Origin of the sequence: Pseudomonas sp. SHLD1 (assembly GCF_028640935.1) — a bacterium.
Lineage (GTDB): Bacteria > Pseudomonadota > Gammaproteobacteria > Pseudomonadales > Pseudomonadaceae > Chryseomonas > Chryseomonas aestiva.
This window is the reverse complement of record NZ_JAQZAD010000011.1, coordinates 55,981-110,829: the sequence shown is the minus strand read 5'-3', so window position 1 is coordinate 110,829 and position 54,849 is coordinate 55,981. Positions and strand designations below refer to the sequence as shown.

Below are 54,849 nucleotides of genomic sequence, written 5' to 3'. Positions count from 1 at the left end.
TCGATGAGGCGGGAGAGGGCGGCGATGTCAGTCATGCCGCGGAGGATGGCGCTGGAAGAAGTGAGATGCAGCAGATCTAAGTTGTAGCCAGCGTCGCTACAAATTTTTGTAGCCTCATCCTTATGACGAGGATGGTGCTGATTTTGGAATGTTTTTACCTTTCGTCACGATCTTTCCGGTACCTAGCGGAAATTCTATCCTTTCCGCACTTCTGATCATTGCTGCGGCTAACTGTTCTGCTGGGTGCATTATTTCTTCGTTTTTACTCTGATGCTCAGTAAACAGGCCGTTGGTCATTGCGTTTAGCAGCGTCTCTGGAATTTGGCCTTCTTTTTTATCATTCCACTCTAAGCACATTTCAATTGCGACATGAGCGCGATTTAGATCCCGGCTAAACTTTTGGTAGTCAAGTTCTACGTTCGCTGCTTTGTTAGTCCACTGGCTCTGATATCTTATTAAGTAGACAATACTTGATATGAATATAAATGAGCCGCCAAAGATCTTTGCAAATGCAAGCCAGGTTGTGTAATTATTTTGAGGGGCTTGGGCGCTTAACTCACTTGCGGCCTTTGTTAAAAAGGGGAAGGATGAAAAGTGAGCAGTACCGATTGTGATATTAATTAGTCCAAAAAAAGCAATAATTAAAGATAGCAAAAGAACGGTGAGTCGTCCCCTGGCAACCGAGCGAGAGAACTCAAAGGACTCGGCTTTCTCTCTTACGTCTACAAGAACGTTGGCAGTAGTTGCTCGCCTGGTAGTAGTATTATCTGCGTCGTTGACTGCTTGTTCTCTAGCCAGTAACAGATCGTCTTGTATCCGATATTTTTCTTCGAGCTGTTCTGATTGTAGTTTGTAGTCATGGCTCAGTTCGTTCAGCCTGGCTTCAGTCCGTTGTCTTTCAGTAGCAAGAAAATTCTCCTTTTCTATATCTAGTGCTTTCCGATATTCAAGCTGGTCTTTGGTAATGTCTGACGATAATTTTTGTAGTTGAGCTAAGACCTCGCTTCTCGCAGATAGGTTATCTGGGTCATTAGTTAAAAAGTGTGGGTGTTGTGCAGTGCTAGATATTATTATTTCATTTAATCTGCTTACTGCTATTGCGTCAGTTACTGTGTAGCCGGGAGCCCCGTATGAAGTCGATTCATTTAGAATTATATGGTCTAGCGAGCCTTCTTCTGATCGCGTGTAGGAAAGAGTATATCTGCGCTCTCTTGGTATTACGGAAATCCTAATTATAGAATGCGATTGAGAGTTTGAGAGATGCTCATAAATGTCCTTATGATTGTTGAGGTCGTCGTCTAGGTTGTCTTTGGATATTATGAAGGACAGGTTGCTTCCAATGCTGATTGATATATGATCAACATCTAGCTCTGCTGGTGTTGTCTTACCAGTCAAAAGATCTGTAAAGATTTCCATTAATTGGAAATCGTATAGGCGCGGTATTGGAGTCTTTGACATTGGTGGCCTCCCTGCAGAAAGCTATCTAGATATTCTGAAATCCATCGATTACGAGACTACGAAGCTCGTTTAGATCTTCGCCCGTCAATCCTAGTATACGTCTTTGAGAATATCTAACCTCAGGGGCTCCGCGCTCGGCGCGGTCTTTCAGGCCGTACTGGTGGACGCGGGCGATGCGGGAGACGCGGCCGGCGAAGCCGATCACCGCCTGTTGCGGCGTGCCCTTGGCCTTGATGTAGCGGGCCATCTTGAGCTTCTCGAACATGCGCCGCTTGATGCGGCCTTTCTTGCCGCGCAGATCCCGGGGTTTGCGCGCCTCGAACGGCGAGCCGTCCGGGTTCACCTGGGCACGAATCCGCTGTTGCTGGCTGCGGCGCAGCTGCTGGGCAGCCTTGCGGGCCAGCTGTGCTCGGCCGCGGCCATCCAGCTTCTGCAGCAACGGCGAGAGCCAGGTCTCCAGCGCCTCGAGGTCAGCCACGGCTGCGGCCTGGGTGCGGCGTTTCCAGGGCCAGGGCGTCGCCGGCGGATCCCGATTGCCATTCGGCCAGCAGCTCGCCATCGGCGAAGACCTGCCAGGTGCCTGGCTCCTGGTACTCCGTGCAGGGCCGTTCCGGTGCGTGCTCAAGCTGGTAGGTGTCGTCCGGCTGGCGTTTCACGACCACGCGTTCGGTGAGGGGCAGGGTGATCGCCAGGTCCACCTTGGAGTTGTCCAGGATGTCGGCCTCGAAGCCGATGCCCTGGGCGGACTTGTCCAGGTTGGCCAGCAGCTCGGACTGGTTCGTCCGGACCCAGGCCAGCAGCGGCAGCATCACGGCGTCGGGGTGGCCGGCGAAGTCGGTCAGGATGATCTGCAGCTCGTAGCCGTACTCCCAGGACAGGCTGGCCGCCGCAGTGCAGCGCAGTTTGCCCTTGTCGATGAAGACCAGCAGCCGGTCAGGGCTGTGGCGCAGCTCCGGCACGGCGGCGAGCAGGTGAGCGCGCAGACTCTCGGGCTTGTTCATGGGCGGGCCTGCTGGGCGTCATAGACCATATCGACCTGGGCGGCGCAATCGGCCCAGGCAGCTTCCAGGGCTTCGCTCTCGTCCAGGAGCTCGCCGTTATTGCGCGGGGCGGTCGACGGCAGCTGGCAGCGCGTTACCACCGGACAACCACTCACGGTAAGCCGTGGCACCGGTGAGGACGGGCCGCTGGCGCAGCCGGCGAGCAGCAGCAGGCAGAGGCTGGCCAGCCCAAGCTTTGAGGTCGGCGTTTTCATCTTCGAGCTCCTGAATCCGGCGCTTGCGGACATCGATCTCGCGGCGCAGGTCTGTCTGGGTTGTCTGCAGCCAGGCCTGGGCGGCCCGCTGCTCGGTAAGGGTGTCGGTGAGGCGGTCGCGCTCGCTGGTCAGTTGGGTGACCTGGTCCTCGGCGGCCTCGCGCTTCTGGTTGGCCTGCTCTATGCGCAGGCTCTGCGCATAAAGGGTCACGCACAGCACCGCGATCGTGGCGGCCAGAGACAGCGCGAAGAGTGCTTTTTCCTTCCAGCTGATCATCGGCGGTACCAGCCAGCACGGCCCATGGCCGCCTGGTCCAGGTGCTCGAGGTCACCCATCACGACGACGGCGCGCACCCCGGGCTTTGCAGCCTGGATGGCTTCGGCCAGGTGCTCGGCGTCCTCGATCGACGCACCGGCCGGCAGGACGAAGACGTCGCCGTCTACCGGATTGATGCGCTGCGCAGCATCCATGGCGATCATGCGGCGTCCTTAGCCGGGGCGGCGGCGCTGTAGCGGGCGAAGGCGCGCTCGAGCTTCACGTCGTAGAGATTGCGAGCGTAGGCCGGGCCGTTATAGCCGCGAGCGAAGTCGGCCCATTTGCCAGCCTTCAGCGCCTTGAGCAGCGCGGGCTCCGCCTTGACGAAGCGGACGAAGGCCTCGAGCTGCTCGGCCTCGCTGGCCTGCATGCGGGTGACGAAGTCCTGGACGCTGGCATAGCCGAGGTTCTGCCAGTGGTAGCCCATGACCTGGAACAGGCCCCAGCTGCACGACTCCAGCGCGCAGGCCTCGTCGATCTGGCGGGCCGAGGTCAGACGCTGCCACTCGGCTGCGCCGCCGGCGTAGCCGCCGGGCTTCGGGTTGATCAGGTTGGGATTGAGCGCAGCCAGGCGATCGGGCTCGGCCTGGCCGTGGGCCTTGACCAGGCGCTGGTAGAAGACGTGGCGCTCGAACAGGATCACCACCCGACCGTTGTCCAGGAAGCCTTCGCCCTTGGACTCGACCTCATTGACCGCCTGAACGGCCGCGACGGGGACGCCCAGGGTCTTGGCGGCGCCCTCGAGGTCGGCGTAGCCCAGGTGCAGTGGGTCGCGCTTGCCCAGCAGGGCGGCGTAGGTCTTTGGGCCGGCGATGCCATCGGCCACCAAGCCGACAGAGCGCTGGAAGGCTTCAACGGCCTGCTCGGTGCCCTCGTCGTAGTCGCCGTCCAGGTGGACGGTGAAGCCGGCCGCGGCCAGGGCTTTCTGCAGGTCGCGCACGGCCAGGCCGTGGGCGCCGATGATCAGGATCTTGGGCTGGTTCATTGCGTTTCCACCTTACGTTCGACGAAGCGTTTAGCCGCGGCGCGAGTACCCTCGACGCCCAGCAGACCGATGATTCCGCCCCAGAAGGGGCCAGTGCTGGCAGGGATGCCGAGCAGGGAAAGGCCGTGGCTGGCGGCCAGGGCCAGGGCGCCACAGAGCGGAGCCTCGAGCAGCACGCGCCGCAGGGTGCCGCCGCTGTAGGCGATGCGGAGTGCGGCGATGACGCCCGCCACCATCGCGGCGTAGAGGGCGGGCCAGTTGTGTTCGAGCCAGGCGGCGAACCAGGCCCAGGAGTCAGGACGGTCAGGCATGATGTTTCTCGTCTAGTCCCAGAGGCTGACCGGCTGCTGCGCGACAATGCCGGCAGAGGCCTGGGTGGGGGCGTCTGGCAGGGTGATAGGGGTGCCGATCGGCAGGATGGGGCCCAGCTCGGCCAGGCCCGGGTTGGCTTCGAGCGCGGCCTCGGTGACGTCCTGGGTGCGCCCGTAATGCCGCAGGCAAATCCGGTCCAGGGTGTCGCCTTGCTGGGCGCGCACGACAGTGGCCATCAGATGAGCTCCACGGTGGTCCGGGCCAGGCCCAGGAAGTCGCGGATGGCCCAGCGCTGATCGCGCCGGTACTCGTCGATGGTGGGGGTCAGCGCCTCAGCGTCCTTGTCGCCCTTGGCGGTGCTGTCATAGCTGCGGTACCGCTCGGCCACCTCAGCCGCGGAGGCAGCATCGATCGCACGCAGGTAGAGGTGGGCACGCTCTCTGACGCCGTCGACCAGTAGCCCGGGCACGGCGGCCAGGGTGGCGTAGCCGCTGGTGGCCTGGGCGAAGCGGTAGCCGGCGAGCTCGCGGTTGACGGTGATGGCTGCGGCGATCACGGCGGCCTTGAGCTTTTCCGTGCTGACGCTGCTGTCGATCCGCAGGCGCGCGCGGACCTGGTCCAGCTCGATCGCCGGCCAGAAAGGGTCGGACACCACCTGACCGCTGGCGACGGTGCCGCCTGCAACGAATCCGCTCATGGTGCTGCTCTCGAATGGGTCGCCGGTGGTCGGGGCTTCACGGTCCAGGCTAGGCCAGGCCGATCCGCCCCGAGCCGGCGGGGTTGCGGGGGACCGCTCGGTTAGCCGCCAGGGGCGGCATGTTTCTTGGCCAGGCGCTCGGCCCGTTCCAGGTCTTTCTTGCCGCCACAGCGGTCATGCAGGCTGATGGCGCGCTGCAGGGCGGTGATGCCGCGGGCCAGCTGGCCTTCGGCGCCTGGGCGTTCGTCGTCGATGCCCTCCATGTACCCACGACCGATGGCGAGGAAGAGCTTGGCGCGCGCCTCGTCGGGCATGTCCTGCGCGACGGTGAGGGCCTCGGTGTAGAGCAGCAGCTCCGGCTCGAACGGCTGACCGGCTTTCTGGGCGTTAAGGGCGGCGGTGGCCACCTCTTCAGCGATCAGGCAGCCAGTGGTCCGGGCGAAGCGATCCGGCATCAGCAGACCGTGCTTGAGCACGTAGGCGGCGATGTGGAGCGCCCCCCAGAAATCGCCGGCGTCGATGCGCCAGATCATCACGGTGACCAGCACCTCGTCCTGGGCGCCATTGCCGCCCTCGAGCACGCCGCTGACATAGCCGGCATAGGCGCCGAGCAGCTGCCGCTTGAGCTCGGCCTTGGCCTGGGTGGATTGCACCTGCTTGAGTCGCAGCCGGTCCTGCAGCAGCTGAGCCAGCTGCTGCTCGTACACGGTACGGCCCGCCATGCTGTCGGCCGGCCCTGCGGCCGCAGCGGCGGCAAGCGCCGCAGCCACGGCCACGAAGTGGCTTTTTGCGGGAGAGGAGGCCATGGCTTACACGCCCGTCACGATGTTTTCGACCAGGCAGCCGAAGCCGTAGTCCTCGACCACGTAGGCGTCGTTGCTCGACTCGTAGTTCTCGATGCGGTTTTTCTCCGGGGCTTCCTTGACGAAGCGACGGCGGCCACCGGTCTGGTAGTAGATCGCCAGGTTCTGCAGCGAGGTGATGAAGAGCGCGTTGTCCGGGATGTACGGGACCTCGATCGGCTGCAGGCCGCCCATCCGGCGCTGGGCCAGAATCAGGTCGGTGGCCAGCTTCTCGGAGGCAGCTTGCTCCTTGTTCACCAGGGGGAAGTACTTGTCGTGGACCAGGTCGCGACCCACGATCACCACCAGGCCCGGATCCTTGCGGTACCAGGGGTCGATCAGGTTGCTGACCGCATCGAACACCAGGGCATCCAGGTTGTTGTAGTCGGCGTCGGCGCCGGTACCGATGACGATCTTGCCGGCAGCCTTGCCAGCCTTGAGCACGCGCTGGGCGGCGTTGTTGCGGTACTGCTGCAACCAGCCGATGTTGACGTCCTGGAGCAGCGGGTTGGTGGCGCGGTTGGTGGTGGCTGCGGCACTGGTGCCGTTGAAACCGACCATCAGGCGATCCAGGGCTTGGCGCTTGACGATGGCGTCACGCAGGCGCGCCTGGAAGTCCGGAAACTTGGCCCAGGCATCCAGCAGCGAGTAGGGGATCGCGGTGTCAAAGTCGGTCTTCTCGCACTTGTAATCCTGCTTGTCGGTGCTGGACACGTCGCGGGGATTCCGGCTGGCCGAGCCGCTGGTGTCGGTACGGCTGGCGATGGTGCCGGACACGCCCAGACCGACCTTTTGGCCGAGCAGCTCGTCGACGCCTATGATGTTGATCTTGCTCAGGAAGTCGCTGGACTCCTGGATGCGGGTTTCCAGCTTCTGCTGGACGGTGGGGTCGACGGCAAAGGTCGCGTGAGCCGAGGACACGCCGCTCAGGGCAGCAACTTGGGCCAGGTAGGCGGTGTACAGGACGCGGGTATCGTTACGCATGGATCTCTCCGGGAAAGTGAACGGCTGATCAGCAGTCGGTCAGGGTCTTGCCATCGCCGCCGGTGACCGGAGGACGCTTGGTCTGGTTGGGGTCTTGGGTCTGGCTGAGCTGCACCTGCAGGGCGGTGAAGTCGGTCTGCAGCTGGGCATGCTTGCCGGCCAGCTCGGTGAGAGCGGTTTCGGCATTGGTGAAGCGGCTGTCCTGCTCGCGGACGTGCTCAGCCACGGCGGTGACGGCAGCGCCGACCTGAGCGAATTCGCCTTCGATGTGCGCATCCTTGCCCTTGAGCAGCTCCTGGACCTTGGCGAACAACTTGGCGCCCAGACCGGGTTTGTCCTCGACCTCGGCGAATGTCAGGGCGGTCTCTTCGGCCACGGTGAAGAGATTGTCGGCGTGCTGCTTGCGGCCCGCGTAGGGATGGCTGGACGGATTGGCCGCGGCGAAGGACAGGACATCGGTACCCAGGCTGGCCGGGCTGTCGGTGATGCCCAGGCCGACCAGGTAGGCGGCGCCGGTATCGGCGAACTTGGGCGAGATCTCGATCGAGGTGTAGATCTTCTGCTTGGCCTTGTTCAGGGCCACCAGGTCGGCGGTGGGCTCGATCTGGGCAAAGAGGGCCAGCTTCTTCTGGCCGTTGATCTCGACTTCCTCAGCCTTGACCGCGATCACGTCGCCATAGGCCTTGAAGGGGCTGTCCGCCACGCTGCTGCGAATGTGCTCCATCCAGATGCGGGCGCCATAGGTGGCCGGGTTGTAGCTGGCCGCGGCTTGCTCGATCCAGACACGTTCGATCTGACGGCCATCGCTGGTGGCGCCTTCGACGGCGACACGGAAGAAAGGGGAGCGGAGTTTGGGGGTCTTGGGGTCGGCCATGCCGGGGATCCTCAGAGGCTTAGCGGGAGTGCTTGGGCGATGAGGGGCATGGTCGGGACGCGCGCGCGTCCCAGCAACGAGAGGGAGTTGTAGCGACGCGCTGTACAAATCCGCGCGCTATGGAGGAGGGGCCGAGGGCGGCAGTCTGGCGGCCATGAAAAACCTACCTGAAACCGACCCTGCGCCTGTCCCGTCCACCGAACTGCTGATGGACGTGCGTCGACGCGCCAAGCATCTGTACTGGATGGGCTGGCGGGTGACCGAGATCGCCGAAGCAATCGGCGAAAAGGAAAAGACCGTCCACAGCTGGAAAACCCGGGACGAATGGGATCGGGCGGACAACGTCGAGCGAATCGGCGGCGCCCTGGAGGCGCGCCTGGTGCAGCTGATTCTCAAGGACGGCAAGACCGGCGGCGACTTCAAGGAGATCGATCTGCTCCATCGCCAGCTGGAACGCCAGGCGCGGATCCAGCGCTTCCAGGGCGGCGGTACCGAGGCCGAGCTCAATCCCAAGCTGGACAACCGCAATGCCGGGCCGAAGAAGAAGGCGGCGCGCAACGAATTCACCGAGGAGCAGATCGAGGCCCTTGAGAGCGCCTTCCGCGACCAGTGCTTCGGCTACCAGCTGGACTGGTACCGGGCAGGCCAGCAGCGGACCCGCGCCATCCTCAAGAGCCGGCAGATCGGCGCCACCTACTACTTCGCCCGCGAGGCCTTCCTGGATGCCCTGATCACCGGGCGCAACCAGATCTTCCTCTCGGCCAGCAAGAACCAGGCGCATATCTTCAAGGCGTATATCCAGGCCTTCGCCCGGGAGGTCTGCGGCGTCGATGTGACGGGGGACCCGATCATCCTGGCCAATGGCGCCGAGCTGCACTTCCTGGGTACCAATGCCCGCACTGCCCAGGGCTACCACGGCAACTTCTACTTCGACGAATTCTTCTGGACGTTCCGCTTCGAGGAGCTGAACAAGGTGGCCAGCGGCATGGCCATGCAGAAGCAATACCGTCGGACCTACTTCTCGACGCCGAGCTCCATGGCCCATGAGGCCTATACCTTCTGGACAGGCGAGCGCTTCAACAAGGGCAAGCCCGTCGCCCAGCACCTCAAGCTGGACGTCTCCCACGAAGTCCTGCAGGAAGGCCGGCTCTGTGAGGACCGGATCTGGCGACAGATCGTCACCATCCTGGACGCCGAGTCCCGCGGCTGCGACCTCTTCGACCTGGAGGAGCTCAAGCTCGAATACTCGGCCGAGGCCTTCCAGAACCTGCTCATGTGCCAGTTCGTCGACGACGGCGCGAGCATCTTCCCGTTGGCCATGCTGCAGCCTTGCATGGTGGACAGCTGGGTCGAGTGGGCCGAGGACTACAAACCCTTCGCCACCCGGCCGCTGGGCGAACGCCCGGTCTGGGTTGGCTATGACCCGGCCGAGACCGGCGACACCGCCGGCCTGGTGGTGGTCGCGCCGCCGCTGGTACCGGGCGGCAAGTTCCGCGTGCTCGAGCGCCACCAGTTCCGCGGGATGGACTTCGCCGCCCAGGCCGAGGCGATCCGCCAGGTCTGCCAGCGCTACTGGGTGACCTATATCGGCATCGATGTCACCGGCATGGGCAGCGGCGTGGCCCAGCTGGTGCGCCAGTTCTTCCCGAACCTGACCACCTTCAGCTACTCGCCCGAGGTCAAGACCCGCCTGGTGCTCAAGGCCTACGACGTGATCAAGAACGGCCGGCTCGAATTCGACGCCGGCTGGACCGATGTCGCCCAGTCGCTGATGGCCATTCGCAAGACCACCACCGCCAGCGGCCGGCAATTCACCTACACGGCTGGACGCAACGACACCACAGGCCACGCGGATCTCGCGTGGGCCCTCTTTCATGCCCTGCACAACGAGCCGCTGGAAGGGCAGACCGCCCGCAATACCGGCGTCATGGAGATTTTCTGATGAGCGAATCCACCGAGCTGGCCGTTTCGACGCCTGGACCTATCGAGGCCTTTACCTTCGGCGACCCCATGCCGGTACTGGAAGGCCGCGAGGTCTTCGACTATCTGGAATGCTGGTTCAACGGCCGCTACTACGACCCGCCGCTATCGCTCGACGGCCTGGCCAAGGCTACCCGGGCCAGCGTCTATCTGGACTCCGGGCTCAAATTCAAGCGTAACATGCTGGCCCGCACCTTCATCCCGCATCGGCTGCTGAGCCGCGCGGCGTTCGAGCAGTTCGCCCTGGACTGGCTGTGGTCCGGCAATGCGTACCTGGAGCGCCGGCAGTCGCGCCTAGGCACGCCGGTCAGTCTGCAGCCGGTGCTGGCCAAGTACATGCGCCGCGGCGAGGACAATCGCTTCTTCCAGGTGCGCGGGTGGCGAGACGAACACGAATTCACCCCGGGCACCATCTGCCACCTGCGCGAGGCCGACATCAACCAAGAGATCTACGGCATGCCCGAGTGGCTCGCGGCCATGCAGTCGGCCTTGCTCAACGAGTCGGCCACGCTGTTCCGCCGGAAGTACTACAACAATGGCAGTCACGCCGGCTTCATCTTCTACATGACCGACCCGGCGCAGAAGGAGGAGGACATCGACAACGTCCGCACCGCGCTGCGCCAGTCCAAGGGGCCGGGCAACTTCCGCAACCTCTTCGTCTATGCCCCGGGCGGTAAGAAAGACGGCATCCAGCTGATCCCGGTCAGCGAGGTGGCTGCGAAGGACGAATTCAACTCGATCAAGGGCATCACCCGTGACGACATGCTCGCCGGCCTGCGGATCCCGCCGCAGCTGATGGGCATCGTGCCGCAGAACGCTGGTGGCTTCGGCTCGATCCGCGATGCCGCTTTGGTCTACGCCGCCAACGAGCTGGAGCCGCTGCAGGCTCGCCTGGCCCAGGTTAATGAGTGGTTGGGCGAGGAGGTCATTCGGTTCCGTCCTTACACGGTGTGATCACCCTTCGCTTTGAGGCGCCTTGACCTTTCTCGTCCGCTTTTTTGACTGTTTGATTTCCAAACTAGCCTGCTGCTCCTGAAGTTTGGCTAAGCGGTTCTCTTCATCCTTTTTGGCTTCTGCTGCCGCTGCAGGATTAAAGTCTGCAGCAGGCAGGAACCAAATGCCATGCTGTGCTCTGGCAGTTAGATTGGATACCATCTCTCGAATTGCGCCATAGAGTATTCCATAGCCGGTCGCTCTCACCGCTCTAAAACGCTCTTCGCCATGAAGCTTATCGGTTTTATAGCGCATGTAAACGCGAGCGTGGATTTCAACTTGGTACGGCAAGCTAATATCTTCTTCTTGATCCTTTTGAAGAAGATTCAATTTTATGGCAAAAATAAAATATCTAGGATCTTCAGCAGAATCTAGATCGTAAGAGAGATTGGTCGAGCGAACAAATTTTGTCCCTTTGAATTCGTATTCAAGTTGGCAAAGCGCTGGGGATAAATCTCCGCTGTAGTTATGGTTTGTCGATACTTTGATGTCGACAAATTCTACCTTATCAACTGAAAGCTGCGAAGACTTCATCAGTAGTCATCTCCGAGTAAAAGATGTCGTCGTTGCCAGCTGCATAGCGAAGCTGCTCGGTTCCAGAAAAGTGGGTCCACTGGTCCTTGTCGCCAACGTAAGCAACATCTTCGAACGACTGGAGCTCCGGGCGCTGCTGGAAAGACGGGACCAAGCAGGGCCTTTCGCGTGGAGCAATATCAAGAACAATTTTTTCCTCGACAGCTCCTGCGAGAAGATAAAGCGTTTCTATTTTTATATTTTGATCACCACGGAGCAACCTAGAAACGTTCTGTTCGCTAACTCCAAGTCTCTCAGCGATGTCGATATTTTTAATATTCTTCTTCGCCATGATTCTTCTGATCTCAAAAATTGGTGCGGATCTCCATAGAAGTCCGTAATTTTCGAGATCCTCTTTCACCTTGATGGCAATATCAGAATTTTTCATGGGCGTTCACTTTTCCAGCTTGAATTCAGTTGTGGCGAGAATGTCCTTTATCGCCGACTCTGCGTAACTCTTTACTTCATCGCTCGTGGGCATTTGATCCTTATGATCGTATTGAAGTATAAAAATAAATTTCCCGTGCGCTGAGCTATAAGGGTAGAGGTATATCCTATCTTTCTTCCCGTGTTTCAGTTCGCGTAAAATTTCATTGCTGCGTTGATGTTTGAAAGAATGTGCTTTCTTATAGGTAATTATACTGTTATTAAAAAAAGCTGCGAAGTCCTCTACGCAGACCGCACGGAATAACGTATCAAGCATGGCTGATACGTATCTCTTCTTTTGGCCATCTACTTTTCCTACTAAAGAGCGTAGGAGGTGACTTTTATCAGCTTGACCCGAAGCGGGCATGATCATTACCGGGGTCCAGATTTGCCCGTCGTTGATCGCGGGCGGCTGGCCAGTGAAACCCGCCTTCTCCCATAGGTACGTCCTTGTCAGTGTCTTCAGCTTCATGCACCACCTTAACATGCAGGTTAACCCGCCATGATCTAGATATCAAGAATGACGGGTAGTTCACAGCATAGCGTCGGTCGGGGTCTGACACGAGGTTGCCTGTCTGTCTCTGGATACCGCTAAAGGAGCGTCAAGGCCATGCGGGATGGCGAGTGTGTTCGATGGTCTGCGTCAGTGGAGGCTGATCCAAGGTCATCCCAACGCTACGAAGGTGCAGGGCATCGTACGAAAGGATATCAGACAGTCTCGGGTAGCAATTCACCCACCGTTTTGTGATGAGCTTGAGCTTTGAATGCTCTAGCCCCGAGGAGCCTTGAACGCTGAGTCGTTGCCATGGGATCCATGCTTAAGAGGGCGCGATCAATGCAAACGGCGAACCGCATACGAGAGGTTTTCGCTCGCTAGGGGGCTACTGATGGTAGCGGCGCATCGGACGGAGCACGCCACCGAAACAGGGCGGAGCTTTAGCAAGCGCGCGCCGTCGTCCCCCCGCCACGCCCGCGGTCTAAATGTGTCGCTTTTTCTGCAGCCCTGCACCCGGCCCCATCCCGCGCCGCTACTGGGGCTGTACGGGCGTTGGCAGGCCTGGAAAGCCCTGCGAATCCCTGCACCACCCCCCATTTTTTAGACGGCCGAGTGCAGCCCTGAGCCTGTCCAGCGCTCAAGTACTTTTTCAGGTCGGCGAAAAAAGTAGGTTACTGAGGTTAGGGGGGTGGCCTGACAGGGCTCCAGGCCGCGTCGTTGCTGGGTTTCGTCGGTAACCTGGGCGAGGTTACTTCGGGTTACTTTCGAGGTTACTTTTTTCAGAACCTCTCTAGATCAAGGGTTTCAGGAATCAGGAAAGTAACCTGTCTAGAAAGTTACTAGTAACCTCAAGTAACCCGAAAGTAACTTTTGGCAAAACCGCTGGAAGCCACGTCCTGCAAGGGATAGAGAGGGTTCAGGAAAAAAAGTAACCTCAGTAACCTACTTTTTTCGCCAACCTGAAAAATTGCTTTCGCTATCGGGGGGAGGGATTCACGGCCGAGGCTCTCGCCGTCACTCTCTAACGCTCTGCCAGTCTCTCCGCCACTTGAACGGATACGGACCCCAAAACGGCCCCCAGCACTTCCGCGTAACGCTGATACAGCCCTGAAAGCCGCATGAAATCTGGAGCGGGCGAAGGGAATCGAACCCTCGTCATGAGCTTGGGAAGCTCAGGTAATGCCATTATACGACGCCCGCGTGGGGTGCCTTTGTACCAGAAGCCTGGCTCCGGGTGAAGAGGCGGGAGTCGTCTGGCTGTTTCGTGGTCCAACGGACAGGACCGCACGCTGCGGTGATCGGGGACCTTTGTCCCCCAGAGGAGGAGGGCGCGCATGTCTCGTAACCCGGGCACCTACCAGGGGGTGATTCCCCCCTACATTCTTGGCCGCATCATCGATCATGGCGACGAACACCAGCGTTCCTGCGCCCTGACCACCCTGAGTCATGTCCAGAGTCTGCTGCACAATCCTGGTCGCCCCGGAGTGCGCCAGGCGCCGGTCGGACCACTGCCGCGTACCGATGACGCCAGTCCGCAGCGCAGCATCTTCGATGCCGGCAATGCCATGCAGCTGCCCGGGCGCCTGGTGCGCCAGGAGGGACAGCCGGCGCTGAGCGACGTGGCGGTGGACGAGGCCTACGACTACCTGGGTGCCACCTTCACCTTCTTCAACGAAGTGTTCGGGCGTAATTCCATCGATGGCCAGGGCCTGCCGCTGGCCGGTACCGTCCATTACGGGCAGGAATACCAGAACGCCTTCTGGAACGGCGAGCAGATGGTGTTCGGCGATGGCGACGGCGAGATCTTCAACCGTTTCACCATCGCGCTGGACGTCATCGCCCACGAACTGGTGCATGGCGTCACTGAGAGCGAGGCGGGGCTGGTGTACTTCAACCAGTCCGGCGCGCTCAACGAGTCGGTCTCCGATGTCTTCGGCATCCTGGTCAAGCAGTACCAGCTCAAGCAGAGCGCCGACGAGGCGGACTGGATCATCGGCGCCGGGCTGCTGACCAAGAAGATCAACGGCAAGGGCCTGAGATCCATGGCCGCGCCCGGCACTGCCTACGATGATCCGACCTTGGGCAAGGACCCCCAGCCCGGGCATATGCGCGACTACATCGAGACCCGCGAAGACAATGGCGGTGTCCACCTCAACTCGGGTATTCCCAACCGGGCCTTCTACCTGGCGGCGATGGCCCTGGGTGGCCATGCCTGGGAAAAGGCCGGGCCGATCTGGTATGACACCCTCTGTGACAGTCGCCTGGCCAATGATGCGGACTTTGCCGCCTTCGCCCGCCTGACGGTCTCCAACGCCGGCCGCCGCTTCGGCGCCGAGTCGGCGGAGGTAGGCGCCGTCCAGGAAGCCTGGGCCGGCGTGGGCGTCACCCCTATCTAGAGGAATATGGCGATGCGCGAACTTCCCCCGCTGGGCAAGGACACCGTGGTGCGGCTCTCGCGGCAGGGGGGCTTCGCGCCCCTGCATGCGCTGAGCAAGCCGCGGGAGATCGAATTCGGCCAGTACGACAGCGCCCAGCGCGGGCGCATCTGCTCGGTGCTGGAGCGCTGCCTGCCTGAGTCCGGCGAACCGACCCAGGTCGGGCGCGGCGATCAGCGCTACTTCAAGGTGGAATTGCGCTTTCGCCCGCAACCCGCCGAGCAGGAAGACGAACTGACCCTGCTGATCCCCGAAGATCGGGCGCCCAGCGAGCTGGTACGGCTCTGGGACAAGGGCCTGGTGGAGTAGTCGCTAGGGCACCGACCAGACCTCGCCCGGCGCCAATGTCCTGAAGGCCTCGTCCGCCAGGCCATGCAGGGCGCGGGCATGGGCCAGGTCGCGGGGCGGAGCGAATTGCCCTTCGTCGCTGAGGGGAAAGGTGCCGAAGTGGATGCCCAGGCTGCTGGCCGCGCCCAGCGCCTGATGGGCGCGTACCGCATCGTCGGGATTCAGGTGGCTGTCCTGCATGAACCAGCGCGGTTCGTAGGCGCCGATGGGCAGGGCGGCGAAACGCGGTGCGCCCAGGCGTTCGCGGATCTGCGCGAAGTGCGGGCCCCAGCCGGTGTCGCCGGCGAAATAGACCGGTCCGCTTGGCGCTTCCAGCACGAAGCCACCCCACAGCCGCCGATTGGTATCGAAGCGACTGCGCGCCGACCAGTGCTGGCCCGGCACCAGGTGCAGGCGCAGGCCGTCCCTGAGTGGCAGACTCTGCCACCAGTCTAGTTCGCTGACGGTGACGAAGCCGGTCTCGCGGCGGATCAGCTCGGCGTTGCCCAGGGGCGTCACCACCGGCGTCAGGGGCGCGCGCTCGGCCAGGCGCCTCAGCGTCGCCAGATCCATATGGTCGTAGTGGCTGTGGCTGACAAAGATCAGGTCCAGCGGCGGCAGGTCATCCAGGGCCACGCCAGGTGCGTGATAGCGTCGGGGGCCGATGAAGCTGAACGGACTGACCCGCTCCGACCAGACCGGATCGGCGAGGATATTGAGGCCCTGATGCTGGATCAGCAGGGTGGCGTGGTTGACGAAGGTCACCCGCAATTCGCCGCCCTCGACCCGGGCCGCTGGCCGCGTCGGCACGGCCGGTTCTTCCTGCCAGGTCCACTCGGGACGGGTGCGGGTGAACTGCCATTTCAGCAAGGTCCAGAGACTCTTGTCCTCGCGCGGCGCCAGGTTGTGGAAGCGCTCGCCGTCGAAGTGGTCGGAGCGTGGGCCTTCATAGGCCGAAGAGGCGCAGCCGGCCAGGGTCAGCAGGTGGATCAGCCACAGCGGACGAAAGATGCGCATGGGACCTCGGACGAATAGACTGGGCGGTCCAGATTACCCTTTGGCTAGCCGCCGTCGATCCCCATGTCGCGAAATACCCGCTCCACCCCCGGCCAGCGACCCCGTCGCCAGGCCAAGGCGCCACCGGTCACGCCGCGGCTGCTGCTGCTCAACAAGCCCTTCGATGTGCTCACCCAGTTCGCCGACGCCGATGGCCGCGCGACCCTGAAGGCCTACGTCGCGGTGCCGGGCGTCTATCCCGCTGGCCGCCTGGATCGCGACAGCGAAGGCCTGCTCCTGCTGACCAACGATGGCCAGCTGCAGGCGCGCATCGCCGATCCCCGGCACAAGCTGCCCAAGACCTACCTGGCCCAGGTGGAAGGCGCGCCCAGCGAAGCGCAACTGCAGCGCCTGCGCCAGGGCGTCGAGCTCAATGACGGCCCCACGCTGCCCGCCGAAGCGCGTCTGCTGGCCGAGCCACCGGTGCTCTGGGAGCGCGATCCACCGGTGCGCTTTCGCAAGAGTGTGCCGACCGCCTGGATCGAGTTGACCATCCGCGAAGGGCGCAATCGCCAGGTGCGGCGCATGACCGCCGCGGTGGGCCTGCCGACGCTGCGCCTGGTGCGGGTGCGCATCGGCCCCTGGACGCTGGACGAGCTGGCGCCGGGCCAATGGCGCGAGGTACCGGCGCAGCTCTAGCGCCGCATCTCAATCCTGCCGCTGGCTGGCGGCCTCCTGCAGGTCGCCGGCGATGTCGGCGAGGCGGCGGCTGACCTCTTTCAGGACCTGCGGATCGATCGCGCGCGCGGGCTGACCCGGTTCGGTCAGCAGCTGACTGGCCAGCAGGGCGCTCAGAGCGCCGACCTCGCTGGCCTGGTGACGCAGCTCGTGGGTGTGCTGCACGGCGGCGTCGCGCAGAAGATTGGTGCTGAGGGTCAGGCGGCCCAGTTCGTCATCGCGCCCGCCGGGCAGGCGCTCGCCGAAGCGCCCGCGCGCCAGTAGCCCCAGTTGCCGGGCGCAGGTCACCAGCGGATCGACCAGCCGCCGCTCCACCAGCCTGACACCCAGGAACAGCAGGCCGCCGCCACAGAGCAGCAGGGCCAGACCGGCGAGCAGGATGTCGCGCTGGGCCTCGGCGCGGATGGCGGCGATCTGCGCGGCGGTACGGCCGTGCAGTTCATCGACCAGGGCGGCGAAGCCCTCGGCGGTCTCGCGGTCGATACCTCGGACCTCGGCATCGCCGCGACGTGGATCGCGGTCATGGGCGAGATAGGCGGCATGACCGGCGCGATAGCGCTCGCCCAGGCGCCCGTGCTGGGTCCGCAGCGCCTGGAGCCGCGGTTGCAATTCGGGGTCGACGCGGGTGGCCAGCTGTTGCAGCCGCTGATCGACCTCGGCTTCGCGGTTCAGAAAGGCCTGCCAATAGCGCTCGGCGGCGTCGGCATCGCCACCGCGCAGGAGAAAGTTCTTCCATTCCTGCACCTGGATCTTGAAGGTCAGGTGGGTGTCGTCGATCTCCACCAGCCGCTCCATTGGGCCCTCGATCAGGTGCTGGTAGCGGTGCAGTTCGCGGGAAAGCAGGCCGAAGCCGGCCAGGGCGATCAGCAGCATCAGCAGCAGGCTGCCGCCGAACAGGAGCAGGCTCTGACTGCGGAGCGAGCGGGCGAAGGGCATAGGGACTCTCGACAGGAAACGCAGAGCCGCAGCTTAGGGCGCTCGCCGGGCGAAGGCCAGCCTCAGGTCGAGATCAGCAATTGCACCGCGACGGCGAACATCACCCCGGCCACCAGCAGATCGATCAGCCGCCACACCCCCGGACGGGCCAGGTAGGGTGCGGCCCAGGCCGCGCCCAGGGCGAGTCCGAAAAACCACAGCATGGAGGCGGTGGCGGCGCCAAACACATAGGCCAGGGGCGCAGCCTGCTGGCTGCCCAGGGAGCCCACCAGCAGCACCGTGTCCAGATAGACGTGGGGATTGAGCAGCGAGACGGCGGCCGCGGCGAGCAGCGCCTGGCGTCGACTGCGCGGACTCGTGGTCTCCAGCTTGTCGATGGCCACCGGCCGCCAGGCCCGCCGTAGCGCCTGGGCGCCGTACCAGATTAGAAAGGCCGCGCCGCCCCAGCGCAGGATGACCACCAGCAGCGGGCTGTGCTGGATCAGCGCGGCCAGGCCCAGCACCCCGGCGGCCACCAGGATCACGTCGCAGGTGAGGCAGAAGGCGGCGATGGCCAGATGGTGCTCGCGCCGCAGCCCCTGGGCCAGCAGATAGGTGTTCTGGGCGCCCAGCGCCATGATGAGACTGGCCATGGTCAAGAGGCCGGTGAAGTAGCTGTTCATTGCGAAGGTAGTGCCCTGTCGTCCTGGAATGGCTGCCACCTTGCCGGGTCCGGGTGTATAAGAAAAACCAATATTCCTTATGCAGCATTAGCTGAATCGATGATCGACTACAAGTTGCTGGAAGCCCTGGCGGTGGTGGTGGAAGAGGGCGGCTTCGAACGGGCGGCGCGGCGGCTGGGCCTGTCGCAATCGGCGGTGTCCCAGCGCATCAAGTTGCTCGAAGCCCGGGTCGGCCAGGCGGTGCTGGTGCGGGAGACACCGCCCCAGCCCACCGCGCCGGGGCTGCGGCTGTTGCGCCATATCCAGCAGGTCCGCCTGCTGGAAGCCGGTCTGGGCAGCGAGGTGCCGGGACTGGCCGAAGAGGCGCCGCAGCGGTTACGTATCGCCCTGAACGCCGACAGCCTGGCCAGCTGGTGGCCGGCCGCGGTCGGCCCCTGGCTGGTGGAGCAGGGGCTGCTGCTGGATCTGGTGGTAGAGGATCAGGACGTGGTGCTGCGCCGTATGCGCGCGGGCGAGGTGGCGGCCTGTCTCTGCGCCAGCGGTCAGCCCCTGGCGGGTGCCCGGGTGCGATCCTTGGGCGCCATGCGTTATCGCGCCGTGGCCAGTCCGGACTTCTGTACCCGCTGGCTGACCGGGCGGCCGATCGCCCAGGCCCTGGTGCACGCACCCGCCATTGTCTTCGGCCCGGACGATCGCCTGCAGCACCGCTACCTGGAGCAGCACGGTGTCACCGCGCCCTTCGACTACCATCTCTGCCCGTCCGCCGAAGGTTTCCAGCAGATGGCCCTCAGCGGTATCGGCTGGGGGCTGCTGCCCGATATCCAGAGTGCGGCCGCCCTGGCCGATGGGGCCCTGGTGGATCTAACGCCCGGTCACTGGGTGGATGTCCCGCTGTTCTGGCATCACTGGCGCAATGGCGGTGTCGCCCTGCAGGCGCTGACCCGCCATCTGGAGGGCGTCGCCGGCCAGTGGCTGGTGCGCGACTAGCGGCGCCGGTCGAAGGCTTTGGTTACACTGGACCTTGGGTCGTCCTCGGCGACCGCGGACAGGTTTCGGGAATCCCAGCGACATGCGTATCTTGATCACGGGCGCCAGCGAGGCGCTTGGTGCGGGTCTGGCCTGCGATCTGCTCGACCGCGGCCAACTGGTGCGGGTGCACGGCCGCCCCGGCGCGACCCTGGATGCCCTGGTCGAACGCGGCGCCGACTACCACCCGGCCTTGCTCGACCAGCCCGCGCAGGTGGTGGCGCTGTGCGACGACATCGACGCCATCGCCCACTGCACCGACGTGGCCGGCGTGCCGAGCGCCGCCGATCTGGATCACGGTCAGGTGCTGATCGAGGCCGCCCTGCAGCAGCAGGTCGCGCAATTCGTCTATGTGTCGTCCGCGCGCCTCTACGAAAGAGGCGGCGAGGCGCTCAAGGAAGACCAAGTGCCGGCCAAGCCCAGGAGCCGCGAGGCCCAGCGTCGCCTGCAACTGGAGCGCCTGGTCCTGGCCGCCGGTGAATTCGGCCCTCAGGTCACGGTGTTGCGGCCAGCCCAGGTGCTCGGCCTGGCCGATCGCGACTGGGCGCGCTGGTTGCTGGAGCGGGCCAGGGCCAGGCAGCTGGTGCGCAGCGGCAACGGCCTCAATCGCTGGGACTTCACCAGCGCCGGCAACCTGCGCAAGGCCCTGGTCACCTTGCTGCTCAGGCAACCGGCCGCCACCCACGGCAAGGTCTTCAACCTCAGCGATGGCCAGTCGCTGGTGTGCTGGGACGCGATCAACTTCCTGCTGCGCCGCTTCGAGCTGCCGCCGGTGGTCGAGCGCAAGGCCTTCGATCCCCGGCGGCTCTATGCCCGATTGCGCACCCCGGGTCATGAATCCTACTGGCCCGAGTTGCTCGACAGCTCCTTCACCCTGGACATCCGTGCCGCCCAGGAGGCCTTCGGCTACCTGCCCGAGGCCAGTTCCTGGAGCGCGCTGGAAGAATATCGCCCGCGGGCGCCCCAGGCCCGTAGCGGACCGGTCTAGCGGCCATCCCCAGCGCACCCGGGGCATGGCATGCTGGCGCTTTGCTATCGACGCAGACTGCGTTTCGGCGCACGCTCCCGGGGCCAATCCGCGTGCCGGCTGCCTCGCGTCCATGGCGACGGCCGTTATACTGGCCGCGATTCCGTCTTCTTGCCTCTGCTCACAGGTCTGCCATGCGCAACGATCTTCTCGATGAAATGGATAACGTCCCGAGTCTGACCCCGGAGCGCGCCGATCGCCGTCCCGGCGGTCGGCGTCCGGTCGAAGCCGAAGAGGTCTATCGCGAACCCGCTGCCGGTCATGCCCGCCCGGTACGCCGCGGGCCCTCCACCGCGCCGCTGTGGGTGCTGGTCGCGGCCCTGACCCTGGCCCTGGCCGGGGTCGCCTGGTGGAGTCATCAGCAACTGGTGCTGATGCAGGAGCAGGTGGTGGCCACCCAGGAAAACTTCGCGCGCATCAGCGAAGACGCCCAGGGTCGGCTGAGGGACATCTCCGGCAAGCTGGTGGAGAGCGAATCCTCCGGCACCACCAGTCGCGAGGCCCTGTTGCTGCAGGTCAAGACGCTGCAGACCAAGGTCGTCGAACTCACCCGCCAGCAGCAGGGGGTGACGGACAACCAGCAGGCCCAGGACAACCGCCTGCAGAATCTCTCCACCGCGGTGCAGACGGTGCAGACCGGCAGTGGCGAGGTGGATAGCCGGCTCAAGGCGCTGGCCGAGGAGCAGACCGCGCTGAAGAACGGCCTGGCGCAGACCGCCAGCCTGAGCGAACAGGTCGCCAGCCTCAATGCGCAGAACAAGGCGCTGCAGGCCGACATCGCCGCGCTGAAGAAGCCCAGCGCTCAGAACCAGGCCCTGGGCGAGATGCAGCAGGACCTACTGGTATTGCGCAGCGAACTGGACGCTCGCCCGGTGGGCCCGGACAGCAAGGAATTCGACGCCTTCCGCCTGCAGACCACCCGCAACATCACCACCCTGCAGACCCAGGTGCAGAATCTGCAGCAGCAGATCAGCGCCGGGGCGCGTTGATCGGATCGATCTCGCTGCGCTGCCATTCCTGCGGCCAGAGCTCGCCGTCGAGCTGATCGAGCCGGCGTTGCAGGACCTTCTGCTTGAATACCTCGAGGATCTCCACCAGCACCTCGTCCAGGGCATTGTCCTGGGCGCCGCTGGGCAGACTTTGATCGAAGCCGTGGTCGGCCAGGCGACTGGCCAGGGCGCGGAAGTCGCGGGTGCGCAGACTGGCCGCCGCTTCCCGCACCAGGCCGTTGACGATATCGGTGAGCACCCCGTCCAAGGTGTCGGCCAGGCGCTCACCCATGGGCAGGCGCTTGAGCCGGGCCAGGTCGGGATTCTCGTCCAGGGTGCGCTGCACCACGTCGCCGACCAGGCGTTCCAGGGTGGCGCGATTCTGGTTGTAGCCCTGTTCCACCATTGCCTGGATGCGCAGCGCCATGCCGTCGATCAGCCGCTGCTTGCGCGGACGGATGACACGGTCGATCACGCTCTGGGAGAAGTCGTCGCGGGTGTTGAGCTCGTCCTGCAATTCGCCGCAGATCTTGATCATCACCCGATCCGACAAATCCTCCATGAGCAGCTGGTAGTAGTGGTTGAACAGCCGATAGGGCCGCCACCCGCGCATGTCGATCAGCCCCAGGCGCTGCAGGCGCAGGAGCAGCGAGACGATGCGCAGCGCCCGCAGCAGGCGGAAGCCACCCAGGGGAATGCAGCCGAGCACGTCGTACCAGTGGATGAAGGGATAGTGGTACCAGCGGGCATGGCGGCGCTCGACCACCGCCACCAGCCAGCCGAGCAGCACATCGGCGATGAAGAAGGCGACGAACACCAGGTCGATGCGGGTGAAGTGGGCATGGATGCGTTCGCCGTAGAAGGCGTGGAAGCCGGGCAGCACGGCGGCCAGGGCCTGGTTGAGCGGTCCCAGGGCATAGAGGCTGTCGAACAGGATCAGCGCCAGGTTCACGCAGACCAGGATCAGGATCAGGCCGTCCCACAGCGCCAGCAGGCCCTCATGGCGGCGCGGTGGTGGCGCGGCGGGCGCGGCCGGCGCGCTCATGGCCGTGCGGCCTGCCAGAGCACCTCGCTCACCCCCTGGCGCCGGGCGACGATGCGGTCGGCGACGAACAGCAGATCGGACAGCCGATTGAGATAGGGCAGGCCCTGGCCCTCCAGCGGCTCCACCGCGTGCAGGCTGCGGCAGCGCCGCTCGGCGCTGCGAGCCAGGGTGCGGCAGACATGGGCCTGGGCCACGGCGCGCGAGCCGCCGGGCAGGATGAAATTCTCCAGCGGCCCCAGTTCGGCGTTCCAGCGGTCGATGGCGCCTTCCAGCCGCTCGATCTCCCCCGCCTGCAGGGCGCGATAGCTGGGCATGGCCAGTTCGCCACCGAGGTCGAACAGGCGGTGCTGGCAGGGCGCCAGAATCTCACTCACCTCGGCCAGGCGGCCATCGTCCGCCAGCTCGGCGAGCAGCAGACCCAGGGCACTGTTGAGTTCGTCCACCGCGCCGATGGCCTCGATGCGCGGATGATCCTTGGGTACCCGGCTGCCGTCAGCCAGGCCGGTATCGCCGGCGTCGCCCTGGCGGGTGTAGATCTCGGTAAGGCGAAAACCCATGGCGTAGCTCCTGATGAGGTCCTAGGCCGCGTCGAAGTCGGCCTGGATAAGCGGCAGGCGCAGGGTGAAGCAGGTCCCTACGCCGGGCGTGGAGTGCACCTCCATCTGCCCCTTGTGGTTGTTGGTGATGATGAAGTACGACACCGACAGGCCCAGGCCGGTGCCCTGGCCGACTTCCTTGGTGGTGAAGAAGGGCTCGAAGATGCGCTTGCAGATGTCCTCGGGGATACCGATGCCGTTGTCTTCCACCTGGATCTCCGCCCAGCCGCCGCGCAGCTTGGTGCGCAAGGTGATGCGGCCGTATTCGCCTTCTTCCTCGTCGTCGCGCAGGTGAATGGCCTGGGCGGCGTTCTTCAGCAGGTTGAGCAGTACCTGCTCCAGCTCGTTGCCGATCACCGGCACCGGCCCCAGCGCCGGATCGAATTCGCGGATGATCGACAGGGTGCGAAAGTCGAAGCCCTCGGCCAGGTCGAAGTCGTTGCCGGCGATCTCGATGGCCTGGTCGATCAGCGGCGGCAATTCGCTGGCTTCCATCTTGCGATTGCTGCGCCGGCTGAAGGCCAGCATGTGGCTGACGATCTTGGCGGCGCGGCTGCCGGCCTGGTGGATGCCGTCGAGCAGCCGGGGGATCTGCCGGCTTTCCAGGTAGCAATTCACCGCATTGAGTTCGACGCCGGATTCGGCGGCCTGCTCGAGATTCTTCAGCAATTCCGGCGACAGCCGCCGGCGGATGTTCTGCACGTTGTGCAGGATGGCGCCCAGGGGATTGTTGATCTCGTGGGCCATGCCGGCGGCCAGGCCGCCCACCGAGAGCATCTTTTCCGACTGCACCATCATCTCTTCCATGTTGAGGCGCTGGGTGATGTCGTCGATGCGGATCACCACGCCGCGCCCGGCGCCGCCCATCAGCGGGTAGAAGGTCAGGGTGTAGTGGCGCGGGGTATCGGTCAGCGCCCAGGTCACCCGCTCCACCTTTTCCACCCGCAGCAATTCGGCGGTGCGACTCAGTTGCGGCAGGAACGGCTTGAGCGAGGGAAAGGCGAGAAACACCGGCTGGTTCAGGGCTTCGTCCAGCTGGGTGCCGGAGAGGTGGGTGGCTTCCTGGTTCCACTGGGTGACGTAGAACTGCTCGTCCACCGCGATCAGCGCCGAGGGCATGGAATCGATGATGCTGTTGAGGTAGTTCTGGAAGCCGGTGAGCTTCTTCTCGATCTTGCCGCGGACCTGCACCTCCAGTTCCAGCTTGCGGTTGGAACGGCGCGTCTCCTCGGCCAGGCTCTGGGCCTGCAGCACGGCGTACTGGGCGTCGTCACGGGCGCGCTTGAGTTGCTGCTCGCGGCCCTGGATGCGGCCGAGCATGGTGTTGAAGGATTCCGCCAGGCGGCCCAGTTCGTCTTCGCTGCCCTTGCTGGCGCGCAGCGAATAATTTTCCTCGCGGGTCACCTGGCGGGAAAGTTCTTCCAGCTCGCGGATCGGCAGGGTGATGAGTCGCTTGATCTGCCGCGCCACCACCAGCCAGAGCAGGATGCTGAAGGTCAGGATCGCCAGGCTGGCGGTCAGGGTGCCACGGTAGAAGGCGCCCGGCAGCTCGCTGCTGGCCACCAGCAGCAGATGCCCGGGCGCGCCCTCGGGCCGCGGCAGTTCCACCAGCAGGTTGGTGCGGAATTCCCGCAGGCGCCAGGTCTGCAGCTCTTCGAAGCGCGCGGGTACCTGCAGGCGATCGCCGTTGTGCAATTCGGCCAGGCGCTGGCCCTGACTGTCGTAGACCGCGGCCAGACGCAGCGGCGCATAGCCGTCCAGCTGGCGCAACTGCACCTGGGCCGCCTCCGGCGAGGCCAGCACCTCGCGACTGAGCACCGGACTGGCGAACAGCCGGCCCAGGGTCTGCAGCGCCTGGGGCGCCACGCTTTCCTGGGAGATCCAGTAGGCGGCACTGATGAAGGTCACGTTGGCCACCACCAGCACCGCGATCATCATCACCAGCAGGGCGGCCAGCAACTTGCGGCCGACCGGGAGATTCTTCAGGCGTTTGGCGAGGATCATGGCGCAGCCGCGGCAACAGGGGAGCGGGCAGGGTAGCCCGCAGCTAGTCCTCGGGCAATCCGCGCTCCGCGAGCCGGGCCCGCAACCGCTGCTGGAGGTCCGTCAGGTGCGGCACCGGCAGGCGCAGGCGCCCGGCGATCGGCAGGGCATGACCGAGCAGATGGCCCACCTCGGTACGCTGGCCGCGCTCCACATCCTGCAGCATCGAGGATCTGTTGTTGGCCGTGGCGACGATCACCGCCTCGACCTCCTGCTGCAGCCCCTGGGCCGCCGGGGCGAGGCCCATGGCTTCCAGCAGGGCCGCGAGTTCGTCGCAGAGCGCCGCGACCTCCGCGGCATGCTGGCGCAGCTCGCCGTTGCGGCAGCGATGCAGCACGGTCAGCGGATTGATGGCGCAGTTGATCGCCAGCTTGCGCCACAGCCGGGCGTCGATGTCGTCGGTCCAGCGCACCGGGAAACCCAGTTGCGCGAGGGTGTCCAGCCAGGGCGGCGGGGTATGGCTGCCGAGCTGGTCACCGATCCAGATCTGCCCGGCGCCGGCCGCCACCACATGGAAGTCGGTCTCGCGATAGGCCCCCTCGGTGGTGCTGGCTCTCAGGCAGCGCGCCCGCGGCACCCGGGCGGCCACGGCATCCTGGCTGCCCAGGCCGTTCTGCAGCAGCAGGATCTCGGCTTCCGGTTCGAGCCGCGCGGCGACGCTGGCGATGGCTTCTTCGGCGTCATAGCTCTTGCAGGCGAGGATCAGGCGGCGGATCGGATTGCCGGCCTCGGGCGTCTCGGCTGGCAGCGGATAGAGACTGGTGGTGTCGCCTTCGCTGAGTTGCAGTCCGCCGCCGGCGCGGTACTGCGCCAGGCGCGTACGGTCACGCAAGATCAGCCGGACCGGTTCGCCCCCGCGAAACAGCCGCGCGGCCCAGAGTCCGCCAAGACTGCCGGCACCCAGTACGTGCCAGCTCACAACTGTGACTCCAGGGTGGATTCGCGGGGCATGGTTGGATTCCTGCAAGGCTAGGGTCAGTCGTTATAATGGTCGGTCATGCCGCAGCGTCAAGGCTGCCCCATCGCAACCGAGGAGAAAATCCATGCCTTCCTTCGACGTGGTATCGGAGCTGGACAAGCACGAAGTCACCAATGCCGTCGACAACGCCATCAAGGACCTTGATCGTCGCTACGACCTGCGCGGCAAGGGCAGCTTCGAAGCCAAGGACCTGACGGTGACCCTCACCGCCGATGCCGACTTCCAGCTCGAACAGATGCTGGAGATCCTCAAGGTCAACCTGGCCAAGCGCAAGATCGACGTCCAGTGCCTGGAGGTCAAGGATGCCTATGCCTCCGGCAAGTCCGTCAAGCAGGAGACCGTCCTGCGCGAGGGGATCGACAAGGAGCTGGCGAAGAAGATCGTCGCCCTGATCAAGGACAGCAAGATCAAGGTCCAGGCCGCCATCCAGGGCGAGCAGGTGCGCATCACCGGCAAGAAGCGCGACGAGTTGCAGGAGGTCATCGCCCTGCTGCGCGGCCAGTCCCTGGACATGCCGCTGCAATACCAGAACTTCCGTGATTGAGCCGACTCCCTTTAGGGTCGCCGCCAAGCGCGGCGGCATCTGACTGAAGAGGTAACAGGAGACGCCGTTTGGATATCGAAAACCAATACAACCACCTGCTGGCGATGACCGCGGGCTGGCTACCCATTGTCCTGCAGTATTCCGGCCGGGTGCTGCTGGCGCTGCTGACCCTGGCCATCGGCTGGTGGTTGATCAACAAGGTCTCGGCCAAGGCCAGCGGCCTGGCGGCCCACCATGGCGCCGATCCGGCGCTGCTGAGTTTCCTCGGCAGCCTGGTCAGCATCATCCTCAAGATCCTGCTGGCGGTCAGCGCGGCGTCCATGATCGGCATCGCCACGACCTCCTTTGTCGCCATCATCGGTGCGGCCGGTCTGGCCGTGGGTCTGGCCCTGCAGGGCAGCCTGTCGAATTTCGCCGGCGGTGTGCTGATCCTGACCTTCCGCCCCTTCCGCGTCGGTGAATTCATCGAGGCCCAAGGCGTGATGGGCACGGTGAGCTCCATCCAGATCTTCCACACCATCCTGCTGACCGGGGACAACAAGACCGTCACCATCCCCAACGGCAACCTGTCCAACGGCATCATCACCAACTACTCGCGCCAGCCCAAGCGCAAGGTGGTTTTCGATGTCGGCGTGGATTACGAAGCCGATCTGCAGAAAGGTCGTGAGGTACTGCTGGCCTTGGCGGAAGACTCGCGGGTGCATCGGGATCCGGCCGCCGAGGTGGTGGTATCGGCCCTGGGCGACAGCGCCATCACCCTGTCGCTGCGCTTCTGGACCGACAGCGGCGACTACTGGCCGATGACGTTCATGCTCAACGAGCAGGTCCGCGACCGCCTGGGCGCGGTGGGTATCGGCATTCCCTTCCCGCAGCGGGTGGTGCACTTCGCCAACACCGCTCCGGTCACTGAAGCGCAGGGCGAGTCTAGCCCCGCCGCCTAGGTCCCGCTCAGCTCCCGCCGGTCTTGACGACGGCGGGATCGCGCCGCTGGCGCAGCCAGAGCACCGCGATCAGCAGCAGCGTCGGTACCCCCATCAGCGCGGTCAGCGAGAAGAACGAGCTGTAGCCGACGTGCTCCACCATGGCCCCCGAATAGCCGCCCAGCAGGCGCGGCAGCAGCAGCATCAGCGAGCTGAGCATGGCGTACTGGGTGGCCGAGAATCTGAGGTTGGTCAGACTCGACAGGTAGGCGACGAATGCCGAGGTGGCCATGCCGCCGCTGACGTTGTCGGCGCAGATGGTGGCGATCAGCAGCGGCACGTTGGCGCCCGTGGAGGCGATCACCACGAACAGCAGGTTGGTCAGCGCCGACGCGGCGCCGCCGAGGAAAAGGATCGGCAGGATGCCTACCCGGGTGATCAGCACGCCGCCCAGGCCGGCGCCGAACAGGGTCATGAACACCCCGAAGATCTTGCTGACCCCGGCGATGGTTTCCTTGCTGTAGCCCACGTCGATGTAGAAGACGCTGGCCATCACCCCCATGACCGTGTCGGAGAGCCGATAGGTGGAGATCAGGCCGAGCAGCAGCAGCGCCTGCCACTGGTAGCGCTGGATGAATTCGGTGATGGGCGTCAGCACCGGCGCCATCAGCCGGCGACCCGGCGCGGTGAGGCACAGCCAGACGATCAGGGCGTACATCAGGCCCCTTGGCCAGTAGCCACCGGCCAGGGCCGACAGGCCACCGGTGAAGGCGACGATGAGCACGATCAGCAGGATCACCGAGACCATCTGGTGGACGAAATCGAAACGCGGCAGCTCCTCGGCATTGGCCGCGTCGCGCAGCCGTAGCGGTTCGCGCATGCGGCGCATCAGATCGCTCAGGGGCTTGGAGCAATAGCGGCCCCAGGGCGACAGGCAGCCGACGATGAACAGGCTGTAGAGCAGGGCGCGTGGCCAGGCCTGGGCGATGGCGGCGTTGATGGCGGCGGGGAGGGAGACCAGCATCACCAGCAGCAGGGCGACCGCCACCAGCTGGTGATTGAAGCCGAAGCGCGATTCCGCCATGGCCATGGGCGCCACCGGCTCGGGTTCGCGGATCAGCACGCTGGTCACCAGGCCCGGCAGCACCAGCAGGGCGAACAGCATGTAGGTGGTGGCCCAGGCGCTCTGACTGTAGCCCAGGCGGGACGAGCCCAGTTCCTCGGCGAGAAACAGCGCGCCGGCGCTGGCGAGCAGGGCGGCGATGCGATAGCCGGTCATGTAGCAGGCGGCGAGGGCGGCCTGGCGATCGTCGTCGGCGATCTCCAGGCGATAGGCGTCCACGGCGATGTCCTGGGTGGCCGAGGCGAAGGCCACCAGCACCGCCAGGGCGATCAGTTGCTCCAGGTGCTGCTGCGGATTGCACAGCGCCATGCCGACCAGCCCCAGGCCCACCAGAATCTGCGACAGCACCAGCCAGGAACGTCGCCGCCCGAGCTTGCCGATCAGCGGCAGCTTCCACAGGTCGAGCATGGGCGACCAGACCCACTTGAAGGCATAGGCCAGGCCGATCCAGCTGGCGTAGCCGATGGTCTCGCGACTCACGCCGGCCTCGCGCAGCCAGACCGACAGGGTGGAAAACACCAGCATGGCCGGCAGGCCCGCGGCGAACCCCAGCAGCAGCAGGGCCAGGCAGGCCTTGGATTTGTAGGTGGTGACGGCTTCTCGCCAGAAACGTGCAAACATGCCCTTGGGCTCGGAAAAAACGCGCACTCTACTCGACACTCTCAGCTGGATTCCACCGGTACCGACGCATGTCCACCCGGTCCTCGTGCAGCAACACACCCTCGGCCCGCAACCGCTCGCGTTGCTCCCGGCCAGAAGGGCTGTCGCGGGTCAGGCTCGGGCGGCCATCCGCCGCGATCACCCGATGCCAGGGCAGGGCGCTGCCCTCCGGCAACTGCCCCAGAACCCGGCCCACCCAGCGCGCCCCGCGGCCCAGGCCCGCAAGCTCCGCCAACTGGCCATAGCTGACCACCCGCCCGGCGGGAATGGCGGCCAGCGCCAGGAAGACGGCCTGGCGACGGGGTTCGGGTGGAGGGGATGCACTCATGACGCCCTGCTGCTCGGGGAGAGAGTGCCAGTGTGCCGAAAAGTTTGGTTACGGTGGTGCTGAAACGTGTCGAGCTGCCGCTTTCTCCCCAGACGTCCGACCTTTGGGCAGTATTTCCGGAAACTTGCCTAACTTTTACCCAGGAACGGTTGCGCGAGCCTCTGGCACCCGGATAATCGCGCCCCTCTCGTTTCGTTACCTTTCCACCCAAGTCCACCCAAGGTGTCCTGGTGCCCATGCGTTTTCGATTGCTCTCCTCGCTCGCGCTGTTGTCACTCGCCTCCTTCGCCCATGCCGACACCGTCTGGCTCAAGAACGGCGACCGGCTGACCGGAACCATCAAGCTGCTCGACAGCAAGAAGCTGCTCTTGCAGACCGAGTACGGCGGCAACATTCCCCTGTCGTGGGACAAGATCAAGACCTTGCAGCGTGACAAGCCCGTCATCGTCCAGCGCGGCAAGTACGAACCCGATTTCCCGGTGGAAAGCCTCAAGCCGGCCGACGACGGCCAGGTGGTGGTCACCACCACCGATGGCCAGCAGACCGTGCCCCTGGCGAGCATTACCCAGATCGTGCCGCCGCGGCCCTTCCTGCGCGACTTCGCCTGGAAAGGCAACATCGACGCCGGCCTGGACTACATCAGCTCGTCCGAGGACAGCCAGAAGTACGACATCGACTTCAAGACCCAGGCGCGGCACGGCATGTGGCGGCACAACGCCAACGGCAGCTACGACCGCTACAAGGCGAACGACACCGTCTCGACCAACAAGTACGATCTGCAATACGCCCTGGATCGCTTCTTCGACGAGAAATTCTTCTGGCAGGGCCGCGCCGAATACAAGCGCGACTGGATCCAGGCGCTGGCCAAGCAGCGCACCCTGGGTACCGGTCCCGGTTACCAGTTCTGGGACAATGAACTGGGGGCCTTCTCGCTCACCGGCCTGCTCAACCACAATCGCTACCAGTACGCGGACGGCGGCTCCGACCAGTTCCTCTCGGCGAGCGTGAAGTGGGACTACAACCGCTATCTGTACGGCCAGACCATCCAGTTCTTCACCACGGGTGAACTGGGTCGTCCGCTGGACAACACCGCCAATTTCACCTTCGACGGCGACGTCGGGCTGAGATACAAGGTGACCAACTGGGCGTCGCTGAACCTCAAGGCGTCCAAGGAACTGACCAGCGGCGCCGAGGGCAACGTCAACCAGACCGAGTACACCGCCGGTGTCGGCGTGTCCTGGTAACCCGATGTTTCCCTGATGCTCCGCAACACTCTCAAGGCCGCGACTTTCGCGGCCTTGTCGTTTCTGCCAGCCGCCTGGCGCCCACCTTGAAATCGGCTCGTCCGCCTCCATCTCCTGTCTTTCAACCGGTTTCTACCGTGAAGGACCTGAGATGCGCGTGACCGCCTTACTCTTCTTGCTGTTCCCCTTTGTGGAACTGGCCGTGCTCATCAAGATCGGCAGCGAAATCGGCGTGCTCGCCACCTTCGCCCTGCTGCTGCTGAGCTTTCTGGTCGGCGTCGCCCTGCTGCGCGTCGCCGGTTTCACCACCCTCTGGCGCATCCGCATGCGGCTGGCCCAGGGGCAGATGCCCGAACAGGAAGTCATCCAGGGCCTGACCCTGGCGATCGCCGGCGCCCTGCTGATTTTCCCGGGCTTCATCAGTGACGTCCTGGCGCTCGTCTGCCTCTTGCCGGTGACCCGCAAGGCCCTGTTGGGTGCGGTGATCGGCCGGGTCACCCGGCGCAATCCCGGTGCCCAGGGCTATCAGCCGGGCGCCGGTCAGGGCGCGCCCCATCGTCCCGAGGTGATCGAAGGTGAAGTGGTGCACCGCGACGAGCAAAAACGCTAAAAATTTTGCCCTCCGCCCTTGAAATGCCTGGCGACAACCTCATGTAGCGGACACCGCAAGGTTGTCGCCGCAAGGCGAGCAGGTTTCGCGTCCTGTCATGCACGGGGCGCACCCGGCGCAGCCGGTAAAAACAAACTGCCGATGCAGTCATCGGCGCTGGAAACACTTAGAACTTTGGGAGATACGACAATGGCGCTTCGTCCTCTGCATGATCGCGTTGTGATTCGTCGCAGCGAAGAAGAGACCAAATCCGCTGGCGGCATCGTGCTGCCGGGCTCGGCTGCCGAAAAGCCGAACCGCGGTGAAGTGGTTGCCGTAGGCACTGGACGCGTGCTGGACAACGGTGACGTCCGTGCTCCGGCGGTGAAAGTGGGTGACAAGGTGGTTTTCGGTCCCTATTCCGGCAGCAACGCCATCAAGGTCGATGGCGAAGAACTGCTGGTGATGGCTGAGTCCGAAATCCTGGCCGTTATCGAAGGCTGATCCCCGCTCACTTTTCGAATTTCTTAGAGGAAACAGAACATGGCTGCAAAAGACGTCAAATTCGGTGACTCCGCGCGCAAGAAGCTGCTGACCGGTGTCAACACCCTGGCCGACGCCGTCAAGGCCACCCTGGGCCCGAAAGGCCGTAACGTGGTTCTGGAGCGTAGCTTCGGTGCTCCCCTGATCACCAAGGACGGCGTGTCCGTCGCCAAGGAGATCGAACTCAAGGATCGCATCGAGAACATCGGCGCCCAGCTGGTGAAAGACGTGGCCTCCAAGGCCAACGACGCTGCCGGTGATGGCACCACCACCGCCACCGTGCTGGCCCAGGCCATCGTTACCGAAGGCCTGAAGTCCGTGGCCGCCGGCCTGAACCCGATGGATCTGAAGCGCGGCATCGACAAGGCCACCGCTGCCGTCGTCGCCGAGCTGAAGAACCTGTCCAAGCCCTGCGCCGACAGCAAGGCCATCGCCCAGGTAGGCACCATCTCCGCCAACTCCGACGAAAGCATCGGCAACATCATCGCCGAAGCCATGGAGAAGGTTGGCAAGGAAGGCGTCATCACCGTCGAAGAAGGCTCGGGCCTGGAAAACGAACTGTCCGTCGTCGAAGGCATGCAGTTCGACCGTGGCTACCTGTCGCCCTACTTCATCAACAAGCCCGACACCATGTCGGCCGAGCTGGACAGCCCGCTGCTGCTGCTGGTCGACAAGAAGATCTCCAACATCCGCGAACTGCTGCCGGTGCTGGAATCTGTCGCCAAGGCCGGTCGCCCGCTGCTGATCGTCGCCGAAGACGTCGAAGGCGAAGCCCTGGCCACCCTGGTGGTCAACAACATGCGCGGCATCGTCAAGGTCGCTGCCGTCAAGGCGCCGGGCTTCGGTGATCGTCGCAAGGCCATGCTGCAGGACATCGCCATCCTGACCGGCGGTACCGTCATCTCCGAAGAAGTCGGTCTGAGCCTGGAAAGCACCACCCTGGAGCACCTGGGTCAAGCCAAGCGTGTGGTCCTGAACAAGGAAAACACCACCGTCATCGACGGCGCCGGCGTGGAAGTCGACATCCAGGCCCGCATCAAGCAGATCCGTGCCCAGGTCGAGGAAACCTCTTCCGACTACGACAAAGAGAAGCTGCAAGAGCGTCTGGCCAAGCTGGCCGGCGGTGTTGCCGTGATCAAGGTTGGCGCTGCCACCGAAGTCGAGATGAAAGAGAAGAAAGCCCGCGTTGAAGACGCCCTGCACGCTACCCGCGCTGCCGTGGAAGAAGGCGTGGTGCCTGGCGGCGGTGTCGCCCTGGTCCGTGCCCTGGACGCGCTGAAAGATCTGAAAGGCATCAACGAAGAGCAGAACGCCGGTATCAACATCCTGCGTCGCGCCGTCGAAGCCCCGCTGCGCCAGATCGTGGCCAACGCCGGTGACGAAGCCTCCGTCGTGCTGGACAAGGTCAAGCAGGGCAGCGGCAACTACGGCTACAACGCCGCTACCGGCGAATACGGCGACATGCTGGAATTCGGCATCATCGACCCGGCCAAGGTGACCCGCAGCGCGCTGCAGGCCGCTTCCTCCATCGCCGGTCTGCTGATCACCACCGAAGCCATCGTGGCCGAGCTGCCGAAAGACGACTCCGCTCCGGCCATGCCCGACATGGGCGGCATGGGTGGCATGGGCGGCATGATGTAACACCCGCTCCGGCCCCAGGGCCGAGCCCAACCCCGGTGCTCCTCGCGGACACCGGGGTTTTTTATGGCCGGTCGCCGGCCCGCCCGGCGCTGGTCGAGGCCGCCGGGGCCGGTTAGGCTCTGTGCCGAACAGACGACAACGAGGCCCCTGGTGGGCTCGGGCAAGAGGTCAGCGACATGCGTATCCTGGTGGTGGAAGACAACCGCGACATCCTCAGCAATCTGCTGGACTACCTCAGCCTCAAGGGCTACAGCGTGGATTGCGCCCAGGATGGGCTGTCAGGGCTGCATCTGGCCGCAACCGAGCACTATGACCTGCTGATCCTCGACATCATGCTGCCCGGCATCGATGGCTACACCCTCTGCCAGCGGCTGCGCCAGGATGCCCGCCGCGATACCCCGGTGATCATGCTCACCGCTCGCGACCAGCTCGATGATCGGCTGGAGGGTTTTCGCTCCGGCGCCGACGACTATCTGGTCAAGCCCTTCGCCCTGTCCGAACTGGCCGCCCGCGTCGAGGCGGTGATGCGCCGGGCCAAGGGCGGCGGGCGCCGTCAGCTACAGGTCGCCGATCTCAGCTATGACCTCGACACCCTGGAGGTCAGTCGCGCCGGCAAGCCGCTCAAGCTCAATCCCATCGGCCTGAAGATTCTCGCCCTGCTGATGCAGAAGTCGCCTCACGTGGTGCGGCGCGAGGTGCTGGAGGAAGCGGTATGGGGCGAGGACTACCCTGACAGCGACAGCCTGCGCAGCCACGTCCACCAGCTGCGCCAGGTGATCGACAAGCCCTTCGAGCAGCCGCTGCTGCGCACCATTCACGGCGTGGGCTACAAACTGGTCGAGCAGGACTAGCCATGGAATATCACCTGAGCCTGTCGCGGCGGATCGTCATCGCCTTCGTGCTGATGACCTTTCTGGTGGGTGGCGTCTTTGCCCTGGGGATCGTCGCCGCGGTGCACACGGTCGAGGAACGCCTGATCTCCACCGATCTGCACAATGAGCTGGAGCGCATGGTGCAGCGCGACATGAAGCGCGGCGGCCAGCCGGTGCTGGACCCGGACATGCGCCTGTATTTCGTGCCCCTCGCCGAGGTGGCGCAGCTGCCGGCGCACCTGCGCGAGCTGCCGGCCGGCTTCAGTGAGGTGGAAGAGGACCAGCAGTACTTCTATGCCTATGTGGCCGAGCTGGAGGGCAACCACTTCGTCCTGCTGCAGAACCAGAGCGATTTCGAGGCGCGCGAACGCCTGCTCTACAAGGTGGTGCTGGTCGGCTTCCTGATCAGCGTGGCCCTGGCCTGGCTGCTGGGCTGGGCCCTGGCGCGGCGGGTGATCGCCCCGGTGGTACGGCTGGCGCGTCAGGTGCGCCGGCGTGACCAGCTGCTCGATGTAACCCCGCCCCTGGCGCCGGACTACGCCAAGGACGAGGTCGGCGAGCTGGCCGGGGCCTTCGACGATGCCCTTGAGCGCCTGCGTGCTGCCCTGGCGCGGGAGCGGCTGTTCACCAGCGACGTCAGCCACGAGTTGCGTACTCCGCTGATGGTGATCAACTCCTCCTGCGAATTGCTCGAGGCCACGCCGGATCTGCCAGCGCGGGCGAAGGGTCCGCTGGAACGGATGACCCGTGCCGCGCGGGAGATGCAGGAGCTGGTGCAGACCTTTCTGGCCCTGGCCCGCAACCAGGGCGACAACGACACCCAGGCCCCGCGGGCCACCCTGGCCGACGTGGCGCGGCGGCAGACCCAGGAGTGGCAGGCGGCGGTGGAAGCCAAGGGCCTGCAGTGGCGGCTGAGCGTGGCGCCGGGGGCTGATCGGACGCTCTGGCACGAGCCCTTTCTGCGCTCGGTGATGAGCAATCTGTTGCGCAATGCGCTGCATTACACCGAGCGGGGTTACATCGGCCTGCACGTCGGTACGGCAGGCTTCGCGGTGGAAGACAGCGGCGTCGGCATCCCCGAGGAGCAGCGCGAGGCAATGTTCCAGCCCTTCGTGCGGGGCGCCGAGGGACGCGGCGAGGGCCTCGGACTGGGCCTGTCGCTGGTACGCAGGATCTGCCAGCTACAGGGCTGGCACGTGACCCTGGGGGACAGCGCTGCGGGAGGTTGCCGCTTCGAGATAGCGCTTGGCAGCGACAGACTAGCGGACTGAGGTTACAGAAATTTCACAAAGGCTTGACCGGGGTTTGACAGGGGCCCCGGTAGGGTGGCGGCACTTCTCCACTCCCTCAGGAGCCGCCTCCGTGAAAGCGCCCATCGACCTGCCCTTTTCGCAAAAGTACGACGCCGACCACGCCCGCCAGTATTACCTGAAGCATCAGGACGGTCTGGCCCGGCGTCTGTCCAACTGGCGCGACCAGCAGCTGGCGCGACAGGCCCTGAGCATCGCCGGCCAGCCTAATCTGGTGCTGGATCTGCCCAGTGGGGCAGGGCGCTTCTGGCCGTTGCTGGCGGAAAAGCGCAATCGCCTGATCATCGGTGCCGATTATTCGGAAAACATGCTGGCCACCGCCCGTGAACAGCAGCCCGCGGACGTCGTGGCGCGGGTGAAGACCCTACAGACGTCGGCTTTCGCTATCGACCTGTCCGACAATTCTGTAGATTGCATTTTCTGTATGCGCTTGTTTCACCACGTGGGCGAATCGGCGGACCGACTGGCACTGCTGCGGGAGTTCCACCGGGTGACCCGCGACAGCGTCATCCTGTCGCTGTGGGTGGACGGTAACTTCAAGGCCTGGCGGCGTCAGGGACTGGAACGCCGCCGCAAGGCCCAGGGCCGCGACCGTGGCGGCTATCAGAACAGATTCATCGTCGAGCGCAGCCAATTCGAGGCGGAGGTCGCCCAGGCCGGCTTCGTCGTCGACCGCGCCCTGGATTTCCTGCCGGGCTATGCCATGTGGCGGGTCTATGTCCTGCGCAAGGCCAATTGAAGCTATTCAGAATAAGAGAGGCAGCTGATGGGAGCCGTAACGCGAGGCGAAGAGCGTTTCGATCGCTGGTGGAACACCGCGGGTGATTGGGTGGAAGCCCCCAACGTCCGCCGCGGTGGCGAAAGCGGTGTTCAGCGCCTGCAGCTGCCCGACGGTACCCTGGCCTACGTCAAGCGTCAGGTCGGCCATCTCTATCGCAGCCTGCGTCATCCCCTGGGGCGTCCCACCGCCCTGCGCGAGCGCGATGCGCTGATCGCCTTTCGCGACCTGGGCATTCAGGTTCCCGAACTGCTGTTCTGCGATGCCCGGCATGCCCAAGGCGGCTGGCGCGCGCTCCTGGTGAGCGCCGCCCTGGAAGGCTATCAGGACCTTGATCAGTGGTACGCCGAAGGTGGCGGCCAGTCTCTCAGCGAAGCCGAGCACGAGCGTTTCCTGACCACCCTCGGCGAGGTGCTGGCGCGCATGCATCGGCACCGCTGGCAGCATGGCTGCCTCTATCCCAAGCACATCTTCGTCGCCGAGCGAGTCGGCCCTCGGGGCAAGGAATTCTCCGTCGCCCTGCTCGATCTGGAGAAATGTCGCCAGCGGATCGGCATAGACACGGCCGCCCGTCGGGATATGCTGCAATTACGCCGCCATTCGTCGTGGAACGCTGCGCAATGGCGAACTCTCCTCTACGTTTACCAACAGGCGTTGGGACGGAAGATCAGAGGGTTAGAACCATGACTCCACAAATTACTCGAGGTTTGCTGATCGTGGCTTTCTGTGGGGTCACCACGTTGGCCTATGCGAGCTGGCTGCGGCCGGCGGCAGTAGTGGTCGGCAGTGAAGGCCTCGAGTATTGCCAGACGCCGGTGGCTCGCAGCCTGACCACCTCCAGCACCGGTAGTCAGGACCTGCTGCTGTTCCTCTTCGGCATGACCCAGACCCACAACCGCTAGGCCCTCGGGCGGTCAAGCGCCTTTCGCTTCCTCGGCAAGTTGGGCATCCTGTCGTCTGACTTCTAGCTGCCGAGCCCCCGCCGATGATGGCCGATAGTTTTTCCGAGCAGGCCGTGCAAAGCCTGCTGGACACCGACTTCTACAAGCTCACCATGATGCAGGCCGTCCTGCACAACTATCCCAATGCGGAAGTCGAGTGGGCCTTTCGCTGCCGCAACGACGAAGACCTGCGGCCCTATCACGCGGCCATCCAGGCCGAGATCGATGCCCTTGCCGATGTCGCCATCAGCGACGGTCAGCTGGCCTTTCTCGAGCGCATCCCCTTCATCACCCCGGACTTCATCCGCTTCCTGCGGCTGTTTCGCTTCAATCCCTCCTATGTGTTCCTGGGCGAGGAAGAGGGGCGCTTCACCCTGACCCTGAAAGGTCCCTGGCTGCACCTGATTCTCTTCGAGGTGCCGATCCTGGCGTTGATCAGCGAGGTGCGCAATCGCCAGCGCCATGCCGATCTGCCGCTGCAGGTGGCGCGGGATCAGCTCTATCGCAAGTTCGACTGGCTGGCACGAGAGGCGGGCGCCGATGAACTGGCCGAATTCAAGATGGCCGACTTCGGCACCCGGCGGCGCTTCTCCTATGGGGTGCAGGAGATGGTGGTGCGCAGCCTGAGGGACGACTTCCCCGGTCGCTTCGTCGGCACCAGCAACGTGCACCTGGCGTGGAAGCTGGACGTCGCGCCCCTGGGTACCATGGCCCACGAGTGGCTGATGGCGCACCAGCAACTGGGGCCGCGCCTGATCGACAGCCAGATCTCCGCCCTCGACTGCTGGGTGCGCGAGTATCGCGGTCAGCTCGGTATCGCCCTGACCGACACCATCACCATGGATGCCTTCCTGCGGGATTTCGATCTCTACTTCGCCAAGCTGTTCGACGGCCTGCGGCATGACAGCGGCGATCCCCTGCAGTGGGCGGAAAAGGCCATCGCCCACTACCAGCAACTGGGCATAGATCCCCTGACCAAGACCCTGGTGTTCTCCGACTCGCTCAACCTGGAAAAGGCCCTGGCGCTGTTTCGTGCCCTGCGCGAGCGGATCAACGTGAGCTTTGGCATCGGTACCCATTTCACCTGCGACATCCCCGGGGTGCAGCCGATGAACATGGTGCTCAAGATGAGTCGCTGCAACGGCCAGCCGGTGGCCAAGATCTCCGACGCCCCAGGCAAGGCCCAGGGCGGCGAGCCGGACTTCCTGCACTATCTGCGGCACGTCTTCCAGGTCAACGGCGCCTGAGCCTAAGCAAAGTCTGCTGCGCGTCGGCCAGACGGCGTTGAAAAGCCCTTCAGAATGCTCATTTGCTATTCGTAAACGCGTTCGCGAGCCCGGTCCGCTTCTTCAGGTCTTTTCGTGGGGCCGCCTAGGCCTTGTTTGGCTCTAGCTCGCGAGACTTTGAACAGCCTCTGAGTGCCGACGCTTGGTTTCAGGACGAGCAGCTGATCTCCAGGTGCTTGCCCCAGTCCGGCGGCCGCTGGGCGAAGCGTTCGCGTCCCGGCTGAGCCTCGAAGGGGCGTGACAGCAGCTCGTGCAGCAGGCGCACCTCGCGGTAGTCGCCCGCTTCGGCCTGCTCGATGGCCTGCTGGGCCAGGTAATTGCGCAGTACATACAGCGGATTGACCGCATTCATGCGTGCGGTGCGGTCGGCTGCCGTACCGCCTTCGGCCTCCAGGCGCGCGCGATAGGCCTGGCTCCAGGCGTCGAAGCCGCGCAGGTCGATGAAGTCCTCGCGCACCCGGGCCAGCGCCGCGGCGGGTTCGTCTTCGCCCAGGTGGCGGAAGAACAGGTGATAGTCCACGCCGCCCTGCTGCATCAGGGCCAGCAGGCGCTCGACCAGCTCCTGGTCTTCTTCACGCGCGTCCTGCAGACCCAGCCGACGGCGCATCAGGTCGAGATAGTGTGCCTGGTACAGCGGCAGGAAGAGGGCGATGCTCTCCTGCAGCGTCTCCACCGCCACCTTGGGCGTCAGCGCCTGGGCCAGGGCCGCCAGGTTCCAGTGGGCGATGGGCACCTGGTTGCTGTAGGAGTAGCGCCCGGTGTGATCGGAATGGTTGCAGATGAACTGGGCGTCGAAGTCGTCGAGAAAGGCGAAGGGGCCGAAATCGAAGGTGAGACCCAGGATCGAGAAATTGTCGGTGTTCATCACTCCGTGGCAGAAGCCATAGGCCTGCCAGTGGGCGATCAGCCGGGCGTTGCGCTCCACCACCTCGCGGAACAGCGCGGCCCAGGGCTCGGGCGTCGTCAGCAATTCGGGGAAGTGCGCGGCCAGCACATGCTCGCCCAGCTGCTCCAGCAGCTGATGCTGGCGGGTGTAGTAGAAGTATTCGAAATGGCCGAAGCGCACATGGCTGGGGGCCATGCGCAGCAGGGTGGCACCGGTTTCCAGCCGCTCGCGCACCACCTGGGTGGCGGAGCCGATCACGCACAGGGCGCGGGTGGTCGGGATACCCAGGGCGTGCAGGGCCTCGGAAGCGAGGAATTCGCGGATGGAAGACCGCAGCACGGCGCGGCCGTCGCCCATGCGCGAGAAGGGCGTGAGACCGGCACCCTTGAGGTGCAGGTCCCAGTGCTCGCCGCGGTCGTTGACCGCCTCGCCCAGCAGCAGGCCGCGGCCATCGCCGAGGCGTGGGTTGTAGGAGCCGAACTGATGACCGGAATAGACCATGGCCCGGGGCTCGGCGCTGTCCCAGAGCTGGGCCCCGGCGAACACCTGGGTGAATTCGGGCGTCTCGGCCACTGCCGGGTCCAGGTCCAGCAGCGCCATCGCCGCGGGCGAGGCAACCACCAGCCGCGGATCGTCCAGCGGCCGAGGGTCGATATGGGTGGAGAAGTCATCGCCCAGGCGGGCGAATCTGTTGTCGAAGGTCAGGTCGAGCAGCTGTTTCATGGGTATCCCAGGGGCTGTAGAGCCTGTTCACAATCTCGCGAGCTAGAGCCAAATAAGGCGAAAATGGCGGAGGAAGCGGAGTTTACGAGTGGTAAATGAGCATTCCGAAGCCATTTTCAACGCAGTTTGGCCGACGCGCAGCAGATTGTGGACAGGCTCTTGGGGGCCGTCAGGCCTTGGATGGCTTGGGATCCTCGGCCTCCTGCTGGGCATCCCCTTCAGATAGGAGAGGCTTTTTACCCAGTTGTTTCTCCGCTCCGTGTCGATTCTTCAGGGTGATTTCCATCTGCGGCGTGGACAGCAGGTTGATGCCGGCCTCGCGCAGCAGTTGGTCGACCCGGCGAATCAGCTCGTCGGTGGCGGCGCTGCGATCGCCCAGTTCCCGGACATAGATGCGCAGTTCGTGATCGAGGGTGGTGGCGCCATAGTGGGTGACGAACAGCGAGGGTTCGGGATCGTGCAGGACTCGCGCATTCTCCTTCACCGCCTGCATGATCAGCTGTTGCGCCTGGGCCAGGTCGCTGCCGCGATTGACGCCGAAGGTCAGCACGATACGGGTGACGGTGTCGGTCAGCGTCCAGTTGATCAGCTGGCTGGTGACGAAGGTCTTGTTCGGCACCACCACCGACTTGCGGTCGGCGTCGGTGATATGGGTGGCACGGATGCGGATCTTGTTTACCGTGCCGGTCACGTTGCCGATGGTGATGAGATCGCCGACGCGCACCGGGCGCTCGAAGAGGATGATCAGACCGGAGATGAAGTTACCGAAGATCTCCTGCAGACCGAAACCCAGACCGACCGAGAGGGCGGTGGCCAGCCACTGCAGCTTGTCCCAGCTCACCCCCAGCGTCGCCAGGGTGGTCACGGTGCCGAAGCCGACGATGACGTAGGACAGCAGGGTGGTGGTGGCGTAGGCGCTGCCCTGGGCCAGATTCAGGCGTGACAGCACCAGCACCTCCAGCAGGCCAGGCAGGTTGCGCGCCAGGGCGACGGTGAGGCCGGCGATCACCAGGGCGATGATGAACACCCGCAGCGTCAGGGGGACCTGGGTGGCGGCGGCGCCGGTACCGCTGGTGTACTGGTAGAGGGTGACGTTGTCCAGGTAGGAGAACACCGCCACCACGTCGGCCCAGACCAGGTAGAGCACGCCGAGGAAGGCCAGCAGCAGGGTCAGGCGCAACAGCCGCGAGGACTGCTGGTTGACCTGTTCCATGTCCAGGGTCGGCTCCTGCACCACCTCGACGCCCTCGGCGTCTTCCTGCTGCGCCTGGCGCTTCTGGATGGCGCGCTGGTAGGCCAGGCGCCGTGCGGCCACGCTCAGGCCACGGGCCAGGGTGGCTTCGAGGATGATCCAGGCCATCAGTACATAGAGGGTGTCCACCAGGCGATCGGTGAGCTTGAGCGCGGTGTAGTAGTAGCCAAAGAGCACGGCGAAGAACAGCACGGCCGGAATGGCGGTGATCATCAGGCCGAGCAGCAGGCGAAAGAACGGCAGCCGCTCGCGGGCGGTGGCATTGAGCAGGGAGCGACCGAGCATCCAGGCGAGGCTGGCATAGGCGACCAGGACGATGAGGATGCCGAGGACGTCGTCGGCGAGGCCGGCGAGCTGGCGCTCGGCGATGGCCACCACCGCCATCAGCGCCAGGGCCAGCAGCCCCACCCGTCTGACCAGCCGGCGCAGCGACTGCGCCTGGGGCCGGGCCCAGCGGAAGTGGGTCTCGGCCACGCCGCCGGAGGCCAGCAGGCGATACACCGTGTAGAACACCAGCCAGCCGGCGGCGATTTCCAGCAGCGCCGCGCCGATGGCGGCGTTGACCCCGCGTTCGTCACCCTCCAGGGCCACGCCGCCCAGCCACAGCACCAGGCTCGCCGGCAGGCCCAGCAGGATGGTGAGCAGGATCGCCTGGGGCGTATGCAACTGGCTGTCGCGCTGATAGTGGCCGATGTCCTGGTTGAGCTTGCTGACCCGTCCATAGAGGCGCGGGCGCTGCCAGATCAGGGTGGCGAAGGCCAGCACCAGCGGCAGCAGCAGCAGCGGTCGCTCGGCCAGGCCGACATAGAGTTCATGCAGGCTGGAGCCCCAGGGCACGTCGCGCAGCTGCTGCAGCAGCTTGCGCGGCGCGGTCTTGACCCAGTTCCAGTCCAGCGGCTTGTTGCTGGGAATCCAGAACATCTGCTCGTCGAGGGTGCCGCGCAGGCTGGTGATGGTGCTGCGCAGCTGGTTCTGGTTGAGCTGCAGGTCGATGGATTCGCTGAGCAGGGCATTGAGTTCGGTGTTGAGGCGCTCCTGCAGTTCGCTACGAGTCTTGAGCAGATCGAGCAGTTGCTGACGCAGCTGCGGGGTGGCCTTTTCCGGCGGCTGCTGGGCCAGCAGGGTGTCGACGTAGCCTTCCGGATTGGCGATCTGGGCGCGCTGCTGATTGAGCTCGAACTGATAGAGGCGCAGATCGGCGATGTCGTCGGTGAGGTCCTTGTTGACCTTGACCGAGGGCAGCGCCGCCCGCTGCTGATAGAGCAGCTTGGACAGCAGCACGCTGCCCTTGAGCACGCCGATCTGCTGTTCCATGTTTTCGGTGGTCTGCTTGAGCTGATCCAGCTGCTGACGCGACTCGAGATTGCGGCGATTGAGGTCGTTGAGGCGATCCGTGGCGCGCAGCAGGTAGTCCGACAGCTGCAGATTGAGTCCGGTCTCCTGGGACAGCACATCGTCCCCGGCGGTCTTTTCCGATTCGCGAGAGGCTTCGGCCAGGGTCTTTTCCGATTGCTGACGGCGCTTGCCGCTGATCAGCGTCTGCAGGTCCAGGGTCTCCTGCTCGTAGCGCTTGACCTGCTCGGTGAAGAGTTCGCGGCGGATGGCCCCCAGATCCTGCAGCACGCTGTTGCCGCCCAGTTCCTGGCGCAGCAGCTGGATCTGCGCATTGGCGGCCGCCTGTTCCGCCAGCAATTGACCGCGTCGCTCGGCGGTGAGCGGCTTGGCGTTCTCGCGCCCGTTCTTGAGCAGATCGGCGATCTGCTGCAGGCGCGTCTGCAGATTGGCGATGTCCACCTGGGCGCGTTCGGGGCGGGTCTGGGCATTGATCACCAGACTGTTGGCCGCATTGAGGTCGTCCTGCACGCTGTTGAGCGCCAGGCTGGTCTCGCTCAGGCGCTGCTCCAGCGCCTGGGGGGTGGCGCCGGCATAGCGCTGTTGGGCCGGTTTGATGGGCTCGGCGCGCAGCCGCGCCAGTTGCCGCTGGGCGTCCTTGGTCTGTTGCGGCGCCTGGGCCAGTTGCTGGCGCAGATCGGCCAGCTGCTTGACGTACTGGTCACGCTGGTCGAGCAGCTTCAGGGTCTGCTGCAGACTGTCCTGGGCGGCGCTCTGCTCGGGGGCGGGCAGCTTGCGATCGGCCAACTGGGTCAGATTCTGCTGCACCTGCTGGGCATCCGGCGGCCCGGAGTCCTGAGCCACGGCGGGAAGGGTGAACAGGCAACCGCAGAGAGCGGCGGCGCGAAGCAGAGCGGACAGGCGTTGCATGCGGCGGGCGTCGGGCAGTGGAAAGGCGCGAGGTTAAAGCGGCGCTGCCAAGGGCGCAAGATAGCGCTTTCCAGGGCGCGAACCCTGTTCATCCACGGTTAAAGAAAGAGTGCGGGCCCGCTGCTGCGGCCTTCGGGAAACTTCACGCCGACCTTGCGCACGCGTTTGTTCTCGATGGCCGCGACGATCCAGACCAGGCCGTTCCATTCCACCAGGTCGCCCACGATGGGTTCGCCGCCGATCTCGTGGGTGATGAAGGCGCCGAGGCGCTGGTTGCCGTCCACCTCGCCCAGTTGCAGGCCGTACAGCGCGGCCACGGCGCTGAGTTCGGCGTCGGCTTCCAGGACGAAGTCGCCGAAGAATCTCTGGGTCTGCTGCGGCGCCTGGCTGAACAGCCGGCCCAGGGCTGGCAGATCGTGTTCATGGCCGACCACGCAGAGGATGTCCCCGGCTTCCAGGGTGGTACTGCCGGAGGGGTGCAGCAGGGTCTCGCCGCGGAACAGCGCGGCGATACGGGTACCCTCGGGCATCTTCAGCTCGCGCAGGGCGGCGCCGATGCACCATTTTTCGGCGCCGAGGCGATAGATGAACAGCTCCCATTCGCTGGTCGGATGGACCTGCAGACCGGCACGGGAGAAGGGCGCCGGCTCCGGTGGCACCGTCACCTTGAGCAGCTTGGCCGCCAGCGGCAGGCTGGAGCCCTGCACCAGTAGCGACACCAGCACGATGAAGAAGGCCACGTTGAAGAACAGCTGGGCCTGGGGCAGCCCGGCCATCATCGGGAACACCGCCAGGATGATGGGGACCGCGCCGCGCAGCCCGACCCAGGCGATAAAGGCCTTTTCGCGATCGTGGAAGGCGCGGAAGGGCAGCAGGCCGATGGCCACCGACAGCGGGCGGGCGACCAGGATCATCCACAGCGCCAGGCCGAGGGCGGGCAGGGCGATGGGCAGCAGGTTGTGCGGCTCCACCAGCAGGCCCAGCACCAGGAACATGCCGATCTGCGCCAGCCAGGCCATGCCGTCGAGCATGTGCAGCATGCCGTGGCGGCTGCGGATCGGCAGATTGCCCATCAGCAGACCGGCCAGGTAGACCGCGAGGATGCCACTGCCATGGGCGGTATTGGTCAGGGCGAAGATCAGCAGGCCACCGCTGATCGCCAGCAGCGGATAGAGGCCGTCGGCGAGGTGGATGCGGTTGATCAGCTGCAGTAGCAGCCAGCCACCGCCCAGGCCGATCACCCCGCCGATGGCGAATTCGCTGACGAAATGGCCGAGCAGACTCCAGCTGAAGCCACTCTGGCCACTGGCGAGCATCTCGATCAGGGTGACGGTGAGAAACACCGCCATGGGGTCGTTGCTGCCGGATTCGATTTCCAGGGTCGCGGTGACCCGTTCGTTGAGGCCGCGACCGCCGAGCAGGGAAAACACCGCCGCGGCATCGGTGGAGCCAACGATGGCGCCGATCAGCAAGCCCTGCAGCAGGCTGAGATCGAACAGCCAGGCGGCGGCGACCCCGGTCAGGCCGGTGGTGATCATCACCCCCACGGTGGCGAGCGACAGCGCCGGCCAGAGCGCTACCCGGAAACTCGACACCCGGGTGCGCATGCCGCCGTCGAGCAGGATCACCGCCAGCGCCAGGTTACCCACCAGGTAGGCCATCGGATAGTTGTCGAAGGCGATGTGACCGGGACCGTCGATGCCGGCGAACATGCCGACCACCAGGAAGATCACCAGAATCGGGATGCCGACCCGCGAGGAAATCGAGCTGACCAGAATCGACAGGCCGATCAGCACCGCACCGATCAAGAACAAGCTGTTGATGGTGACAGCGTCCAAGCGTGACTCCTGGGGTAAAGAATTGAAGAACCAGGGGATTTAACCCGCTGGGTGGCCGGGGTGTCAAAGCGCGACGCCGCTGGCGCCCGAGGAAGACGGTACACTGTAGGGCTGACGCTGGAGTATCCCATGAATTACCGACACGCCTTCCACGCCGGCAATCACGCCGATGTCTTCAAGCACGCCACCCTGTTGCGCCTGGCCGCGCTGCTGGCACGCAAGGAGACGCCCTTCGCCTATCTGGACAGCCATTCCGGCGTCGGTCGCTATGACCTGGCCGGCGATCAGGCCAGTCGTACCGACGAATGGCGCGAAGGCATCGGACGGCTGTGGGCCCTGGAGTCCGCGCCGGCGGCCTTTGTCGGCTATCGCGAGGCGGTGGCGGCGCTCAATCCCGACGGCGCGCTGCGCTACTACCCCGGCTCGCCAGAACTGATGCGCCAGGCCCTGCGTCCCCAGGATCGCCTGCTGCTCAACGAGCTGCATCCGGAGGATGGTCGCCTGCTCAAGGAAAACATGGCCCGTGATCGCCGGGTCGCGGTGCATCAGAAGGATGGCTGGCTGTTGCCGCGGGCGCTGCTGCCGGTCCCCGAGCGCCGGGCCTTGCTGCTGATCGATCCGCCCTTCGAGAAGGCCGACGAGCTGGAGCGTTGCGTCAAGGCGGTCGCGGAGGCCATCGGCCGGATGCGCCAGACGGTGATCATGCTCTGGTATCCGATCAAGGATCGCCGCCAGCTCAGACGCTTTCATGCCGGTCTGCAGGCCAGCGGCGCGCCCAAGCTGCTCAACGTCGAGTTGCTGATCCGTGCGGCAGAGGATCCCACCCGGCTCAATGGCTCGGGGTTGGCCATCGTCAATCCGCCGTGGGGCCTGGAAGAAGAATTGCGTGACTTGCTGCCCTGGCTGGCCGAGCACCTGGCCCAGGGCGAAGGCAGCTGGCGGCTGGACTGGCTGATCGCGGAATAGCGAAGCCCGGCGCCGTTGGGCTTCGCTGCGCTCAACCCAACCTACGAGAGCAGCGTGGCGTAGGTTGGGTTGAGGCGGCTCCATCGCCGAAGCCCAACAGGGCGGAATCGCGCCCGGGCAACGTTGGGCTTCGCTGCGCTCAACCCAACCTACGGGATGGTTTGGCGTAGGTTGGGTTGAGGCCGCCTCATCGCCGAAGCCCAACAGGGCGGAATCGAGCCTGGGCAGCGTTGGGCTTCGCTGCGCTCAACCCAACCTACGAGCAACGTTGGCGTAGGTTGGGTTGAGGCAGCTCTACCGCCGAAGCCCAACAGAGCGGAGTCGAGCCTGGGGCTGTTGGGCTTCGCTGCGCTCAACCCAACCTACGGATTGGGGTTGAGGCGGCTCGGGATCAGACCGCCAGGCTGGGCGGCAGGCAGACGCCGGTACCGGCCAGGCCGCAATAGCCGTTGGGATTCTTGGCCAGGTACTGCTGGTGATAGGCCTCGGCGTAGTAGAAGGGCGGCAGCGGGGCGATCTCGGTGGTGATCTCGCCATAACCGGCCTCGGCCAGTTGCGCCTGGAAGGCGGCCTGACTGGCTTCGAAGGCTTCCCGCTGACTGTCGTCGGTGTAATACAGCGCCGAGCGATACTGGGTGCCGACGTCGTTGCCCTGGCGCATGCCCTGGGTCGGATCGTGGGCTTCCCAGAAGATCTTCAGCAGCGCCTCCAGCGAGGTCTGGGCCGGATCGAACACCACCAGCACCACCTCGGTATGACCGGTCAGGCCCGAGCACACCTCTTCGTAGGTCGGATTGGGGGTATGGCCGCCGGCATAGCCCGCCGCCGTGGTCCAGACGCCTGGCTGTTGCCAGAAGCGCCGCTCGACGCCCCAGAAGCAGCCCATGCCCACCACCAGACTCTGCAGACCGGTAGGGAAGGGGCCTTGCAACGGATTGCCGTTGACATAGTGGGCCGCGGGCACGGCCATGGCCGTCTCGCGGCCGGGCAGCGCCTGCTCGGCGGCGGGCAGATGAGTCTTCTTGGTCAGGATTTCGGAACGCAGGACCATGGGATACCTCGAGGGAAAGGGCCAGGCGAAAAGCTCAGTGTACGCAAAATCGCAGCAGCGGGGTCGAGTCCGCGCGGCGGGTCAGCGCGTCGGCAGGTAACGCGCCAGGGCGGCGTCGAGCTGGTCGGCCGGGATGGGCTTGTCGAACAGATAGCCCTGGCCGATATCGCAGCGATGGTGGCGCAGGAAAGCCAGCTGTTCGGTCGTCTCGATGCCCTCGGCAACCACCTGCAGCCGCAGGTTGTGGGCCATGGCGATCACCGCGGAGGTGATTTCCATGTCGTCCTGGTTGTCCGGGATGTCCTTGATGAAACTCCTGTCGATCTTGATGACGTCGATGGGGAATTTTTTCAAGTAGCTGAGCGACGAATAACCGGTGCCGAAGTCATCCATCGCCAGGCTCATGCCCAGGCGCTTGAGGGCTTCGAGGGTGTTGCGGGTGGCGTCGGTGGCATCCAGCAAGAGGCTTTCGGTCAGTTCCAGCTCCAGACGCTTGGGCGCGATGCCCTCCTCGTCGAGGATGGTGACAAAGGACTGCACCAAGTCGGGATCGGTGAATTGCTTGGGCGACAGGTTGATGGCGATCTGCAGATCGTCGAAGCCGGCGGCGTCGAGGCGATGCAGCTGGCGGCAGACCTCGCGGATGACCCATTTGCCGATGGGCACGATGAGCCCGGTTTCCTCGGCGATGCTGATGAACTGGTCCGGGCGGATCATGCCCTTTTCCGGGTGCTGCCAGCGGATCAGGGCTTCCAGGCCGAGTAGCTTGGCGCGTTTCAGGCAGACCTTGGGCTGGTAGTGCACCAGCAGTTCGTTCTGTTCCAGGGCACGGCGCAGGTTGTTCTGCACGAACAGCTTGTTGCTGGCCTCGGCGATCAGCGCCTCGGTGAACACCTGGACCTGATGGCCGCCGGTGGCCTTGGCTCTGTGCAGGGCGAGGCCGGCGTGCTTGATCAGGGTCTGCGGATCGGTCTCGTGCGGCCGCGCGGTGGTCAGGCCGATCGAGCAACTGATCAGGGTCGGGTGGCCCTCCACATAGAGTGGCGGATCCAGGGCCACCAGGGTGTCGCGGGCCAGGCTGTCAGCGGATACCGCGTCCATGCCTTCGAGCAGCACGGCGAATTCGTTGCTGGCGATGCGGGCGATCAGTGCGCCCTTGCCCAGGGCGCTGCGCAGGCGCCGGGCCAGACCCACCAGCAACTGGTCGCCGATGCGATGACCGAGGCTGTCGTTGACTCTCTTGAAATTGTCGACGTCCACCAGTAGCAGCGAGTGTTCGCGGCTCGGACTGGACTGCTCCAGGCGCGCTTCCAGCCGGGCGATGAAGTGGTTGCGGTTGGCCAGCCCGGTGAGGCTGTCGCGAAACACCAGTTCGTCGTTGTGCTGCTGGGCGAAGCGGGTCTTGCTGGTGTCCTGGAAGATGCCCAGATAGCCCTGCAGGTCGCCATTGGGCTGCTGGATCTTGGACAGCGACAGCTGGCCCCAGTAGGTCTCGCCGTCGCGACGATAGCAGCGCAGTTCGCCTTGCCAGCTGTCCTGGTGCGCCAACCGCTGCCAGGCTTCGTAGAGCAGCTCGCCCCAGTTTTCCAGGGCTGGCAGGGATTCGACGTGCAGGCCCTGCAGCTTGCCGATGGGGTATCCGGTGATCCGCGCGAAGCTGTCGGTGGCGTGCTCCAGGCAACCGCCGGCATCCAGCAGCAGGAAGGCATCGTTGCTGGCTTCCATCACCCGGGTCAGGGGGTGGGGGACCTTGGGCAGGCGCTCCGGCTGCTGGAGGAGGGCGGCCAGGCACTCCGCCAGGCTGCGGGCGAAGGTGACGTCCTCGGCTTCCCAGGTGGCCGCACGGTCCCGTCGCAGGCAGAGCAGACCGATCAGCTGATTGTCATGCAGCAGCGCCACGTCCAGCGCCGTTCCGCCCCCGGTATGGGGCGGGTGCAGCACCTGACTGGCGTCTTCGATCACGCCCTGCTCGCGCAACCGGCGCCGGTGGTCGCTGCACAGCGTCGGCAGGCGCTCTTCCTTGCACAGGGTGACGAGGCCATTGCCCTCGTAACGCCACAGGCCGAGTTCGTCCGCGGCAAAGGCGGCCGGGCCCTCTGCACGCAGCAGTTGCACCAGTTCGTCGTCGACCGGTGCCTGGCGCAGGGCCAGCCGGGACAGCTCGAGCAGCAGGGTCTGCCGCGCCTGGGCCATCCCCAGCCGTTGCTGGCTGTGGTCCTGGCTGTCCTGCAGAAGTGCCAGGGTGGAGCGCAGGGCCAGGTTGTGGGCTTCCCATTCGCCGGCCAGGGCATCGTCGTTCATCACCCGCAGCAGATAGCCGCGCAGCAGGGGGCGACCATGGCGCTGCAGGCTTTCGCCCACCTCGACCACCTGGTACGGGGCCGTAGGGGAGTGGAACAGGTAGCGCACCTGATAGCTGCCGTGCTCGGCGAGTTGCAGCTGGATGTCTTCGTGCAGGCGATGACGGACGCTGGGCTCCATCAGGCTGGCATAGGGGGCATCGATGAGCGAGCACAGCGCCTGGGCGGGCAGGCCAAGGCTGGCTTCACAGCGGGAATCGAGATAGAGCATCGCCCAGGAGGCTTCATTCAGACGCTCGAAGCGCAGCAAGCCCAATCGGGCGGGAGCGCTGAGCGCGCCCGCCTGATCGGCTACCGCGGCATCGGCAGCATCGGAGTGAATACTCATGCGAGGGTCCGCGTCCTTGTGAAGACGGAAAGATGTCCTAGGTTTATCGGAAAGGACAGACAAATCATTAATCCTTTTTCCTTTCCGCCTCGCCAGCACGCTGGGATGGCTGTCAAGGTTGCCCGATAGAGGTGGGCCCATGCAAGGGGCGGCACTCGGGGCGCCCATCCTACCTTTTTCCTGGATCTTTCGGTTGATCTGGCAGCAAAAACCCCGCCTGAGCGGGGTTCTTGCGCTACACCGGAAGACGGTAGCGGGAAGCCGTTACCGTCCTGTGGCGGCTTACAGCAGCAGGCTACGGATTTCCGCCAGCAGATCGCCCAGGCGCTTGGTGAAGCGCGCGGCGGCAGCCCCGTTGATCACGCGGTGATCGTAGGACAGCGACAGCGGCAGCATCAGGCGCGGCTGGAAGGCCTTGCCGTCCCAGACCGGCTGCATGCTGGCCTTGGACACCCCGAGGATCGCCACTTCCGGAGCATTGACGATCGGCGTGAAGCCGGTACCGCCGATGTGACCCAGGCTGGAGATGGTGAAGCAGGCGCCCTGCATGTCGTCACCGCTGAGCTTCTTGGTCCGCGCCTTTTCCGCCAGCTGGGCGGCTTCGGCGGCGAGTTGCAGGAGGCTCTTCTGGTCGACGTTGCGGATGACCGGGACCAGCAGGCCGTCCGGGGTGTCCACGGCGAAGCCGATGTGCACGTACTTCTTGCGGATCACCGCCTTGCCGCTGGGGGCCAGGGAGGCGTTGAAGTCCGGCAGTTCCCTGAGCACATGGGCGCAGGCCTTGAGCAGGAACGGCAGGATGGTCAGCTTGACGCCGGCCTTTTCCGCCACGGCTTTCTGGCCGACCCGGAAGGCTTCCAGATCGGTCACGTCGGACTGGTCGAACTGGGTGACGTGGGGCACGTTCAGCCAGCTGCGATGCAGGTTGTTGGCGCCGACCTGCATGAGGCGCGTCATCGGCACCTCTTCGATCTCGCCGAACTTGCTGAAGTCCACGGTGGGAATCGGCGGGATGCCGGCGCCACCGGTGGCCCCTGCAGCCGCGGCCGGAGCCGCCTTGCTCTTCTGCAGCTGATCCTTGACGTAGGTCTGGACGTCTTCCTTGAGAATGCGACCCTTGGGACCGGTCGGGGTGACCTCGCCCAGATCGACGCCGAACTCGCGGGCGACCATGCGTACGGCCGGACCGGCATGGACCTTCTTGCCCTTGCCGGCGGCAGGTGCGCTGGCGGGAGCGGCGGCCTTGGCCGGAGCCTCGGCTTTCTTCTCGGCAGACGGCGCGCTGGCGGCGGCGTTGCCGGCAGCCGGCTTGGCCGCCTGCTTGGGCACGGCACCGGCCACCTTCAGGGTCAGGATCAGATCGCCGGTCTTGGCCTGGTCATTGACCTTGATGGCGACGCTTTCCACCACGCCCGCCTTGGGCGCCGGGATTTCCATGCTGGCCTTGTCGGACTCCAGCACGATCAGCGACTGCTCGGCCTTGACCTGGTCACCGGCCTTGACCAGCACCTCGATGACGTTGGCACTGCCGGTGGAGCCGATGTCGGGGACCTTGATCTCCTCGACCGATTCACCAGCCGGCTCGGCGGCGGCTTCCTCGTGCAGCTCGGGTTCGGCGGCTTCCTTGGCGGGCTTGTCGCCGGCCTTGGATTCGACGCTCTTGCTCGGCTTGGCATTGGCTGCGCCCTTGAGGACCAGGATCAGATCGCCGGTGCCCACTTCGTCGCCGACCTTGACGGAAACGCTCTCCACCACGCCGGCGGCGGGGGAGGGGATTTCCATGCTGGCCTTGTCGGATTCCAGGGTGATCAGCGTCTGCTCGGCGGCGATGGTGTCGCCGGGCTTGACCGCCACCTCGATGATGCTGGCCTTGCCGCTGGAGCCGATGTCCGGAACGTGAATTTCCTGGGACTCGCCTTCGCCGGCGGACGCCGAAGCGTCCTCGTCGCCGGCCGGCGTCGGGGTTTCGCTTTCCTCGACCTGGGTCTGCTTGGACTCGGCCTTGGGCTCGGCGGCGGGTTCGCTGCCGGTGGCGGCGTCCTCGCCTTCCAGGTCGATCAGCAGATCACCGGTCTTGAGGGTGTCGCCGACCTTGATGTGCAGGGCGGCGATCTTGCCGGCCTTGGGGGCCGGAATCTCCATGCTGGCCTTGTCGGACTCCAGCACCACCAGGCTCTGTTCGGCCTCGACGGTATCGCCGACCTTCACCAGCAGCTCGATGACTTCGCCGTCGCCACTGCCGATGTCGGGTACGCGGATGGTCTCGCTCACAGTTGTTTCCTCTTATCCGTGTGCCGCATCAGCAATCCAGGGGATTGCGCTTCTCGGTGTCAATGCCGAACTTGGTGATGGCGTCGGCCACGACCTTGCGTTCCAGCTTGCCTTGGTTGGCCAGCGCCTGCAGAGCGGCGACGGCGACCCAGCGACGGTCGACCTCGAAATGATCACGCAGCTTCTTGCGGCTGTCGCTGCGACCGAAACCGTCGGTACCCAGCACCTGGAATTCGGTGGGGACCCACTGGCGGATCTGGTCGGCGAACAGCTTCATGTAGTCGGTGGAGGCGATGACCGGACCCTGGCGCTCGCCCAGGCACTGCTCGACGTAGGTCAGGCGGCGCTCTTCCAGCGGGTGCAGGCGGTTCCAGCGGTCGACGGCCAGGCCTTCGCGGCGCAGTTCGTTGAAGCTGGTGACGCTCCAGATGTCGGCGCCGACACCCATCTCGCGCAGCAGGCTCGCCGCGGCGCGGACCTCGTTGAGGATGGTGCCCGAGCCCAGCAGCTGGACGCGGTGCTTGAAGTCGCCTTTTTCCTCTTCCAGCAGGTACATGCCCTTGATGATGCCTTCCTCGACACCCTGGGGCATGGCCGGCTGCTGGTAGTTCTCGTTCATCACGGTGATGTAGTAGAAGACGCTCTGCTGCAGTTCCATCATCTGATGGATGCCTTCGCGCATGATCACCGCCAGCTCGTAGGCATAGGTGGGATCGTAGCTGCGGCAGTTGGGGATGGTGCCGGCCAGGATGTGGCTGTGACCGTCCTCGTGCTGCAGGCCTTCGCCGTTCAGGGTGGTACGGCCGGAGGTGCCGCCCAGCAGGAAGCCGCGGGTCTGGGCATCGCCCGCCGCCCAGGCCAGGTCGCCGATACGCTGGAAGCCGAACATCGAATAGAAGATGTAGACCGGCAGCATGGGCTGGTTGTAGTTGCTGTAGGCGGTACCGGCAGCGATGAAGGAGGACATGGCGCCGGCCTCGTTGAGGCCTTCCTGGAGGATCTGGCCGTCCTTCTCTTCGCGGTAGTACATCACCTGGTCGCGATCGACCGGCTCATAGAGCTGACCGTGGGGCGAGTAGATGCCCAGCTGGCGGAACATGCCTTCCATGCCGAAGGTACGGGCCTCGTCGGCGAGGATGGGCACGATGCGCTTGCCCAGGTCCTTGTCCTTGACCAGTTGCGACAGGATGCGGCCGAAGGCCATGGTGGTGGAGATCTCGCGATCGCCGGAGCCGTCCAGCACCGCCTTCAGGGTCTCCAGGGGCGGGGTGGGGATGCTCAGGCTGCGCGCGCGACGCTGGGGCAGGTGACCGCCCAGGGACTCGCGACGACTCATCAGGTACTTCATCTCGGCGCTGTCGTCGGCCGGACGATAGAAGGGCAGTTCGCTGAGCTGGGAATCGTTCAGCGGGATGTCGAAGCGATCGCGGAATTTCTTCAGCGACTCCACATCCACCTTCTTGGTGTTGTGCGCGGTGTTCTTGGCTTCGCCCGCACCGGTGCCGTAGCCCTTGATGGTCTTGGCCAGGATGACGGTGGGCTGGCCCTTGTGGTTGACCGCCTGGTGGTAGGCCGCATAGACCTTGTAGGGGTCGTGACCGCCACGGTTGAGCTTCCAGATCTCGTCGTCGGACAGGTCCTCGACCATCTTCAGCAGCTCGGGGTTGGCGCCGAAGAAGTGCTTGCGCACATAGGCACCGTCCTTGGCCTTGTAGTTCTGGTATTCACCATCGACCACGGCGTCCATGCGCTGCTGCATGCGGCCTTCGGTGTCGCGGGCGAACAGCGGATCCCACATGCGGCCCCAGAGGACCTTGGTGACGTTCCAGTCGGCGCCACGGAAGATGCCTTCCAGTTCCTGGACGATCTTGCCGTTGCCGCGGACCGGGCCGTCGAGGCGCTGCAGGTTGCAGTTGATGACGAAGATCAGGTTGTCGAGGTTCTCGCGGCCGGCCAGGGAGATGGCGCCCAGGGTTTCCGGCTCGTCGCACTCGCCGTCGCCGATGAAGCACCAAACCTTCTGCTTGCCGGCGGGGATGTAGCCGCGGTTCTCCAGGTACTTCATGAAGCGGGCCTGGTAGATGGCGGTGATCGGGCCTAGACCCATGGACACGGTCGGGAACTGCCAGAAGTCGGGCATCAG

The 54,849-nt window shown here is 64.7% G+C and carries 53 protein-coding genes, 1 tRNA gene and 1 pseudogene (2 of these 55 cut by a window edge); 21 read left to right on the top strand and 34 right to left on the bottom strand.

Annotation, left to right across the window (positions count from 1 at the left end; translation table 11 throughout):
- From PVZ77_RS03765 to PVZ77_RS03700, 14 genes and pseudogenes are all read right to left on the bottom strand, one after another.
- Positions 1–35 carry the 5' end (the start) of a phage baseplate assembly protein V gene (locus PVZ77_RS03765; RefSeq protein WP_273809888.1) on the bottom strand. 523 nt of this gene lie to the left of the window's left edge, so the window shows 35 of its 558 coding nt (coding positions 1–35); its start codon is at positions 33–35; its stop codon lies off the left edge, out of view.
- Between the two features lie 85 nt (positions 36–120).
- Positions 121–1,458 carry a hypothetical protein gene (locus PVZ77_RS03760; protein ID WP_273809886.1) on the bottom strand — a complete coding sequence of 446 codons (1,338 nt, stop codon included), beginning with the start codon at positions 1,456–1,458 and terminating at the stop codon, positions 121–123.
- Between the two features lie 25 nt (positions 1,459–1,483).
- On the bottom strand, positions 1,484–1,936 hold the full coding sequence (locus tag PVZ77_RS03755) for a phage virion morphogenesis protein (protein WP_273809884.1): 453 nt from the start codon (positions 1,934–1,936) through the stop codon (positions 1,484–1,486).
- Positions 1,929–2,459: a phage tail protein gene (locus tag PVZ77_RS03750; protein ID WP_273809882.1), complete on the bottom strand. Its 531-nt coding sequence runs from the start codon at positions 2,457–2,459 to the stop codon at positions 1,929–1,931. Before PVZ77_RS03750 ends, PVZ77_RS03755 begins: the two co-directional genes overlap by 8 nt.
- Positions 2,456–2,713 (bottom strand): Rz1-like lysis system protein LysC, encoded by a 258-nt coding sequence (gene lysC / locus PVZ77_RS03745; RefSeq protein WP_273809880.1) that lies wholly within the window; start codon positions 2,711–2,713, stop codon positions 2,456–2,458. The genes PVZ77_RS03750 and lysC overlap by 4 nt, the downstream gene beginning before the upstream one ends.
- Positions 2,637–2,990: pseudogene (locus PVZ77_RS03740) on the bottom strand (Rz-like lysis system protein LysB); the annotation flags it as partial. The pseudogene PVZ77_RS03740 and the gene lysC, both read right to left, overlap by 77 nt.
- The gene (locus tag PVZ77_RS03735; RefSeq protein WP_273809878.1) at positions 2,987–3,193 is read right to left on the bottom strand and encodes a hypothetical protein; all 207 of its coding nucleotides are present in this window, start codon (positions 3,191–3,193) and stop codon (positions 2,987–2,989) included. The gene PVZ77_RS03735 and the pseudogene PVZ77_RS03740, both read right to left, overlap by 4 nt.
- Positions 3,190–4,014, bottom strand: coding sequence for an N-acetylmuramidase domain-containing protein (locus tag PVZ77_RS03730; RefSeq protein WP_273809875.1), 825 nt, complete (start codon positions 4,012–4,014; stop codon positions 3,190–3,192). Before PVZ77_RS03730 ends, PVZ77_RS03735 begins: the two co-directional genes overlap by 4 nt.
- A complete protein-coding gene (locus PVZ77_RS03725) occupies positions 4,011–4,325 on the bottom strand; it encodes a phage holin, lambda family (RefSeq protein ID WP_273809874.1) in 315 nt (104 codons plus the stop codon). Before PVZ77_RS03725 ends, PVZ77_RS03730 begins: the two co-directional genes overlap by 4 nt.
- A 12-nt stretch (positions 4,326–4,337) precedes the next feature.
- Entirely contained in the window at positions 4,338–4,562 is a 225-nt protein-coding gene (locus tag PVZ77_RS03720) for a tail protein X (protein WP_273809873.1), read from the bottom strand.
- Entirely contained in the window at positions 4,562–5,023 is a 462-nt protein-coding gene (locus PVZ77_RS03715) for a head completion/stabilization protein (protein ID WP_273809871.1), read from the bottom strand. The genes PVZ77_RS03720 and PVZ77_RS03715 overlap by 1 nt, the downstream gene beginning before the upstream one ends.
- A gap of 101 nt (positions 5,024–5,124) precedes the next feature.
- The gene (gene gpM / locus PVZ77_RS03710) at positions 5,125–5,829 is read right to left on the bottom strand and encodes a phage terminase small subunit (RefSeq protein WP_273809868.1); all 705 of its coding nucleotides are present in this window, start codon (positions 5,827–5,829) and stop codon (positions 5,125–5,127) included.
- A gap of 3 nt (positions 5,830–5,832) precedes the next feature.
- Complete coding sequence (locus PVZ77_RS03705) at positions 5,833–6,849, bottom strand: phage major capsid protein, P2 family (protein ID WP_273809866.1); 1,017 nt, start codon at positions 6,847–6,849, stop codon at positions 5,833–5,835.
- Positions 6,850–6,877: 28 nt separating this feature from the next.
- The gene (locus PVZ77_RS03700; protein ID WP_273809865.1) at positions 6,878–7,723 is read right to left on the bottom strand and encodes a GPO family capsid scaffolding protein; all 846 of its coding nucleotides are present in this window, start codon (positions 7,721–7,723) and stop codon (positions 6,878–6,880) included.
- Positions 7,724–7,877: 154 nt separating this feature from the next.
- Here PVZ77_RS03700 and PVZ77_RS03695 point away from each other — a divergent pair, with 154 nt between their 5' ends.
- A complete protein-coding gene (locus PVZ77_RS03695; RefSeq protein ID WP_443218058.1) occupies positions 7,878–9,665 on the top strand; it encodes a terminase ATPase subunit family protein in 1,788 nt (595 codons plus the stop codon).
- Entirely contained in the window at positions 9,665–10,657 is a 993-nt protein-coding gene (locus tag PVZ77_RS03690) for a phage portal protein (protein ID WP_273809864.1), read from the top strand. The genes PVZ77_RS03695 and PVZ77_RS03690 overlap by 1 nt, the downstream gene beginning before the upstream one ends.
- Here PVZ77_RS03690 and PVZ77_RS03685 read toward each other — a convergent pair whose 3' ends face one another.
- The 4 genes from PVZ77_RS03685 to PVZ77_RS03670 all read right to left on the bottom strand — a co-directional run bounded on the left by PVZ77_RS03685 (position 10,658) and on the right by PVZ77_RS03670 (position 13,391).
- Positions 10,658–11,230 (bottom strand): hypothetical protein, encoded by a 573-nt coding sequence (locus PVZ77_RS03685; protein ID WP_273809862.1) that lies wholly within the window; start codon positions 11,228–11,230, stop codon positions 10,658–10,660. It abuts the gene before it with no gap.
- A complete protein-coding gene (locus PVZ77_RS03680) occupies positions 11,205–11,657 on the bottom strand; it encodes a helix-turn-helix domain-containing protein (protein ID WP_273809861.1) in 453 nt (150 codons plus the stop codon). The genes PVZ77_RS03685 and PVZ77_RS03680 overlap by 26 nt, the downstream gene beginning before the upstream one ends.
- Positions 11,658–11,663: 6 nt before the next feature.
- Positions 11,664–12,167, bottom strand: coding sequence for a hypothetical protein (locus tag PVZ77_RS03675; protein ID WP_273809858.1), 504 nt, complete (start codon positions 12,165–12,167; stop codon positions 11,664–11,666).
- A gap of 1,150 nt (positions 12,168–13,317) precedes the next feature.
- Positions 13,318–13,391, bottom strand: a tRNA-Gly gene (locus PVZ77_RS03670).
- A 134-nt stretch (positions 13,392–13,525) separates the two neighbouring features.
- Between PVZ77_RS03670 and PVZ77_RS03665 the strand changes: the two genes are divergently transcribed.
- Both PVZ77_RS03665 and PVZ77_RS03660 read left to right on the top strand, forming a co-directional pair.
- On the top strand, positions 13,526–14,587 hold the full coding sequence (locus PVZ77_RS03665) for a M4 family metallopeptidase (RefSeq protein WP_273809856.1): 1,062 nt from the start codon (positions 13,526–13,528) through the stop codon (positions 14,585–14,587).
- A gap of 12 nt (positions 14,588–14,599) precedes the next feature.
- On the top strand, positions 14,600–14,935 hold the full coding sequence (locus PVZ77_RS03660) for a protealysin inhibitor emfourin (RefSeq protein ID WP_017640065.1): 336 nt from the start codon (positions 14,600–14,602) through the stop codon (positions 14,933–14,935).
- Positions 14,936–14,938: 3 nt separating this feature from the next.
- On the opposite strand, the gene PVZ77_RS03655 is transcribed toward PVZ77_RS03660, so the two are convergent.
- Entirely contained in the window at positions 14,939–15,970 is a 1,032-nt protein-coding gene (locus tag PVZ77_RS03655; protein ID WP_273809855.1) for an MBL fold metallo-hydrolase, read from the bottom strand.
- Between the two features lie 63 nt (positions 15,971–16,033).
- On the opposite strand from PVZ77_RS03655, the gene PVZ77_RS03650 reads away from it, so the two are divergent.
- Positions 16,034–16,648 (top strand): pseudouridine synthase, encoded by a 615-nt coding sequence (locus PVZ77_RS03650; RefSeq protein WP_273809853.1) that lies wholly within the window; start codon positions 16,034–16,036, stop codon positions 16,646–16,648.
- Positions 16,649–16,657: 9 nt separating this feature from the next.
- Here the strand turns inward: PVZ77_RS03650 and PVZ77_RS03645 are convergent, their stop codons facing one another.
- Entirely contained in the window at positions 16,658–17,623 is a 966-nt protein-coding gene (locus tag PVZ77_RS03645; protein ID WP_273809850.1) for a hypothetical protein, read from the bottom strand.
- Positions 17,624–17,685: 62 nt separating this feature from the next.
- Entirely contained in the window at positions 17,686–18,285 is a 600-nt protein-coding gene (locus tag PVZ77_RS03640) for a LysE/ArgO family amino acid transporter (RefSeq protein WP_273809849.1), read from the bottom strand.
- A gap of 99 nt (positions 18,286–18,384) precedes the next feature.
- Between PVZ77_RS03640 and PVZ77_RS03635 the strand changes: the two genes are divergently transcribed.
- The 3 genes from PVZ77_RS03635 to PVZ77_RS03625 all read left to right on the top strand — a co-directional run bounded on the left by PVZ77_RS03635 (position 18,385) and on the right by PVZ77_RS03625 (position 21,327).
- Positions 18,385–19,272: a LysR family transcriptional regulator ArgP gene (locus PVZ77_RS03635; protein ID WP_273809847.1), complete on the top strand. Its 888-nt coding sequence runs from the start codon at positions 18,385–18,387 to the stop codon at positions 19,270–19,272.
- 82 nt (positions 19,273–19,354) lie between these two features.
- Entirely contained in the window at positions 19,355–20,299 is a 945-nt protein-coding gene (locus tag PVZ77_RS03630; RefSeq protein ID WP_273809845.1) for an NAD-dependent epimerase/dehydratase family protein, read from the top strand.
- Positions 20,300–20,472: 173 nt separating this feature from the next.
- A complete protein-coding gene (locus PVZ77_RS03625) occupies positions 20,473–21,327 on the top strand; it encodes an ATPase (protein WP_273809844.1) in 855 nt (284 codons plus the stop codon).
- On the opposite strand, the gene PVZ77_RS03620 is transcribed toward PVZ77_RS03625, so the two are convergent.
- The 4 genes from PVZ77_RS03620 to PVZ77_RS03605 are packed head-to-tail and all read right to left on the bottom strand — an operon-like array spanning position 21,308 to position 25,930.
- The gene (locus PVZ77_RS03620) at positions 21,308–22,372 is read right to left on the bottom strand and encodes an ion transporter (RefSeq protein WP_273809842.1); all 1,065 of its coding nucleotides are present in this window, start codon (positions 22,370–22,372) and stop codon (positions 21,308–21,310) included. The two genes, PVZ77_RS03625 and PVZ77_RS03620, sit on opposite strands and share 20 nt — an antisense overlap.
- On the bottom strand, positions 22,369–22,929 hold the full coding sequence (locus PVZ77_RS03615; protein WP_273809841.1) for a cob(I)yrinic acid a,c-diamide adenosyltransferase: 561 nt from the start codon (positions 22,927–22,929) through the stop codon (positions 22,369–22,371). Before PVZ77_RS03615 ends, PVZ77_RS03620 begins: the two co-directional genes overlap by 4 nt.
- 21 nt (positions 22,930–22,950) lie before the next feature.
- On the bottom strand, positions 22,951–24,972 hold the full coding sequence (locus PVZ77_RS03610) for an ATP-binding protein (protein WP_273809839.1): 2,022 nt from the start codon (positions 24,970–24,972) through the stop codon (positions 22,951–22,953).
- A gap of 43 nt (positions 24,973–25,015) precedes the next feature.
- On the bottom strand, positions 25,016–25,930 hold the full coding sequence (locus tag PVZ77_RS03605) for a putative 2-dehydropantoate 2-reductase (protein ID WP_273809837.1): 915 nt from the start codon (positions 25,928–25,930) through the stop codon (positions 25,016–25,018).
- A 124-nt stretch (positions 25,931–26,054) separates the two neighbouring features.
- Between PVZ77_RS03605 and PVZ77_RS03600 the strand changes: the two genes are divergently transcribed.
- Both PVZ77_RS03600 and PVZ77_RS03595 read left to right on the top strand, forming a co-directional pair.
- Positions 26,055–26,534, top strand: a complete 480-nt coding sequence (locus tag PVZ77_RS03600) for a YajQ family cyclic di-GMP-binding protein (RefSeq protein WP_133863011.1) — start codon at positions 26,055–26,057, stop codon at positions 26,532–26,534.
- 104 nt (positions 26,535–26,638) lie between these two features.
- Positions 26,639–27,475, top strand: coding sequence for a mechanosensitive ion channel family protein (locus tag PVZ77_RS03595; RefSeq protein WP_405046272.1), 837 nt, complete (start codon positions 26,639–26,641; stop codon positions 27,473–27,475).
- Between the two features lie 7 nt (positions 27,476–27,482).
- Here the strand turns inward: PVZ77_RS03595 and PVZ77_RS03590 are convergent, their stop codons facing one another.
- Together PVZ77_RS03590 and PVZ77_RS03585 are read right to left on the bottom strand one after the other, a co-directional pair.
- Positions 27,483–29,198 (bottom strand): AmpG family muropeptide MFS transporter, encoded by a 1,716-nt coding sequence (locus PVZ77_RS03590; RefSeq protein ID WP_273809832.1) that lies wholly within the window; start codon positions 29,196–29,198, stop codon positions 27,483–27,485.
- Between the two features lie 28 nt (positions 29,199–29,226).
- Entirely contained in the window at positions 29,227–29,565 is a 339-nt protein-coding gene (locus PVZ77_RS03585) for an MGMT family protein (RefSeq protein WP_273809831.1), read from the bottom strand.
- 236 nt (positions 29,566–29,801) lie between these two features.
- On the opposite strand from PVZ77_RS03585, the gene PVZ77_RS03580 reads away from it, so the two are divergent.
- The 10 genes from PVZ77_RS03580 to pncB all read left to right on the top strand — a co-directional run bounded on the left by PVZ77_RS03580 (position 29,802) and on the right by pncB (position 38,730).
- Positions 29,802–30,809, top strand: a complete 1,008-nt coding sequence (locus PVZ77_RS03580) for a DUF481 domain-containing protein (RefSeq protein ID WP_273809829.1) — start codon at positions 29,802–29,804, stop codon at positions 30,807–30,809.
- Positions 30,810–30,960: 151 nt separating this feature from the next.
- Positions 30,961–31,419 (top strand): FxsA family protein, encoded by a 459-nt coding sequence (locus tag PVZ77_RS03575; RefSeq protein ID WP_133863006.1) that lies wholly within the window; start codon positions 30,961–30,963, stop codon positions 31,417–31,419.
- A 189-nt stretch (positions 31,420–31,608) separates the two neighbouring features.
- Positions 31,609–31,902, top strand: a complete 294-nt coding sequence (locus PVZ77_RS03570; protein ID WP_007161933.1) for a co-chaperone GroES — start codon at positions 31,609–31,611, stop codon at positions 31,900–31,902.
- 39 nt (positions 31,903–31,941) lie between these two features.
- Positions 31,942–33,582 (top strand): chaperonin GroEL, encoded by a 1,641-nt coding sequence (groL, locus tag PVZ77_RS03565; RefSeq protein ID WP_133863005.1) that lies wholly within the window; start codon positions 31,942–31,944, stop codon positions 33,580–33,582.
- 176 nt (positions 33,583–33,758) lie between these two features.
- Positions 33,759–34,433 carry a response regulator transcription factor gene (locus tag PVZ77_RS03560; RefSeq protein WP_133863004.1) on the top strand — a complete coding sequence of 225 codons (675 nt, stop codon included), beginning with the start codon at positions 33,759–33,761 and terminating at the stop codon, positions 34,431–34,433.
- A gap of 2 nt (positions 34,434–34,435) precedes the next feature.
- Positions 34,436–35,725, top strand: a complete 1,290-nt coding sequence (locus PVZ77_RS03555) for a sensor histidine kinase (protein ID WP_273809825.1) — start codon at positions 34,436–34,438, stop codon at positions 35,723–35,725.
- Positions 35,726–35,816: 91 nt separating this feature from the next.
- Positions 35,817–36,503 carry a class I SAM-dependent methyltransferase gene (locus PVZ77_RS03550; RefSeq protein WP_273809823.1) on the top strand — a complete coding sequence of 229 codons (687 nt, stop codon included), beginning with the start codon at positions 35,817–35,819 and terminating at the stop codon, positions 36,501–36,503.
- Between the two features lie 27 nt (positions 36,504–36,530).
- The gene (locus tag PVZ77_RS03545) at positions 36,531–37,229 is read left to right on the top strand and encodes a lipopolysaccharide kinase InaA family protein (protein WP_273809821.1); all 699 of its coding nucleotides are present in this window, start codon (positions 36,531–36,533) and stop codon (positions 37,227–37,229) included.
- On the top strand, positions 37,226–37,444 hold the full coding sequence (locus tag PVZ77_RS03540) for a hypothetical protein (protein ID WP_273809819.1): 219 nt from the start codon (positions 37,226–37,228) through the stop codon (positions 37,442–37,444). Before PVZ77_RS03545 ends, PVZ77_RS03540 begins: the two co-directional genes overlap by 4 nt.
- A gap of 83 nt (positions 37,445–37,527) precedes the next feature.
- Positions 37,528–38,730: a nicotinate phosphoribosyltransferase gene (pncB, locus tag PVZ77_RS03535; RefSeq protein WP_273809818.1), complete on the top strand. Its 1,203-nt coding sequence runs from the start codon at positions 37,528–37,530 to the stop codon at positions 38,728–38,730.
- A gap of 187 nt (positions 38,731–38,917) precedes the next feature.
- Here the strand turns inward: pncB and selO are convergent, their stop codons facing one another.
- From selO to PVZ77_RS03520, 3 genes are all read right to left on the bottom strand, one after another.
- Positions 38,918–40,378: a protein adenylyltransferase SelO gene (gene selO, locus PVZ77_RS03530; protein WP_273809816.1), complete on the bottom strand. Its 1,461-nt coding sequence runs from the start codon at positions 40,376–40,378 to the stop codon at positions 38,918–38,920.
- 169 nt (positions 40,379–40,547) lie between these two features.
- Positions 40,548–43,892, bottom strand: a complete 3,345-nt coding sequence (mscK, locus tag PVZ77_RS03525; RefSeq protein WP_273809814.1) for a mechanosensitive channel MscK — start codon at positions 43,890–43,892, stop codon at positions 40,548–40,550.
- A gap of 98 nt (positions 43,893–43,990) precedes the next feature.
- Complete coding sequence (locus PVZ77_RS03520; protein ID WP_273809812.1) at positions 43,991–45,730, bottom strand: potassium/proton antiporter; 1,740 nt, start codon at positions 45,728–45,730, stop codon at positions 43,991–43,993.
- A gap of 129 nt (positions 45,731–45,859) precedes the next feature.
- On the opposite strand from PVZ77_RS03520, the gene PVZ77_RS03515 reads away from it, so the two are divergent.
- Positions 45,860–46,696, top strand: a complete 837-nt coding sequence (locus tag PVZ77_RS03515; RefSeq protein WP_273809811.1) for a 23S rRNA (adenine(2030)-N(6))-methyltransferase RlmJ — start codon at positions 45,860–45,862, stop codon at positions 46,694–46,696.
- A 391-nt stretch (positions 46,697–47,087) separates the two neighbouring features.
- On the opposite strand, the gene msrA is transcribed toward PVZ77_RS03515, so the two are convergent.
- The 4 genes from msrA to aceE all read right to left on the bottom strand — a co-directional run.
- Complete coding sequence (gene msrA / locus PVZ77_RS03510) at positions 47,088–47,747, bottom strand: peptide-methionine (S)-S-oxide reductase MsrA (RefSeq protein ID WP_158889466.1); 660 nt, start codon at positions 47,745–47,747, stop codon at positions 47,088–47,090.
- Positions 47,748–47,828: 81 nt separating this feature from the next.
- Entirely contained in the window at positions 47,829–50,435 is a 2,607-nt protein-coding gene (locus PVZ77_RS03505) for a putative bifunctional diguanylate cyclase/phosphodiesterase (RefSeq protein ID WP_273809807.1), read from the bottom strand.
- Between the two features lie 282 nt (positions 50,436–50,717).
- The gene (gene aceF / locus PVZ77_RS03500; protein ID WP_273809806.1) at positions 50,718–52,706 is read right to left on the bottom strand and encodes a dihydrolipoyllysine-residue acetyltransferase; all 1,989 of its coding nucleotides are present in this window, start codon (positions 52,704–52,706) and stop codon (positions 50,718–50,720) included.
- A 28-nt stretch (positions 52,707–52,734) separates the two neighbouring features.
- Positions 52,735–54,849, bottom strand: partial view of a pyruvate dehydrogenase (acetyl-transferring), homodimeric type gene (gene aceE / locus PVZ77_RS03495; protein ID WP_273809804.1) — the 3' portion only. Its footprint extends 528 nt past the window's final position; the window shows 2,115 of its 2,643 coding nt (coding positions 529–2,643); the start codon falls outside the window, past its right edge; it ends in the stop codon at positions 52,735–52,737.

What these genes read in the sequence shown, in the direction of transcription:
- lysC (WP_273809880.1), bottom strand. Translation starts at nt 2,713, where the DNA reads ATGAAAACGCCGACCTCAAAGCTTGGGCTGGCCAGCCTCTGCCTGCTG.
- PVZ77_RS03625 (WP_273809844.1), top strand. Translation starts at nt 20,473, where the DNA reads ATGCGCAACGATCTTCTCGATGAAATGGATAACGTCCCGAGTCTGACC.
- PVZ77_RS03675 (WP_273809858.1), bottom strand. Translation starts at nt 12,167, where the DNA reads ATGAAGCTGAAGACACTGACAAGGACGTACCTATGGGAGAAGGCGGGT.
- PVZ77_RS03730 (WP_273809875.1), bottom strand. Translation starts at nt 4,014, where the DNA reads ATGAACCAGCCCAAGATCCTGATCATCGGCGCCCACGGCCTGGCCGTG.
- PVZ77_RS03570 (WP_007161933.1), top strand. Translation starts at nt 31,609, where the DNA reads ATGGCGCTTCGTCCTCTGCATGATCGCGTTGTGATTCGTCGCAGCGAA.
- PVZ77_RS03595 (WP_405046272.1), top strand. Translation starts at nt 26,639, where the DNA reads ATGACCGCGGGCTGGCTACCCATTGTCCTGCAGTATTCCGGCCGGGTG.
- PVZ77_RS03650 (WP_273809853.1), top strand. Translation starts at nt 16,034, where the DNA reads ATGTCGCGAAATACCCGCTCCACCCCCGGCCAGCGACCCCGTCGCCAG.
- PVZ77_RS03760 (WP_273809886.1), bottom strand. Translation starts at nt 1,458, where the DNA reads ATGTCAAAGACTCCAATACCGCGCCTATACGATTTCCAATTAATGGAA.
- PVZ77_RS03665 (WP_273809856.1), top strand. Translation starts at nt 13,526, where the DNA reads ATGTCTCGTAACCCGGGCACCTACCAGGGGGTGATTCCCCCCTACATT.
- PVZ77_RS03585 (WP_273809831.1), bottom strand. Translation starts at nt 29,565, where the DNA reads ATGAGTGCATCCCCTCCACCCGAACCCCGTCGCCAGGCCGTCTTCCTG.
- PVZ77_RS03680 (WP_273809861.1), bottom strand. Translation starts at nt 11,657, where the DNA reads ATGAAAAATTCTGATATTGCCATCAAGGTGAAAGAGGATCTCGAAAAT.
- PVZ77_RS03655 (WP_273809855.1), bottom strand. Translation starts at nt 15,970, where the DNA reads ATGCGCATCTTTCGTCCGCTGTGGCTGATCCACCTGCTGACCCTGGCC.
- PVZ77_RS03715 (WP_273809871.1), bottom strand. Translation starts at nt 5,023, where the DNA reads ATGAGCGGATTCGTTGCAGGCGGCACCGTCGCCAGCGGTCAGGTGGTG.
- PVZ77_RS03575 (WP_133863006.1), top strand. Translation starts at nt 30,961, where the DNA reads ATGCGCGTGACCGCCTTACTCTTCTTGCTGTTCCCCTTTGTGGAACTG.
- PVZ77_RS03685 (WP_273809862.1), bottom strand. Translation starts at nt 11,230, where the DNA reads ATGAAGTCTTCGCAGCTTTCAGTTGATAAGGTAGAATTTGTCGACATC.
- pncB (WP_273809818.1), top strand. Translation starts at nt 37,528, where the DNA reads ATGATGGCCGATAGTTTTTCCGAGCAGGCCGTGCAAAGCCTGCTGGAC.
- PVZ77_RS03645 (WP_273809850.1), bottom strand. Translation starts at nt 17,623, where the DNA reads ATGCCCTTCGCCCGCTCGCTCCGCAGTCAGAGCCTGCTCCTGTTCGGC.
- PVZ77_RS03600 (WP_133863011.1), top strand. Translation starts at nt 26,055, where the DNA reads ATGCCTTCCTTCGACGTGGTATCGGAGCTGGACAAGCACGAAGTCACC.
- PVZ77_RS03630 (WP_273809845.1), top strand. Translation starts at nt 19,355, where the DNA reads ATGCGTATCTTGATCACGGGCGCCAGCGAGGCGCTTGGTGCGGGTCTG.
- PVZ77_RS03610 (WP_273809839.1), bottom strand. Translation starts at nt 24,972, where the DNA reads ATGATCCTCGCCAAACGCCTGAAGAATCTCCCGGTCGGCCGCAAGTTG.
- msrA (WP_158889466.1), bottom strand. Translation starts at nt 47,747, where the DNA reads ATGGTCCTGCGTTCCGAAATCCTGACCAAGAAGACTCATCTGCCCGCC.
- PVZ77_RS03720 (WP_273809873.1), bottom strand. Translation starts at nt 4,562, where the DNA reads ATGGCCACTGTCGTGCGCGCCCAGCAAGGCGACACCCTGGACCGGATT.
- PVZ77_RS03700 (WP_273809865.1), bottom strand. Translation starts at nt 7,723, where the DNA reads ATGGCCGACCCCAAGACCCCCAAACTCCGCTCCCCTTTCTTCCGTGTC.
- selO (WP_273809816.1), bottom strand. Translation starts at nt 40,378, where the DNA reads ATGAAACAGCTGCTCGACCTGACCTTCGACAACAGATTCGCCCGCCTG.
- PVZ77_RS03560 (WP_133863004.1), top strand. Translation starts at nt 33,759, where the DNA reads ATGCGTATCCTGGTGGTGGAAGACAACCGCGACATCCTCAGCAATCTG.
- PVZ77_RS03540 (WP_273809819.1), top strand. Translation starts at nt 37,226, where the DNA reads ATGACTCCACAAATTACTCGAGGTTTGCTGATCGTGGCTTTCTGTGGG.
- PVZ77_RS03705 (WP_273809866.1), bottom strand. Translation starts at nt 6,849, where the DNA reads ATGCGTAACGATACCCGCGTCCTGTACACCGCCTACCTGGCCCAAGTT.
- gpM (WP_273809868.1), bottom strand. Translation starts at nt 5,829, where the DNA reads ATGGCCTCCTCTCCCGCAAAAAGCCACTTCGTGGCCGTGGCTGCGGCG.
- PVZ77_RS03640 (WP_273809849.1), bottom strand. Translation starts at nt 18,285, where the DNA reads ATGAACAGCTACTTCACCGGCCTCTTGACCATGGCCAGTCTCATCATG.
- PVZ77_RS03725 (WP_273809874.1), bottom strand. Translation starts at nt 4,325, where the DNA reads ATGCCTGACCGTCCTGACTCCTGGGCCTGGTTCGCCGCCTGGCTCGAA.
- groL (WP_133863005.1), top strand. Translation starts at nt 31,942, where the DNA reads ATGGCTGCAAAAGACGTCAAATTCGGTGACTCCGCGCGCAAGAAGCTG.
- PVZ77_RS03660 (WP_017640065.1), top strand. Translation starts at nt 14,600, where the DNA reads ATGCGCGAACTTCCCCCGCTGGGCAAGGACACCGTGGTGCGGCTCTCG.
- PVZ77_RS03735 (WP_273809878.1), bottom strand. Translation starts at nt 3,193, where the DNA reads ATGATCGCCATGGATGCTGCGCAGCGCATCAATCCGGTAGACGGCGAC.
- PVZ77_RS03545 (WP_273809821.1), top strand. Translation starts at nt 36,531, where the DNA reads ATGGGAGCCGTAACGCGAGGCGAAGAGCGTTTCGATCGCTGGTGGAAC.
- PVZ77_RS03635 (WP_273809847.1), top strand. Translation starts at nt 18,385, where the DNA reads ATGATCGACTACAAGTTGCTGGAAGCCCTGGCGGTGGTGGTGGAAGAG.
- PVZ77_RS03505 (WP_273809807.1), bottom strand. Translation starts at nt 50,435, where the DNA reads ATGAGTATTCACTCCGATGCTGCCGATGCCGCGGTAGCCGATCAGGCG.
- PVZ77_RS03750 (WP_273809882.1), bottom strand. Translation starts at nt 2,459, where the DNA reads ATGAACAAGCCCGAGAGTCTGCGCGCTCACCTGCTCGCCGCCGTGCCG.
- PVZ77_RS03695 (WP_443218058.1), top strand. Translation starts at nt 7,878, where the DNA reads ATGAAAAACCTACCTGAAACCGACCCTGCGCCTGTCCCGTCCACCGAA.
- PVZ77_RS03555 (WP_273809825.1), top strand. Translation starts at nt 34,436, where the DNA reads ATGGAATATCACCTGAGCCTGTCGCGGCGGATCGTCATCGCCTTCGTG.
- PVZ77_RS03615 (WP_273809841.1), bottom strand. Translation starts at nt 22,929, where the DNA reads ATGGGTTTTCGCCTTACCGAGATCTACACCCGCCAGGGCGACGCCGGC.
- PVZ77_RS03515 (WP_273809811.1), top strand. Translation starts at nt 45,860, where the DNA reads ATGAATTACCGACACGCCTTCCACGCCGGCAATCACGCCGATGTCTTC.
- PVZ77_RS03580 (WP_273809829.1), top strand. Translation starts at nt 29,802, where the DNA reads ATGCGTTTTCGATTGCTCTCCTCGCTCGCGCTGTTGTCACTCGCCTCC.
- PVZ77_RS03620 (WP_273809842.1), bottom strand. Translation starts at nt 22,372, where the DNA reads ATGAGCGCGCCGGCCGCGCCCGCCGCGCCACCACCGCGCCGCCATGAG.
- mscK (WP_273809814.1), bottom strand. Translation starts at nt 43,892, where the DNA reads ATGCAACGCCTGTCCGCTCTGCTTCGCGCCGCCGCTCTCTGCGGTTGC.
- PVZ77_RS03690 (WP_273809864.1), top strand. Translation starts at nt 9,665, where the DNA reads ATGAGCGAATCCACCGAGCTGGCCGTTTCGACGCCTGGACCTATCGAG.
- PVZ77_RS03590 (WP_273809832.1), bottom strand. Translation starts at nt 29,198, where the DNA reads ATGTTTGCACGTTTCTGGCGAGAAGCCGTCACCACCTACAAATCCAAG.